The 50,919-nt window shown below is 64.0% G+C and carries 53 protein-coding genes, 1 tRNA gene and 2 pseudogenes (2 of these 56 cut by a window edge); 31 read left to right on the top strand and 25 right to left on the bottom strand.

Features of this window, described 5'->3' with window-relative positions:
* A protein-coding gene (locus tag XI02_RS40490; protein WP_038378709.1) for a TRAP transporter substrate-binding protein crosses the window boundary here: on the bottom strand, positions 1-204 show its 5' end (the start). The gene continues 885 nt to the left of window position 1, outside the view; 204 of the gene's 1,089 nt are visible here — the first part of the coding sequence; its start codon is at positions 202-204; the stop codon falls past the left edge of the window.
* A 308-nt stretch (positions 205-512) separates the two neighbouring features.
* Here XI02_RS40490 and XI02_RS40485 point away from each other — a divergent pair, with 308 nt between their 5' ends.
* Positions 513-1,598: an NAD-dependent epimerase/dehydratase family protein gene (locus tag XI02_RS40485; protein WP_172646706.1), complete on the top strand. Its 1,086-nt coding sequence runs from the start codon at positions 513-515 to the stop codon at positions 1,596-1,598.
* A gap of 199 nt (positions 1,599-1,797) precedes the next feature.
* On the opposite strand, the gene XI02_RS40480 is transcribed toward XI02_RS40485, so the two are convergent.
* From XI02_RS40480 to XI02_RS40460, 5 genes are all read right to left on the bottom strand, one after another.
* A complete protein-coding gene (locus XI02_RS40480) occupies positions 1,798-3,105 on the bottom strand; it encodes an NAD(P)H-dependent oxidoreductase (RefSeq protein WP_172646707.1) in 1,308 nt (435 codons plus the stop codon).
* A 131-nt stretch (positions 3,106-3,236) separates the two neighbouring features.
* On the bottom strand, positions 3,237-4,037 hold the full coding sequence (locus XI02_RS40475) for a phytanoyl-CoA dioxygenase family protein (protein WP_172646708.1): 801 nt from the start codon (positions 4,035-4,037) through the stop codon (positions 3,237-3,239).
* 139 nt (positions 4,038-4,176) lie between these two features.
* A complete protein-coding gene (locus XI02_RS40470; protein ID WP_069280177.1) occupies positions 4,177-4,851 on the bottom strand; it encodes a GntR family transcriptional regulator in 675 nt (224 codons plus the stop codon).
* Positions 4,852-5,112: 261 nt separating this feature from the next.
* Positions 5,113-6,363 carry a M20/M25/M40 family metallo-hydrolase gene (locus XI02_RS40465; protein ID WP_172646709.1) on the bottom strand — a complete coding sequence of 417 codons (1,251 nt, stop codon included), beginning with the start codon at positions 6,361-6,363 and terminating at the stop codon, positions 5,113-5,115.
* A 66-nt stretch (positions 6,364-6,429) separates the two neighbouring features.
* Positions 6,430-7,296 (bottom strand): sigma-70 family RNA polymerase sigma factor, encoded by an 867-nt coding sequence (locus XI02_RS40460; RefSeq protein ID WP_194483294.1) that lies wholly within the window; start codon positions 7,294-7,296, stop codon positions 6,430-6,432.
* A 110-nt stretch (positions 7,297-7,406) separates the two neighbouring features.
* Here XI02_RS40460 and XI02_RS40455 point away from each other — a divergent pair, with 110 nt between their 5' ends.
* Positions 7,407-7,862 carry a carboxymuconolactone decarboxylase family protein gene (locus tag XI02_RS40455; RefSeq protein WP_026191870.1) on the top strand — a complete coding sequence of 152 codons (456 nt, stop codon included), beginning with the start codon at positions 7,407-7,409 and terminating at the stop codon, positions 7,860-7,862.
* A gap of 51 nt (positions 7,863-7,913) precedes the next feature.
* Here XI02_RS40455 and XI02_RS40450 read toward each other — a convergent pair whose 3' ends face one another.
* Positions 7,914-8,723 (bottom strand): alpha/beta fold hydrolase, encoded by an 810-nt coding sequence (locus tag XI02_RS40450; RefSeq protein WP_172646711.1) that lies wholly within the window; start codon positions 8,721-8,723, stop codon positions 7,914-7,916.
* A gap of 144 nt (positions 8,724-8,867) precedes the next feature.
* On the opposite strand from XI02_RS40450, the gene XI02_RS40445 reads away from it, so the two are divergent.
* Positions 8,868-9,410: a methylated-DNA--[protein]-cysteine S-methyltransferase gene (locus XI02_RS40445; RefSeq protein WP_018268929.1), complete on the top strand. Its 543-nt coding sequence runs from the start codon at positions 8,868-8,870 to the stop codon at positions 9,408-9,410.
* A gap of 251 nt (positions 9,411-9,661) precedes the next feature.
* Here the strand turns inward: XI02_RS40445 and XI02_RS40440 are convergent, their stop codons facing one another.
* The 4 genes from XI02_RS40440 to XI02_RS40425 all read right to left on the bottom strand — a co-directional run bounded on the left by XI02_RS40440 (position 9,662) and on the right by XI02_RS40425 (position 13,237).
* Positions 9,662-10,531 (bottom strand): MBL fold metallo-hydrolase, encoded by an 870-nt coding sequence (locus XI02_RS40440; RefSeq protein ID WP_172646712.1) that lies wholly within the window; start codon positions 10,529-10,531, stop codon positions 9,662-9,664.
* Between the two features lie 309 nt (positions 10,532-10,840).
* Positions 10,841-11,455 carry a glutathione S-transferase family protein gene (locus XI02_RS40435; RefSeq protein ID WP_172646713.1) on the bottom strand — a complete coding sequence of 205 codons (615 nt, stop codon included), beginning with the start codon at positions 11,453-11,455 and terminating at the stop codon, positions 10,841-10,843.
* A 144-nt stretch (positions 11,456-11,599) separates the two neighbouring features.
* Positions 11,600-12,442, bottom strand: coding sequence for a fumarylacetoacetate hydrolase family protein (locus XI02_RS40430; RefSeq protein ID WP_026191869.1), 843 nt, complete (start codon positions 12,440-12,442; stop codon positions 11,600-11,602).
* A 156-nt stretch (positions 12,443-12,598) separates the two neighbouring features.
* Positions 12,599-13,237 (bottom strand): TetR/AcrR family transcriptional regulator, encoded by a 639-nt coding sequence (locus XI02_RS40425; protein WP_069280172.1) that lies wholly within the window; start codon positions 13,235-13,237, stop codon positions 12,599-12,601.
* 173 nt (positions 13,238-13,410) lie between these two features.
* On the opposite strand from XI02_RS40425, the gene XI02_RS40420 reads away from it, so the two are divergent.
* The gene (locus tag XI02_RS40420) at positions 13,411-13,782 is read left to right on the top strand and encodes a hypothetical protein (protein ID WP_172646714.1); all 372 of its coding nucleotides are present in this window, start codon (positions 13,411-13,413) and stop codon (positions 13,780-13,782) included.
* A 213-nt stretch (positions 13,783-13,995) separates the two neighbouring features.
* Here XI02_RS40420 and XI02_RS40415 read toward each other — a convergent pair whose 3' ends face one another.
* Positions 13,996-14,847, bottom strand: coding sequence for an MBL fold metallo-hydrolase (locus tag XI02_RS40415; protein WP_172646715.1), 852 nt, complete (start codon positions 14,845-14,847; stop codon positions 13,996-13,998).
* Between the two features lie 118 nt (positions 14,848-14,965).
* On the opposite strand from XI02_RS40415, the gene XI02_RS40410 reads away from it, so the two are divergent.
* A complete protein-coding gene (locus XI02_RS40410; protein WP_016842739.1) occupies positions 14,966-15,379 on the top strand; it encodes a DUF3775 domain-containing protein in 414 nt (137 codons plus the stop codon).
* Positions 15,380-15,559: 180 nt separating this feature from the next.
* On the opposite strand, the gene XI02_RS40405 is transcribed toward XI02_RS40410, so the two are convergent.
* From XI02_RS40405 to XI02_RS40395, 3 genes are all read right to left on the bottom strand, one after another.
* A complete protein-coding gene (locus XI02_RS40405; RefSeq protein ID WP_172646716.1) occupies positions 15,560-16,549 on the bottom strand; it encodes an NADPH:quinone reductase in 990 nt (329 codons plus the stop codon).
* Positions 16,546-17,328, bottom strand: a complete 783-nt coding sequence (locus tag XI02_RS40400) for an SDR family oxidoreductase (protein WP_172646717.1) — start codon at positions 17,326-17,328, stop codon at positions 16,546-16,548. Before XI02_RS40400 ends, XI02_RS40405 begins: the two co-directional genes overlap by 4 nt.
* A gap of 275 nt (positions 17,329-17,603) precedes the next feature.
* Entirely contained in the window at positions 17,604-18,119 is a 516-nt protein-coding gene (locus XI02_RS40395; protein WP_172646718.1) for a CvpA family protein, read from the bottom strand.
* A 111-nt stretch (positions 18,120-18,230) separates the two neighbouring features.
* Between XI02_RS40395 and XI02_RS40390 the strand changes: the two genes are divergently transcribed.
* Entirely contained in the window at positions 18,231-18,992 is a 762-nt protein-coding gene (locus tag XI02_RS40390; protein WP_172646719.1) for an SDR family NAD(P)-dependent oxidoreductase, read from the top strand.
* A 304-nt stretch (positions 18,993-19,296) separates the two neighbouring features.
* Here the strand turns inward: XI02_RS40390 and XI02_RS40385 are convergent, their stop codons facing one another.
* Positions 19,297-20,904 carry a GMC family oxidoreductase gene (locus XI02_RS40385; protein WP_172646720.1) on the bottom strand — a complete coding sequence of 536 codons (1,608 nt, stop codon included), beginning with the start codon at positions 20,902-20,904 and terminating at the stop codon, positions 19,297-19,299.
* A 50-nt stretch (positions 20,905-20,954) separates the two neighbouring features.
* A complete protein-coding gene (locus XI02_RS40380; protein WP_172646721.1) occupies positions 20,955-22,388 on the bottom strand; it encodes a coniferyl aldehyde dehydrogenase in 1,434 nt (477 codons plus the stop codon).
* Between the two features lie 317 nt (positions 22,389-22,705).
* Between XI02_RS40380 and XI02_RS40375 the strand changes: the two genes are divergently transcribed.
* A tRNA-Met gene (locus XI02_RS40375) sits at positions 22,706-22,782 on the top strand.
* Here the strand turns inward: XI02_RS40375 and XI02_RS40370 are convergent.
* Complete coding sequence (locus tag XI02_RS40370; RefSeq protein ID WP_129964784.1) at positions 22,739-24,397, bottom strand: recombinase family protein; 1,659 nt, start codon at positions 24,395-24,397, stop codon at positions 22,739-22,741. The two genes, XI02_RS40375 and XI02_RS40370, sit on opposite strands and share 44 nt — an antisense overlap.
* A 556-nt stretch (positions 24,398-24,953) precedes the next feature.
* Between XI02_RS40370 and XI02_RS40365 the strand changes: the two genes are divergently transcribed.
* Complete coding sequence (locus tag XI02_RS40365; RefSeq protein ID WP_028343822.1) at positions 24,954-25,256, top strand: hypothetical protein; 303 nt, start codon at positions 24,954-24,956, stop codon at positions 25,254-25,256.
* Complete coding sequence (locus XI02_RS40360; protein WP_028343823.1) at positions 25,253-25,702, top strand: type II toxin-antitoxin system VapC family toxin; 450 nt, start codon at positions 25,253-25,255, stop codon at positions 25,700-25,702. Before XI02_RS40365 ends, XI02_RS40360 begins: the two co-directional genes overlap by 4 nt.
* A gap of 73 nt (positions 25,703-25,775) precedes the next feature.
* Here XI02_RS40360 and XI02_RS40355 read toward each other — a convergent pair whose 3' ends face one another.
* Entirely contained in the window at positions 25,776-25,988 is a 213-nt protein-coding gene (locus XI02_RS40355) for a hypothetical protein (protein ID WP_129964776.1), read from the bottom strand.
* Positions 25,989-26,190: 202 nt separating this feature from the next.
* Positions 26,191-26,454: a DNA -binding domain-containing protein gene (locus tag XI02_RS40350; RefSeq protein WP_028343825.1), complete on the bottom strand. Its 264-nt coding sequence runs from the start codon at positions 26,452-26,454 to the stop codon at positions 26,191-26,193.
* A 289-nt stretch (positions 26,455-26,743) separates the two neighbouring features.
* On the opposite strand from XI02_RS40350, the pseudogene XI02_RS40345 reads away from it, so the two are divergent.
* The 8 genes and pseudogenes from XI02_RS40345 to XI02_RS40315 form a co-directional block, all read left to right on the top strand.
* Positions 26,744-27,022 (top strand): annotated as a pseudogene (locus XI02_RS40345) (helix-turn-helix domain-containing protein); the annotation flags it as partial.
* 691 nt (positions 27,023-27,713) lie between these two features.
* Positions 27,714-28,191: pseudogene (locus tag XI02_RS45880) on the top strand (DUF932 domain-containing protein); the annotation flags it as partial.
* A 102-nt stretch (positions 28,192-28,293) separates the two neighbouring features.
* Positions 28,294-29,268 (top strand): ArdC family protein, encoded by a 975-nt coding sequence (locus XI02_RS40340; protein WP_051448100.1) that lies wholly within the window; start codon positions 28,294-28,296, stop codon positions 29,266-29,268.
* 255 nt (positions 29,269-29,523) lie between these two features.
* Positions 29,524-31,659, top strand: coding sequence for a ParB/RepB/Spo0J family partition protein (locus tag XI02_RS40335; RefSeq protein WP_194483493.1), 2,136 nt, complete (start codon positions 29,524-29,526; stop codon positions 31,657-31,659).
* A 99-nt stretch (positions 31,660-31,758) separates the two neighbouring features.
* On the top strand, positions 31,759-32,172 hold the full coding sequence (locus XI02_RS40330; RefSeq protein ID WP_028343828.1) for a hypothetical protein: 414 nt from the start codon (positions 31,759-31,761) through the stop codon (positions 32,170-32,172).
* 276 nt (positions 32,173-32,448) lie between these two features.
* Complete coding sequence (locus XI02_RS40325) at positions 32,449-36,774, top strand: strawberry notch family protein (RefSeq protein WP_028343829.1); 4,326 nt, start codon at positions 32,449-32,451, stop codon at positions 36,772-36,774.
* Positions 36,774-37,841 (top strand): toprim domain-containing protein, encoded by a 1,068-nt coding sequence (locus XI02_RS40320; protein ID WP_028343830.1) that lies wholly within the window; start codon positions 36,774-36,776, stop codon positions 37,839-37,841. Before XI02_RS40325 ends, XI02_RS40320 begins: the two co-directional genes overlap by 1 nt.
* Before the next feature lie 332 nt (positions 37,842-38,173).
* Entirely contained in the window at positions 38,174-39,103 is a 930-nt protein-coding gene (locus XI02_RS40315) for a DUF2493 domain-containing protein (protein WP_028343831.1), read from the top strand.
* A 68-nt stretch (positions 39,104-39,171) separates the two neighbouring features.
* Here XI02_RS40315 and XI02_RS40310 read toward each other — a convergent pair whose 3' ends face one another.
* On the bottom strand, positions 39,172-39,840 hold the full coding sequence (locus XI02_RS40310) for a hypothetical protein (protein WP_028343832.1): 669 nt from the start codon (positions 39,838-39,840) through the stop codon (positions 39,172-39,174).
* Between the two features lie 295 nt (positions 39,841-40,135).
* Between XI02_RS40310 and XI02_RS40305 the strand changes: the two genes are divergently transcribed.
* On the top strand, positions 40,136-40,576 hold the full coding sequence (locus tag XI02_RS40305; RefSeq protein ID WP_028343833.1) for a hypothetical protein: 441 nt from the start codon (positions 40,136-40,138) through the stop codon (positions 40,574-40,576).
* Between the two features lie 111 nt (positions 40,577-40,687).
* A complete protein-coding gene (locus XI02_RS45875; RefSeq protein ID WP_210291445.1) occupies positions 40,688-40,843 on the top strand; it encodes a hypothetical protein in 156 nt (51 codons plus the stop codon).
* On the opposite strand, the gene XI02_RS40295 is transcribed toward XI02_RS45875, so the two are convergent.
* On the bottom strand, positions 40,840-41,118 hold the full coding sequence (locus tag XI02_RS40295; protein ID WP_028343834.1) for an HU family DNA-binding protein: 279 nt from the start codon (positions 41,116-41,118) through the stop codon (positions 40,840-40,842). The genes XI02_RS45875 and XI02_RS40295 overlap by 4 nt on opposite strands.
* A 1,332-nt stretch (positions 41,119-42,450) precedes the next feature.
* On the opposite strand from XI02_RS40295, the gene XI02_RS40290 reads away from it, so the two are divergent.
* A complete protein-coding gene (locus XI02_RS40290; RefSeq protein WP_028343836.1) occupies positions 42,451-42,777 on the top strand; it encodes a DUF736 domain-containing protein in 327 nt (108 codons plus the stop codon).
* Here the strand turns inward: XI02_RS40290 and XI02_RS40285 are convergent.
* The 3 genes from XI02_RS40285 to XI02_RS40275 form a co-directional block, all read right to left on the bottom strand.
* Complete coding sequence (locus XI02_RS40285) at positions 42,734-43,285, bottom strand: hypothetical protein (protein WP_245163913.1); 552 nt, start codon at positions 43,283-43,285, stop codon at positions 42,734-42,736. The genes XI02_RS40290 and XI02_RS40285 overlap by 44 nt on opposite strands.
* Complete coding sequence (locus tag XI02_RS40280) at positions 43,282-44,769, bottom strand: IS4 family transposase (protein ID WP_080686930.1); 1,488 nt, start codon at positions 44,767-44,769, stop codon at positions 43,282-43,284. The genes XI02_RS40285 and XI02_RS40280 overlap by 4 nt, the downstream gene beginning before the upstream one ends.
* 327 nt (positions 44,770-45,096) lie before the next feature.
* A complete protein-coding gene (locus XI02_RS40275) occupies positions 45,097-45,330 on the bottom strand; it encodes a helix-turn-helix domain-containing protein (protein ID WP_028343837.1) in 234 nt (77 codons plus the stop codon).
* Positions 45,331-45,571: 241 nt separating this feature from the next.
* Here XI02_RS40275 and XI02_RS40270 point away from each other — a divergent pair, with 241 nt between their 5' ends.
* The 11 genes from XI02_RS40270 to XI02_RS40220 all read left to right on the top strand — a co-directional run.
* Positions 45,572-45,835, top strand: coding sequence for a DNA -binding domain-containing protein (locus XI02_RS40270; protein ID WP_028343838.1), 264 nt, complete (start codon positions 45,572-45,574; stop codon positions 45,833-45,835).
* 138 nt (positions 45,836-45,973) lie between these two features.
* On the top strand, positions 45,974-46,183 hold the full coding sequence (locus XI02_RS40265; RefSeq protein ID WP_028343839.1) for a transcriptional regulator domain-containing protein: 210 nt from the start codon (positions 45,974-45,976) through the stop codon (positions 46,181-46,183).
* Positions 46,140-46,760 carry a DUF2285 domain-containing protein gene (locus XI02_RS40260; RefSeq protein WP_244980934.1) on the top strand — a complete coding sequence of 207 codons (621 nt, stop codon included), beginning with the start codon at positions 46,140-46,142 and terminating at the stop codon, positions 46,758-46,760. The genes XI02_RS40265 and XI02_RS40260 overlap by 44 nt, the downstream gene beginning before the upstream one ends.
* Positions 46,761-46,964: 204 nt before the next feature.
* Positions 46,965-47,216 (top strand): AlpA family transcriptional regulator, encoded by a 252-nt coding sequence (locus tag XI02_RS40255; protein WP_028343841.1) that lies wholly within the window; start codon positions 46,965-46,967, stop codon positions 47,214-47,216.
* Between the two features lie 13 nt (positions 47,217-47,229).
* Positions 47,230-48,327 (top strand): replication initiator protein A, encoded by a 1,098-nt coding sequence (locus tag XI02_RS40250; RefSeq protein ID WP_028343842.1) that lies wholly within the window; start codon positions 47,230-47,232, stop codon positions 48,325-48,327.
* A complete protein-coding gene (gene parA / locus XI02_RS40245; RefSeq protein WP_028343843.1) occupies positions 48,324-48,962 on the top strand; it encodes a ParA family partition ATPase in 639 nt (212 codons plus the stop codon). Before XI02_RS40250 ends, parA begins: the two co-directional genes overlap by 4 nt.
* A complete protein-coding gene (locus tag XI02_RS40240) occupies positions 48,959-49,213 on the top strand; it encodes a hypothetical protein (protein ID WP_028343844.1) in 255 nt (84 codons plus the stop codon). Before parA ends, XI02_RS40240 begins: the two co-directional genes overlap by 4 nt.
* Positions 49,210-49,728, top strand: coding sequence for a DUF2840 domain-containing protein (locus XI02_RS40235; protein ID WP_028343845.1), 519 nt, complete (start codon positions 49,210-49,212; stop codon positions 49,726-49,728). Before XI02_RS40240 ends, XI02_RS40235 begins: the two co-directional genes overlap by 4 nt.
* The gene (locus tag XI02_RS40230) at positions 49,725-50,270 is read left to right on the top strand and encodes a S26 family signal peptidase (protein WP_028343846.1); all 546 of its coding nucleotides are present in this window, start codon (positions 49,725-49,727) and stop codon (positions 50,268-50,270) included. The genes XI02_RS40235 and XI02_RS40230 overlap by 4 nt, the downstream gene beginning before the upstream one ends.
* A gap of 35 nt (positions 50,271-50,305) precedes the next feature.
* The gene (locus tag XI02_RS40225) at positions 50,306-50,641 is read left to right on the top strand and encodes a DUF736 domain-containing protein (RefSeq protein ID WP_028343847.1); all 336 of its coding nucleotides are present in this window, start codon (positions 50,306-50,308) and stop codon (positions 50,639-50,641) included.
* Positions 50,642-50,645: 4 nt separating this feature from the next.
* A protein-coding gene (locus XI02_RS40220) for a lytic transglycosylase domain-containing protein (protein ID WP_244980935.1) crosses the window boundary here: on the top strand, positions 50,646-50,919 show its 5' portion. 647 nt of this gene lie beyond the right edge of the window; 274 of the gene's 921 nt are visible here — the first part of the coding sequence; it begins with the start codon at positions 50,646-50,648; the stop codon falls past the right edge of the window.

The raw sequence follows: 50,919 nt of genomic DNA, 5'->3' as shown, positions 1-50,919 counted from the left end.
CTGGATCTGGAAGCGGTTGTCGGTGATCTCGGCGACGCGCTTGCAGAAGAATTCACACCCGCCATAGAGCGTGTCGAGTGCCTTCGGCCAGCTCGCCGCGAGCCGCCACCTGACCTCGGGCATCGATTGCGCGACCGCAGGTGCGGCGACCGCCGTCGCAGCCAGCCCGACGCCGCCTGCCTTCAAGAATTCACGACGCTTCATGCGTATTCCCTCCTGTGTGCCGATGCCTCGACAAGGGAACGATCTTGGTGCCGTCTTTCTTCGCCGATCGATCGACGTTCTGTGATGAATGTGTCCGGTGGCCCTCGACGGGCTCTTGTTGTGGAAATCCGAGTTTCCGGTTCCGCCGGTCAGGATGATCGTTTGCCGGAGGAAATCAAGCGCCTGCCTTCGTTGCAGGTGCGAAGGACAATCGGCGCTGCCGGTCTCATCTGATACCCGCCGCAATGGCTGCCGGTCTTGCCGCGATCTGCTACGCAGGGCGGGTGGGTTGATGGGAGTTCAAGGACATGGCCAACAAGAAAGTCGTGGTTGCCGGCGCGACCGGCCTCGTGGGCAACGCCGCCTTGCGACACTTCGGCGCATCCGACGATTGCGAGCGGATTGCGCTGTCGCGCCGCAAGCCGCGCGATCTCTACGGCGCACGGCATGTGCGAATCGATTTCACCAGCGCAGAGGATTGCCGTCGCGCCGCGGCCGAGCTCGGCGGCGCAACGCACCTGATCTACGCCGCGCTCTATGAGGCGCCCAGCCTGGTCGATGGCTGGCGCGATGCCGGGCAGATCGAAACCAACGACCGGATGCTGCGCAATTTGATGGGCGTGATCGAACCCGTCGCGCCCGATCTCAAGCATGTCGCGCTGCTGCAGGGCACCAAGGCCTATGGCGTGCATGTCCGGCCGCTCACGGTGCCGGCGCGCGAGGGCCGTTCCGAAATGTACGAGCAGCCGAATTTCTATTGGGCGCAGGAGAATTTCCTGCGCGAGCTGCAGCGGGGCAAGGGCTGGCACTGGAGCATCCTGCGCCCGGTCCTGATCATCGGCGAAGCCATGGGCGGCGCGATGGACCTGATCCCGCCGCTCGGCGTCTATGCGGCGGTGCTGCGCGCGCAGGGCAGGCCGCTGGATTATCCGGGCGGCGCGCCGCGCGTCGCGCAGGCGGTCGATGTCGATCTGCTGGCACGCGCGATCGCCTGGTCGGGCGACGCCGAGGCTGCGCGCAATGAAGCGTTCAACGTCACCAATGGCGACGTCTTCACCTGGGAAAATATCTGGCCGGCGGTATCGGATGCGCTCGAAATGACGCCGGGCCGGCACGTGCCGCTGTCGCTGGCGCAGACCTGGCCGCAATGGATCGCGCCGTGGGACGAATTGCGCAGGAAGCACGACCTGATCGCGCCCGGACTGGAGGAGTTCGTCGGCCTGTCGTTCCAATATGCCGATTACAGCATGCGCTACGGACAGACTGAGTCGGGTCCGCCGTCGATCGTCTCGACGGTGAAGATCAACCAGGCCGGCTTCACCGAGATGATGGATACCGAGGCGATGTTCCACAAATGGTTCAGGCTGGCGAAGGCGAGCCGGCTGCTGCCGTAGTTATTGGAGCGGGCGCTCTTCTCCCTCTCCCCGTTCTTACGGGGAGAGGGTTGGGGTGAGGGGCCTCTATCCGGCGAGCATCATGCTGCATGCTGAGCGGTGTGCCTCGCCCCTCACCCGGATCACACCGGACGATGCTTCGCATCGCCGGGGCGATCCGACCTCTCCCCGCAAAGCGCGGGGAGAGGTGAAGGACGCGTCAGCGCGAAAACGCGGCTTCCATCGCCTTGCGCGTCTTGATCGTGTCGCTCGTCTCGTCGACCTCGACGTCGCTCCAGCGCACCACCGCGCCATGGGCGACGTCGCTCTTCAGCTTCACCCGATGGGCAAGCCCGATCGGCAATGCGCCGGCGGCGAGGCTGGTGGCGGCCGGCATCAGCTTGCCCCACACGGTGTAGCCGCCTTCGCCGTCGAGCATCTCGCCGGCGCGCAGATTGCGCTTGGCCACCGCTGCGACGTCGCCGCGGAAGCCGCGCGGCTGCCCGGTCGGCTCGTTGCGCAGCGCTGCCGACAGCACGGAGATGTTCAGCTCGAGCCCGATCAGGTGATACGGCTTGTACATCGCCGCATAGCGGCCGGAGGCGTCGGTCTTGAGGCCGTACTGCCTGAAGCAATCGGCGGCGTAATCGTTGGGCGCCTCCAGCACCACATAAACGCCCCAGCGCAAATCGCGAAACACCGGACGGCCGTCGCGCTCCAGCGACGACACCACTTCGACGATGCCGGATTTCTCCAGCACGCCGCCCGCCTCGCGCGGCCGCATCACATGCGGCAGGTCGTCGACGCCGCAGGGCGGAAACAGCAATCCCTCCGACGGCACGTCGAGGGTGCAGGCATTGGCGATCGCCGCCATCTCGATCGCGGATTTGGTGCCGTCGAGGAAGGAGTTGAACATCTGCGGATTCATGCCGGCGGATTGCGCCTCGCCGGCGGTGAGCCCGTAATGCTGCCACACGCCTTCCGGCGTGACGTCGTGATAGGCCGGCAGGTATTTCGTGCCCTTGCCGGCGGCGACGACGCGGAAGCCTGTGGCGCGCGCCCAATCGACCATCTCGGCCGTCAGCGCCGGCTGGTCGCCATAGGCAAGCGAATAGACCACGCCGGCCTTGCGTGCCTCCTCGGCGAGCAGCGGCCCCGCCAGCACATCGGCCTCGACATTGACCATCACGACATGCTTGCCGGCTGATATCGCCGCGCGGGCATGGCGGATGCCGACGGCGGGATTGCCGGTCGCTTCCACCACGACATCGAATGCGCCGCCGGCGATCGCACGCGCGCCGTCGTCGGTGAAGGTGGTGGCGCTGATCCGCGCGTTGTCCCAGCCGACGGTGCGGCACGCCTCGCGGGCGCGGTCGCGGTCGAGATCGACGATCACGGGCACCTCAAGCCCCGGCGTGTGCGGCACCTGCGACAGGAACATCGAGCCGAATTTTCCGGCGCCGATCAGGACGACGCGCACCGGCTTGCCGGCGGCGGCGCGGGTTTTGAGGAGGTGATGCAGGTTCATGATGCCTTCCAATTAGAGAGTCATTCCGGGCGACGCGTAGCGTCGAACCCGGAATCTCGAGATTCCCCGATGCGCAATTGCGCATCGGCGGTTCGACGCTACGCGCCGCCCCGGAATGACGGTCGAAGACTTTACTCCGCCGCCTGTCGCGGTGCACGAGCGAGCCGCAGCAGCGCGTCGTCTGCGACGGTCTGGATCGGCGTGAAGTCGCGGTGCGCGATGTAGTCGGGTCGCGTCGGGGTGCGGATGTAGTTCGAGACCGCGTTCAGCGTCAAATAGACGATCTTGCGCGGGTAGGGCGTGATGTTGCCGCTCGATCCGTGCACCAGATTGCCGTGGAACATCAGCATGCCGCCGGGCTTGCCGGTCGGCGCGACGATGCCGCCCTGCTTCACAAGGCGGGTCACGGTTTCCTCGTCCAGCGTCCACAGCGGATAGGAGGTGGTTTCGAGATCGTGCGAGGCCTTCAGATCGCCCGCGGTCTGGCTCTGCGGCACCAGCATCAAGGGGCCGTTGATCGGCATCACCTCGTCGAGGAAGATCGCGATGTTCATCGCGCGCGGCTCCGGCATGCCGTCATCGCGCTTCCAGGTGCCGTAGTCCTGGTGCCACTGCCAGACGTCGCCGGTGAAAGCCGCCTTCGCGTTGATCTTGAACTGATGCATGTAGACCTTCTCACCGAACAGCTGCTCGATGGGGACGATCATGCGCGGATGCGCGCCGAGGATTCCGAACGCCTCATTGTAGAGATGCGCGGCGAAGGCCGTGCGCGGCGCGCCGCTCTTCTCGCGCCACACCTCGGGGCGGTTGGCGTCGTAGATCGAAACTGCCTCGCGCGCGAGGAAGTCGACCTCTTCCTGGCTGAACAGCTCGGGCAGGAACAGCCAGCCTTCGCGATGGAAAAATTCGACCTGCTCTGGGGTCAGTTTCATGGTGCTTTCCTCCTGTTGTTATTCTGTCTCCCCTCATGGTGAGGAGCGCGCCTTCGCGCGTCTCGAACCATGAGGCCTCGCTGGCTCATCCTTCGAGACGCGGCTTGCGCCGCTCCTCAGGATGAGGTCGGCCGGCGGCTCACGCCGCCACGTCGATTGCCCTCAGCTTCTCCTCGGTCATCCGCCCTGCCGTCTGCGCATGCGCCAGCGCCGCGGCTTCTGCCGCTGCGGCGTTGCCGGAAAAAACATGCGCGGCGATGGTCTCGTGTTCGGTCCAGGCGCTGCCGCGGTAATCGAGCTCGGCGAGCACGGTCGCCATCGAGCGGCGCATATGCGGCCATTGCGGCGCGATCATCTCCTCGATCGCGGAATTGCCGGCGAGGCGATAGATCGCGCTGTGGAAATCGACGTCGAGCGCGATCAGCCGCGCCAGTGGCGTGCCGTCGTCGATCGCGCGTCCGGCCTCGAGCGCGGCTTCGAGTTGCGCGCGGGCCACGGCATCCTCTTTGACACGCGCGGCGGCAAGCCGTGCCGCCAGCGCATCGATGGCGCCGCGGACTTCGTAGAGTTCGCGAATGCGCTGCGGATCGAGCTGCGTCACCTCGAAGCCGCGTCTGCCGCTCTCCGCGACAAGGCCCTGACGATGCAACAGATGCAGGGCGTGCGAAATCGGCTGGCGCGAGACGCCGAGCCGATCGGCAAGTTCGTTCTGGGTGATGCGCTGGCCAGGCAGCAGCGTGCGGTCGATGATCGCTTCGAGCAATCGCCCGTAGACTTGGTCGATGAGGTTTGGGAGCGGATCCAACGGGATCATACCGACCGTCCAATTTGGAATACGGAATTCCGTGTTCGAAAGCGAAGCTACTGCGGGTTGCAGGAGCGGTCAAGGCTCCGGTTTGCGGCCACGCTAAGCGATTGAGAATGGGGCGGTTTTGACCGGGCCGCGCTCAAGGCAGCCGTCCAGCGCCGTGATGGCTGGGCCGCCCGTCCGCGTCTTTCTTGAATGGGACCAGAGACGTCGATGCCCGGGACAAGCCCGGGCATGACGAGTTTCGCGGAAACGACTCGCAGCCCGCTACTTCGACTTGCCCAGCTCCATCAGCGTCCGCGTCATCAGATAAAGTCGCGGCACGATCGAGTTGGTGTCGATGTATTCGTCGCGCGCGTGATAGCCCCAGCCGGCGAGGCCGAAGCTTTCGACCACGACGGCCTTGCCGCTGCGCGCGGCGTAGCCGGCGTCGGTCGCGCCGCCGGTCATTTCCGCGATGTCGAGCGTGCGCCCGAGCTCGGCATAGATCGCCTGTCCCTGCCTCGCGAGCGCGCGGCCGCGATCGTCAGCCACGAAAGGCGGACGGCCCGCGACGACCTTCACGGTCACTTCGGTGTCCGCGATCAGTCTGTTCTTCACCTTCTCGTCGAGCGCCGCCTGCAGCTTTTGCACGCCGTCGGGAATGGTGAGGCGGATGTCGGCGCCGGCGGTGGCGTGATCGGGGATCTGGTTGCGCACGGTGCCGGCCTTCGCGGTGGTCCAGTTCAGTTGCGTGCCCGGAATCGATTTCGCGACGTCCTGGGTCTGCAGCAATTGATGCGCAAGCTCGATCAGCGCGTTGCGGCCGAGCTGCGGCGCCGCGCCGGCATGCGAGGCTTTGCCCTTCACATCGATCGTGCCGGTGGCGGTGCCGCTGGCGCCGAGCAGCAGGCTCTCATTTTTCGCGACCGGCGGCGCCACCGTCGGCTCGAAGGACAGCACCACATCGTGCCGGTCGGCGAGCTCGGCGATGATCTCGCCGGAGCCGATCGAGCCGACCTCCTCGTCCGGATTGAACGACACCGTGAGCTTGGCGTAGTCGCGCCAGCCCGCATCGTTCAGGATCTTCAGTGAATGCAGGATGACGGCGATGCCGCCCTTGTCGTCGGCAATGCCGGGCCCATAGATTCTGGTGCCGTCGATTTTATAGGGGTGGGTGTCGAGGATGCCGTGCTCGTACACCGTATCCATATGTGCGATCAGCATCAGCTTCTTCGTGCCGGTGCCCTCAAAGCTGCCGATCACCATGTCGGCACCGGCGCCCTTCGTGGTCTTGCGGCGTTCGGTCTTGGCGCCGAGCGCCTTCAGCCGCGCTTCGGTGTAGTCGGCCATCTTCTGCAGGCCCTCGACATCGCTGGAGCCCGACTCGATCAGCACCATGTCGTGCAGGCTCTCGATCACCGCCGGCTGGGCCTGCTCGGCGGCCGCGCGCAGCTTCTCGTCTGCGGCGGCAAAGGCGGAGGAGGAGGCAAGGGCGAGCAGACCGGCCGACGCGAGCAATTTGATGGATAGTTTCATGATCGTCCTCCCTGCACAGATGCGGGAAGAGACACTAGCATCGCGATCTATGCGCCTCCAGCTGCGTCAATTGCGCTCGAGCACCTCGACATCGAAGGTCTCGATCTCCGAGGCGTCGGCGGTCGCATCGATCGCCGCGATCCGGTCGCCGGAGATCGTGACCCGCAGCACGATGCGCAGCGCGCCGCCGAAGATGACGGCAACGCCGATCTCGCCGTCGACCAGCGCGGGCTTCGCCGCCTGCGCGCGTCCCTTGAAGCTTTCGGCCACCGCTGCGGCGCCGCGGATGACCGGCAGCGAGCCGAGCCGCTGCGCGGCCTGATCAGCGCGCACCACGACATCAGGCGCCAGCACGGCCAGCAGCCCTTCGAAATCGCCGTTGCGGGACGCGGCGAGGAAGGCCTCGACGATGCCGCGCTGCCGGCTGAGATCGGCATCCGGTGCGGGGGGCGTACCCTGCACGCGACGCCTGGCACGGCTGGCGAGCTGCCGCGCGGCGGCCGGCGTGCGCCCGACGATCGGCGCGATCTCCTCGAACGGCACCGCGAACATGTCGTGCAGCACGAAAGCCAGCCGTTCGGCCGGTGCCAGCGTTTCCAGCACCACGAGCAACGCTGCGCCGACGGAATCGGCCAACTCGGTCTCGCGCTCGGACGGATTGTCCGCGATCGGTTCCGGCACATGTGGGCCGATCGGCTCCTCGCGGCGCGATTTGCGCGAGCGCAGCATGTCGAGACAGATGCGCGCGATCACCGTGGTCAGCCATCCCCCGAGATTGTCGACCGCAGCAGCGTCGGTGCGGCCGAGCCGCAGCCAGGTTTCCTGCACGGCATCGTCGACTTCGGCGGTCGAGCCCAGCATGCGGTAGGCCACCGCGCGCAAGCGCGGCCGGTTGGCCTCGAACTGTTCGGTGAGAGAATTTTTCTCGTCCATCGGTCACGTTCCCTTTGTCCGCTCCGTCATGGCCATGACGAACGAAACTGCGCCGATGTGACAACAAATCGGCGCGGCGCCGTCAAAAGGCAAATCAGGAGAATGACATGATGAAAGCCCGCATGAACCACCCGGTGATGGTTGTTCCCGAGGCCATGAAGGCGTTGCAGGCGCTGAGCGAGAGCACCAAACCGGCATTGCCGGAAAAGCTGCTGGAACTGGTGCATCTGCGCGCCAGCCAGATCAATGGCTGCAGCGTCTGCGTCGACATGCACCCGAAACTCGCCCGGCGCGCCGGCGAGACCGACGAGCGGCTGTTCGCGGTCGGCGCCTGGCGCGACGCACCGTATTTCACCGAGGCCGAGCGCGCCGCGCTGGCGCTGACCGAAGCGATGACCCGGCTCAGCGACCGCGAGGATCCGGTAACGGACGCGGTGTGGGATGAAGCGGCGAAGCACTTTGACGAGCAGCAGCTCGCGTCGCTGGTGCTGGGCATCGCGGCGATCAACGTCTGGAACCGGCTGAACGTCGCCGTCCGCCAGCCGGTCGGCGCCTGGAAGGTGTGAGAGAGTGACCTTCTTGCTTCGCCTCTCCCACAAGGGGAGACGGTACACCGCCTAAGCGGAGAGAAACTCCAGCACGATCTCGCAGTAGCGCTGCGGGGCCTGTTCGAACATCGGATGCGTGGTGCCCGGGATCATCTCGGTGCGTGAATCCTTCGCATTGGCGGCGAGCGCGTGCAGCACCTTCGGCAGCATGCCCTTGGTGTTGGCGCCGCCGATGAAGAGCGTCGGTGTCTTGATCGCTTCCGCGTCGGCCTTCGAGAATGGCGGGCGCTGGTCGCGGGTCTGGCCGATCAGCGTGGTCGCATTGTCGCGCAACAGCTGCTTGGCGGTCGCCGGAATCCGTTTCCACGCCCCGGGGCCTTCGAGCGCGTCCATGAAGATCTGCAAGCCGCCGTCGATGTCACCCTTGGCGATCTCCTCGGCACACGCCGCGAAGCGTGCTGCCAGCGGCGAGGGACCCGGCTTGAAATCGGGATCAAGGGTCGCATCGAGCTCGCCGCCCGGCTCGGCGAGGATCAGCTTGCGCAACAGGTCGGGCCGCCGCTGCGCGGCACGGAAGCAGATATGGCCGCCGCGGGAATGCCCCATCAGGTCGACCGGTCTGGTGTCGAAGGCCTCGATGAAGGCGATCACATCATCGACATGCTGCGCGATCGAATAGGTGTCGCCAACGCCGTCCCAATGCGCCGGGAAGAAATGCCGCAGGCTGACCGCGATCACGCGGTGCCGGCGCGTCAGCGGGCCGAGCACCGCCGACCAGATCCGGAAGTCGCACAGCGAGCCGTGCACGCAGACCAGCGGCGGGCCCGCTCCGACATCGAGATAGGGCATGTCGAAACCGTTGACGTGGAGGCTGTGCATTTTGGGCTCGCGGAGAGGCAGGAGATGTTGTTGATTTGGCCCAAGTTCCCACGGAATTCGGGTGGATAGCAACATTCTCCAAGCCTAGATTCCGGATCGACAGCAAGCTCACGCGAGAGCTGAAGGGAACATCTGGAGCGAGCCATGACCGGCCAGCATTTTGCAATCTTCGAAACCATGATCGGCGCCTGCGGCGTCGTCTGGGGCGAGCACGGCGTCACCGGCGTGCAGCTGCCGATGGGCACCGAGGAGAAGACCCGCAAGCGGATCTTCCAGCGCGACGGCGAGGTCACCGAGGCGGCCCCGCCTGCCGAGGTGCAGCACGCGATCGACGGCATGATCGAGCTGCTCGCCGGCAAGCCGAACGACCTTGCCGACATCGTGCTCGATCTCGACGGCGTGCCGGAATTCAACCGCGGCGTCTACGACATTGCGCGGAAGATTCCGCCGGGCAAGACCATGACCTATGGCGATATCGCCAAGCAGCTCGGCGGCGTCGAGCTGTCGCGCGACGTCGGCCAGGCGCTCGGCCGCAACCCGTGCCCGATCGTGGTGCCCTGCCACCGCGTGCTGGCGGCGGGCAACAAGCCGGGCGGCTTCTCGGCCAATGGCGGCGTGGTCACCAAGCTGAAGATGCTGCAGATCGAAGGCGCGATCGTGAACCACACGCCGAGTTTGTTTGATTGAGTGGGCCGACCCTCCCTCTATAGGGCAGGGCAATCGCAGATGGAATGAACCGATTCTTCCGTGCCGTCATGGCCGGGCTTGTCCCGGCCATCCACGTCTTTTCTTCGCGTGGAAACGAAGACGTGGATGCCCGGGACAAGCCCGGGCATGACGAGTTTGTGGGAACTCCGATTGCCTCAAACGGCCATATGCGATTGCCCTACCCTCCAGGGGAGGGTGGCAGAGAGCGACTGTCGCGAGTTTGGCTCACGTCACACCGTCTCGCACACGAACCCGTTGCCCTTCCGCCTGATCCTGCCAATCGACGGCGAAGGGAAATGCGCGGGGCAGCACAGCGTGTCGGTGTCGCAATAGCGCTCCAGGAAGCCGCGCCGCGTCTTCGCTGCTTGCGTCTGGTCGACATCGAACTTCGCCGACAGCTCCGGATAATGCGTCTGGATCGGCGAGTGCATCAGATCGCCCGAAAACACCGCAGCGTCCTTGCCGCGGCCGAAGGCGAAGGCGACGTGGCCCGGCGTGTGGCCGGGCGTCGGCAGGATGCGGGCGTGGTCGCCGATCGCAAAGTCATGGCCAACGATCTCGGACCGCTTGGCCTCGACCACCGGCAGCACGCTGTCCACGAAAGGCGGGACCTCGGCCTTCGCGTTGCTCTCGGTCCAGTAGTCGAACTCGGCCTTGTCGAACACGTAGCGCGCGTTTGGAAAGGTCGGCACCCAGCGGCCGTTCTCCAGCCGCGTGTTCCAGCCGACGTGATCGACATGCAGATGCGTGCACATCACATAGTCGATGTCAGCGACCGAGAAGCCGGCTGACGCCAGACTGCGCAGATAATTGTCGTCGGTCTTCATGTTCCATTTCGGCCGCGCCGGCCGCGGCTTGTCGTTGCCGATGCAGCTATCGATCAGGATGGTGTGGTGCGGCGTCTTCACGACATAGGACTGGAACGCCAGGATCAAGGTGTCGCTGTCGTCGAGCGCGCCGGTGGCCTGCATCCAGCCGCGGTTCTCGGCGAGCACGTCCGGCGTCAGTCCGGGCAGCATGTCGTGCGCGGGCAGGAACGTCGTCTCCTGCTCGACGATGCGATGAATGGTGAGATCGCCGGCGGCAAACTTCAGCCTCATGGTGATTCCTTGGCGTTGGTTTTCGAGCGAAGTGGAGTCCGGTTCGCGTGACGAAAACGCGAAAAATCTAGTGCGCGTCGCGCACGGCGGGAATGATGATGTTGGCGAGGATATCCATCGCCGCAAGGCCTTCCTTCGGCTCGCCGTACCGGGCTGCCGTCGTCATCATCACAAGGTCGAGATCGCGACAATGACGGCGAGATATTGTCCGGTCGTGGTTGAACCCGGCCGGCGATGCACAAGACCTGCGCCGGGAGGTGAGAGGCGGGGAGGCATTCGCGCGTCACATGCTCCCCGCGGTTGCCTTGGCTACGCCGTTGGCGGCGCCGAGATCTTCACCGACGGCCGCTCCAGCATTTTCTGGTAGAAGGCGTCGAGCTTGGGATAGGCCTTGCGCCAGCCGCAATCGGCGAAGCGGAAATCGGCATAGCCGAGTACGCACACGAGGCCGATCTGCGCGATGTCGAACGACGAGCCATCGAGAACATCCGGCCGGTTCTCGAACCGCGCCATGCCGGCCCAGGCCCTGTTCCAGTGATCGTCGTACCAGGCCTGCCACAGCGAGCCCTGCGGCCGCACCATCTTCTCGTAGCGGCACAGCAGCATGGAATCGAGCATGCCGTTGAGCAGCGAATGATCGGTCTTCAGCTGCCAGCGCCGCGGGCCGTAGCCCGGGATCAGCCGGCCGCCGCCGAGCTCGTTGAGATATTCGACGATGACATAGGAGTCGAGGATGACGTCGCCATGGTCGAGGATCAGCACCGGCAGTTTCTTCAGCGGCGAGATCCTGGAGTATTCGTCGTTTGCCGTGCCGGGCGCGACGGTCGCCGGCACCAGCTCGATCTTGTCGATCAGGCCAAGCTCGATCGCCGCGATGCGCACCTTGCGGGCGAACGGGGAGGCGGGAGAGAAGGTGAGTTTCATTGGGGAATTCCTTGTGAAAGCTCTTTCCTCTGTCATGGCCGGGCTTGACCCGGCCATCCACGTCTTTGCCTCCGTGGAAGACCTAAGACGTGGATGCCCGGGTCAAGCCCGGGCATGACGAATTCAGCAACAGCGCGTGGGCGCTTACGCCCCAACGATTTCCTGGCGCTGCTCGCCGAGGCCTTCGATGCCGAGCGTCACGACGTCGCCGACATTGAGATATTGCGGCGGCTTCATGCCGGTGCCGACGCCGGGCGGGGTGCCTGTCGTGACGATGTCGCCGGGCAGCAGCGTCATGAACTGCGAGACATAGGAGATGCACTTCGCCATCGTGAAGATCATGGTCGAGGTCGTGCCGGTCTGGCGGCGCTGGCCGTTGACGTCGAGCCACATCGACAGTTTCTGCACGTCGGCGATTTCATCCTTGGTGGCGAGCCACGGGCCGACCGGGCCGAACGTGTCGTGCGACTTGCCCTTGGTCCACTGGCCGAGGCGCTCGATCTGGAAGTTGCGCTCGGAGACGTCGTTGCAGATGCAGTAGCCGGCGACGTGGTTCAGCGCGTCGGCCTCCGAGACGTATTTGGCGCGGGTACCGATGATGGCGGCGATCTCGACTTCCCAGTCGAGCTTGGTCGAACCGCGCGGCTTCTCGACCGGATCGTTGGGACCGGACAGCGCGGTATTGGCCTTCAGGAAGAAGATCGGCTCGGACGGGATCGGGTTGCCGGTTTCCTTGGCGTGGTCTGAATAGTTCAGGCCGATCGCGACGAATTTGGAGATGCCGGTGACGGGGGCACCGAAGCGCGGCTTGCCGGCGACGGCGGGAAGGGAGGCGGGATCGAGGGCAGCAAGCTTCTTCAGCGATTCCGGCGTGTAGGCATCGCCGGTCAGGTCCTTCAGATGGGCCGAGAGGTCGCGGAGCTGGCCGGATTTGTCGATCAGACCGGGCTTTTCCGCACCCTTTTCGCCATAACGAACAAGCTTCATGTTGATCACTCCCTACGATGTCCTGAGGATTGTTACTGGTATACCTCGACACGCTTCATGGAACAGCGCGGGCGGAAATTCAACCGCTTCACGGCCATGGCATTGCAGCCATCACCTTCCGGGGTGGCCGCTCTGAGCCGTTCCTTCGATCGCCGGTCATGATCGCGGACGGGGCGCCGCCAGCATCCGCGTGAACATCTCTTCCAGCAGCCGGCACGGTGGCTCGGGATCGCGCGTGCCCGCGACGATCGCATCGTCCGCCACGGCATGCATCCCGTCGAACACGATCAGCGCCGCGCTGCGGGCGTCCGGGAAAGCCCAGACGCCGGCTGTCCTGCCATCCTCCAGCACGGCGACGATCTGGGCGATCACGTCGTCCTTTTCCTGCGACTTGCGCTGATGATGCGGGAAGTCGTGAAACACGACGTCATGCAGCTCGACATTGGCGAGATAGGTTCCGACGGCGCCGCGCAGCCAGGCCGACAGCCGTCCGGGATGATCGTGCGCGGCGCGCTCGGCGATCGCCGCCGCCACCCGGGCGAGGAAGTCCTGCGCGAAGCGCGCACGCAGCGCGATGATCACGTCGGCCTTGGTCGAGAAGTAATGGTAGAAGGTGCCCTTCGCGACGCCGGCCCGGGCGGCGATGTCGTCGATCGTGGTGGCCTCGATGCCCTTTGTGATGAAGAGGGCCGCCGCAGCCGACATCAGGTCGTCGACCCTGACCTCGGCGGGCTGGGTCCGTCTCCAGCGTTGCGCCGCGCCGCGTGTGGCTGCCGCCTGCCGCTTCCCGATCATACCGTCAGCTTCCATCCGCACCTGATATCCGATTCTTGGATCGCATATTTAGAATGATTTTGAAATGGCTTAGATATATTGACCGACCGTCAGTCGATAGATATTTCTGCCCCGCCGCCGTCCGGGTCCGCGCGACCCGCACGGTCTGGCGCCGTCATCATGAGGAAGCTTCCATGAAATTCTTTCGCGAGGCCGAGCCCGGCATCTTCATCGCAACCGGCCGTCTGCAGACCGAGCAGGACGGCTGCGACTGGACCGCGGAATACAGCGAGCTGCTTGCTGCAAACCGACCGCTCGCCGTGATCGTCAACGTCGACGATCAGCCGGAGGTCGCCGCCGGCAAGCCGATGGTGCTGTGGATGAAGGCGCGCAAGGCCGAGCTCGGCCGGCTGATCCGGGTCACCGTCTATATCGCCGATGACGCGGAGGAGCGCGCCGAGCTCGAGCGCAACCTTCCCGGACGGGCCAAGGCCTTGCCCTATCCGGCCGCGATCGCCGCCAGCGAGGCGGACGCGCTCTTCCTCGCGCGCGCCAGTCTGATCTAGCAGGCTGGAGTTGGGTTGAATCGATTTGGCCTCGGGCTGGCTTCACCTCTCCCCAGTGGGGAGAGGTCGATTTGCGCAGCAAATCGGGTGAGGGGGCTATAGTCCCAACGAGGGACCGTAACCCCTCACCCGGCGCTGCGCGCCGACCTCTCCCAAGGGAGAGGTAAGCCTCCGACGCCGCACCAATTCAACTTGATCTCGTCATGGGCTAGCTCACGCCTCGAGCGCGACGAACCTGAAGGCGTCGCCATCACGCCTGATGTGGCCGGCATTGAAATGTCCGCCGATCACCAGCGTCGGCGTGTCGGCAAAGCGCGAGAACAATTCGCGCCGCGTCGCGGCCGATTGCTTCTGGTCGGAGTCCGCGGTCGACGACCAGTCGAGGTGATACATCTGGCAGGGATGATGCGCGACATCGCCGGTCAGCAGTCCTTCCTCACCGCCGGACCTGATGTGGATGCTCATATGGCCGGGGCTGTGTCCCGGCGTCGGGATCAGCGTGATCTCCTCGGTCAGGCGATGATCGCTCGGCACCAGCTCGGCCTTACCGGCATCCGCGACCGGCTGCACCGAGTCGGCGAACACGGCGGCATGCGCGGCATCGTCGCTGTGGTCGCGCCAGTGCTCATATTCGGTCTTGCCGAACACGTAGCGCGCATTGGCGAAGGTCGGCACCCATTTGCCGCCGACGAGTTTGGTGTTCCAGCCGACATGGTCGACATGCAGATGCGTGCACAGCACGGTGTCGATGGTGTCGGGCGCAAATCCGGCCGCGGACAGTTCTTCCAGGAACGGATCGCTGCGGTTGTTCCAGGTCGGCACGTTGCGGCCCTGCTTGTCGTTGCCGAGCCCGGTGTCGACGATGATGCGGTGCTCCGGCGTCTCCACCAGCAACGAATGGATCGACATTTTCAGCCGGCCCTCCTCATTGGCGAAATGCGGGATCAGCCAGGGCAGGCTCTGGATCTCCTCCCGGCCGGCCAGCGGCAGGATGAAGCGCGTGCTGCCGACGGTCTCGAGCTCGACGACTTTGGTGATCCTGACCTTGCCAACGGTCCAGTGCATGCGGCGTGCCCAATGTTTTTTGTTGCTCTTGCCCGACCATGCGGGTTTCCGCGCGCCGGCGCAATGGATCAAGTCGGCGCCTCCTGCGTTACCGCCTCGTTGGACGAAGGAGTGTGCAATGCCGGAACTCGCAATCTCCCCTGAAAAGGTCGGCTTCTTGATCGAGAAGGCGCGGGAATTCGACGTCAAGGAGGGGCTCGTCGATCCCGACTCCGGCTCGAACGGCGCCGACGACGACATGATCGACGTGCTGGAGGACGACGGCAACGACCCGGTGGCGCGCGAGATCACCGGCTTCATCAACGCGCTCAGCGAGGACGAGCAGGTCGACCTCGTCGCCTTGATGCGGCTCGGCCGCGGCGACGGCACCATCGAGGAATGGGCCGATCTCCGTCGCGAGGCCGCCCGCGGACGCACCGGCCATGTCGCCAACTATCTGTTGGGCGAGCCGATGCTCGGCGATTTCCTTGCCGAAGGGCTTGACGAGTTCGGCCTCTCGCCCGGCGACGAACGCATCACGCCGATCCACTAAGCAGCCGCATTGTTCACCTGACCTCGCCCCGCAAGCACAGGGCAATCGCATATGGAATGAACCGAATCTTCCGCGCCGTCATGGCCGGGACGAGCCCGGGCATGACGAGTTTGTGGGAACTCCGATCGCCTCAAACGGCCATATGCGATTGCCCTGCCGCGTGCGGGGAGAGGGAGAAGATTAACGCGCGCAGTCGACAATCACGGTGCCGATCTTGTCGCCCTTCTCGACGGCGAGATGGGCGTCGGCGGTCTCAGCGAGCGCGAATTGCCCGGCGATATTGTGCACGCGGGTGCCCGACGCCAGCCATTGGGTGATATCGGCCTGCGCGGCCGCGAGCAGCGGCGGCGGCAGCGCGAACAGCACCAGCGCGCGCACGGTGATGCATTTTTCCATCAATTCGCGCACCGGCAGTGTCGGCGTGCGGTTGCCGTTGGTGGCGTAGACCGCGATCGTCGAGTTCATTGCCATGATCTTCAGCGTGGTCGCGAGATTGCCGCCGAAATCGACGTCGATCACGCGGTCGACACCGCGGTTCTCGGTGGAGGCCATCACCTTCGAGACGACGTCCTCGGTCCGGTAGTTGACGACCGTGTCGGCGCCGGCAAGCCGCGCCTCGACGTCCTTGACTTGCGAGCTCACCGTCGCGATTACGCGCGCGCCGCCCCACTTTGCCAATTGCACGGCATAGTGGCCGACGGCGCCGGCGCCGCCGGTGACCAGCACCGTCTGCCCCGAGATCGGGCCGTCCGCGAACAGCGCGCACCACGCGGTCATGCAGGGGATGCCGAGCGTCGCACCTGCCGCGAACGACACGTCCTGCGGCAACGGCGTCACCAGATAGTCCGCCAGCGTGATGTATTCGGCGGCGGTGCCGAAGGCACGGCCATTGCGCTGGCCGTTAAACAGCCAGACGCGATCACCGACCGCAAAGCGGGTGACGCCTTCGCCGATCTGGTCGATGATCCCGGCGCCGTCGCTGTTCGGGATCACGCGTGGGAATTCCATCGCGCGATAGTTGCCGCTGCGGCGGCCGACATCGGCCGGGTTGACGCCGGACGCCTCGAGGCGAACCCGGACTTCACCGGGACCGGCCTCGGGCGTCGGCATCTCGCCGACGGTGAGTACCGTCGGCGCCGCGCCGGTTCGTTCGTACCAAACAGCCCTCACAGCGTTCCCGGGAAGGCGCCGCCATCGAGCAGCAGATTCTGTCCGGTGATGAAGCCGGCCTTGGCGCCGCACAGGAATGCGCAGGCATAGCCGAATTCGTCGGGGTGGCCGAAGCGGCCGGCGGGGTTCAGCTTGGCGCGCTCGGCCAGGACCTGCTCGGCCGAGATGCCGCGCTTCTCGGCCTCGGGCTTTGCGGTGCCGCGCAGGCGGTCGGTCTCGAACGGGCCCGGCAGCAGGCCGTTGATGGTGACGTTGTTGATCACGGTCTTGCGCGACAGGCCGGCGACGAAGCCGGTGAGGCCGGCGCGGGCGCCGTTCGACAGGCCGAGGATCTCGATCGGCGCCTTCACCGCGGCCGAAGTGATGTTGACGATGCGGCCGAACTTGCGCGCCATCATGCCGTCGACGGTGGCCTTGATCAGCTCGATCGGCGTCAGCATGTTGGCGTCGATCGCCTTGATCCAGTCGTCGCGGGTCCAGTTGCGGAAATCGCCCGGCGGCGGGCCGCCGGCGTTGTTGATCAGGATGTCCGGCTCGGGGCAGGCCTTGAGCACGGCTTCGCGTCCGGCCGCCGTCGTGATGTCGCCGACGATCTCGGTGACGGTGACGCCGGGGTGGGTTTTGCGGATTTCGCCGGCAGTCTGCTTCAGCGCCTCGGCGCCGCGCGCCGTCAGGGTGACGTGCACCCCCTCATTGGCGAGCGCGATCGCGCAGGCGCGGCCCAGTCCCTTGCTCGATGCGCAGACGATGGCACGGCGGCCTTTGATTCCAAGATCCACGGTTCACTCCCTGTGATGTCGGGTAGGTTTTAAAGGTTTGATGGCACCAGTCTAGCGAAGCTCGGCGGCGCCGATAAGGGACGTGCAATGCATAAGTGCATGCCGGGCAGGAACAGGCGGGTGAGCACGTTGGAGCAGGGCGGGAGGCTAAAGCATGATCCGGAAAAGTGCGAAGCGGTTTTCCCTCGCGACAAACGCGGAACGCGTTTGCGCGGAGATCATGCTCAAACAAAGAGCTAAAGCGCGATGACGATTCAACCTAATCACATCGCGCTTTAGATGCGTTGCTCGCGCCGCAGCCGCTCGATCGCCATGGCGGCTTCGGGCGGCAGCGAGCGGAATCCGGCCTGTCCGGCCGCGGAGAACAGCGGCCGCAATTGCGATCCGTTGAGGAACTGCGGCTGCCTGGCGAGCGGCACCAGCTGATCGAACACCAGCACCAGGGGGGTCACGACGAGACCGACCCTGATGGCGCCGAGCAGCGCGCCGCCGAGGCGGTCGCCGATCCCGATCTCCGAGCCGATGGTGTCGTCGAGCATCGTCCGCGCCATCTTTCCGAGGATGACGCCGATCAGGAGGAAGAGGCCGAACAGCAGCACGCCATTGGGCGGAAACGGCGACGACGGCAGCGTCGCGATGTGGGGCCCGATCATCGCCAGCGCGGCGACCGCGAGCGGCATGGCGACGAGATAGGCCAGGATGGTGACCGCGCTGCGCAACAGGCCGGTCGTGAAGCCGGTCACCACCGCGAACACCAATCCGAGGATGACGGCAAGGTCGAAGAGGTTCATGGATGAGGAATTCCCTGCCCGAATCTCCCGCGATCCCCTGGTTGATCAAACCTGCTTACATCAGGGACAATTGTCGCTATCAATCGTCCGCTTCAATCCGGGAACCTGTCGATGTCCGACCTATTCGATGTCAGTAAAGAAATCATCCTCATCACCGGCGCCTCGCAGGGACTCGGGCGGCAATTCGCCCGCGTGCTGGCGGCGCATGGCGCCGCGGTGGTGCTGGCCGCGCGCCAGACCGCGAAGCTGAAAGGCCTCGAGGAGGAGATCAAGGTCAAGGGCGGCCGCGCCGCTGCGGTGCAGATGGACGTCGCGGATATCTCCGGCATTGCGAAAGCGCTCGACGCCGCCGAAGCCGCGCTCGGTCCGATCACGGTCCTGATCAACAATGCCGGCATCGCGATCGAGAAACTGTCGACCGAGCAGACCGAGGCGGATTGGGACGCCGTGATCGGCGCGAATCTGAAGGGCGCCTACTTCCTCGCGACCGAACTTGCGCGGCGCATGATCGCGCGCAAGCAGCCGGGCAATATCATCAACGTCGCATCCGTGCTCGGACAGGGCGTGCTCAAGGCGGTGTCGCCCTATGCGATCTCCAAGGCCGGCATGATCCAGGGCACCAAGGCGATGGCGCTGGAGCTCGCCGGCAACAACATCCGCGTCAACGCACTGGCGCCGGGCTATATCGACACCGAGATGAACCATGATTTCTGGTCGACGCCGGCAGGCGAGCGATTGGCGAAACGGATTCCACAGCGCCGGGTCGGCGCCGAGTCCGATCTCGACGGCGCGATCATGCTGCTGGCGTCCAACGCCTCGCGCTACATGACCGGGACGGTGGTCACGGTCGATGGCGGGTTTTTGCTGAACTAGCTTTGCTGTCCGGATGAAGCCACTGTCATCGCCCGGCTTGTGCGCAACTGCGCGCATGGACCGGGCGATCCAGTACGCCGCGGCCTCTCGGCTCAAGCACTGCCGTCTCTGGAATGCTGGATCACCCGCATGCGCGGGTGATGACACTGAGCAAGCTGAGGGACGTTTGCACGATTTCGGAATAATGGAAAAATACCACTGAGTTGCCCGACGAGTCAAGTTGCCGTGTCCGCCGGCAGCCCCGGCTACTGTGCATGGGGTTGTTTTCGATATTTTGCCAGTGCGGCCTTACGACGGCATTTGGTTACCCCGCCCGCATCTCCGCCCTGATCATATCCGCCGCCTTCTCGCCGATCATGATGGTCGGTGCATTGGTGTTGCCGCCGATCAGGGTCGGCATGATCGAGGCGTCGACCACGCGCAGGCCTTCGAGCCCGTGCACGCGCAGCTTCGGATCGACCACCGCGAGCGGATCGGCGGTGCCCATCTTGCAGGTGCCGACCGGGTGATAGACGGTGTCGACGCGCTCGCGCAGGATGCTGCGGATGTCGTCGTCGGTGCGGACGTTGGATGTGAACACATCCTTCTGCTGCAGGGCGCGCAGCGCCGGCGCCTCCATCAGCCGCCGTGTGGTCTTGTAGCCCGCCACCATCGATTCGAGATCGTCTTCCTCGCCGAGGAAGTTCGGGTCGATCAGCGGCGCCTGCATCGGGTCACTGCCGGCCAGCGCGACGCTGCCGCGGCTCTTCGGCCGCAGCAGGCAGACATGGCAGGAAAAGCCGGTGCCGCCGTGGCGCTTGCGGCCGTGGTCGTCGACCATCGCCATGCCGAAATGCAGCTGGATGTCGGGGATGTCGAGATCGGGCCGCGTCTTCAGGAAGCCGCCGCATTCGGCGAAGTTCGAGGTGAGGGGACCGCGGCGTTCGCGTCGATACTGCATGATGGCGCGGACGAGCCGCGGCATGCCCTTCAGCGAGATGCCGGCGAAGTTCGGATTGTCCGACATGTAGCCGAAGATGAAGTCCGGATGGTCCTGCAGGTTTTGACCGACGCCGGGCAGATGATGCACGCTGGCGAGGCCGTGCCTGCCGAGTGCTGCGGCGTCGCCGACGCCCGACAGCATCAACAGCTGCGGCGACTGGAACGCGCCGGAGGCAAGCAGGACTTCGCGCCGCGCGCGGAGTTGCTTTACTTCCTTGCCCTGCCGGTATTCGACGCCGACCGCGCGCTTGCCCTCGAACAGGATGCGCGTTGCGTGCGCATTGGTCTCGACGCGCAGATTGGTGCGTCTGCCGATATGCGGATGCACATAGGCGCGCGCCGCGCTCCAGCGCTCGCCGTTGCGTTGGGTCACCTGGTAGATGCCGAGGCCCTCATGGTCCTCGGCATTGAAATCCTCGCGGATGCGGAATTGCGCCTCCTGCGCCGCCTGCAGGAAGGTCTGCTGGATCGGATTGCCGGAGCGCAGCTTGTTGACGGCGAGCGGGCCGCCCTTGCCGTGATACTCGCCGTCGAAATCGGAATTGTCTTCCGAGCGCTTGAAATAGGGCAGCACGTCGGCGAACGCCCAGCCGGTATTGCCGAGCGCGGCCCAGTGGTCGTAGTCGGCGCGATGGCCGCGGATGTAGACCATGGCGTTGATCGCCGAGGAGCCGCCGAGCCCCTTGCCGCGTGGCTGGTAGCCGATGCGGCCGTTAAGCCCCTTCTGCGGCACGGTGTTGAAGGCCCAATTGTTGACGGTGCCCGCGACCATCAGCACCAGCGCGCCGGGCGTGGTGACGACCCAATTGTCGTTGGTGCCGCCGGCATCGAGCAGCGCCACCGACGTCGCCGGATCCTCCGACAGCCGCCCCGCCACCGCGCAGCCGCCGGAGCCTGCGCCCACCACCACGAAATCGAATGTGTCAGTCACGTTTCCCCCTGCCTTCATTATCGTCGGTCATTGCGAGCACGGCGTGATTCTTACGACAACAACCGCATCAGCTTCTCCAGCCGCGCGACCTTCGCGCCATAGGGCGGATAGAGATCGGCAAGCCGGTTGAAGCGCGAGCGGTAGAACACCGGCTTGAACTTGGTCAGCGTCTTGAATCCCCACTCGCCGTGATAGGCGCCGGTGCCGGAGGCGCCGACGCCGCCCATCGGCTGATAGGCCTGCGCGAAGTGGAACAGGCAGTCGTTGACGGTGACGCCGCCGGACACCGTGCGCGCCAGCACCGCATCGCGGGCGGCGCTGTCGGTGCCGAACCAGTACAGCGCCAGCGGGCGATCGCGGCCGTTGACGAAGGCGATCGCCTCCGCCGCATCGCGCATGCCGATGACCGGCAACAGCGGCCCGAAGATCTCCTCCTGCATCACCGTCATGTCCGGCGTCGCGTCGGCGATCACGGTCGGCGGAAATTTGCGCCTCGCCTTCCACTCGCGGTCGTTCGATGCTGCCGGCTGCATGATGATCGCGCCTTTCGCGGCGGCGTCGGCGACCAGCCGCTCGAGCCGTGCGTAGTGCCGGTCCGAGACGATCGACGTGTAATCGGCGTTATTGGGATCGGTACCGAACATATGCTGCATGTGACCCTGCAGCCGCATCGCGAAGGGCTGCACCGCGGCCTGCGGCACCAGCGCGTAATCGGGCGCGATGCAGGTCTGGCCGGCATTGAGCAGCTTGCCATAGGCGATGCGCTGCGCGGCTTCGTCGATATCGGCGGAGCCGTCGACGATCACGGGCGATTTGCCGCCGAGCTCGAGCGTCACCGGCGTCAAATTGCGGGCGGCGGCTTCGGCCACCAGCCGGCCGACGCGGGTCGAGCCGGTGAAGATCAGATGATCGAACGGCAACGCGGCAAACGTCCTTGCGATTTCGTCGTCGATATCGGTGACCGCGAGCTCGGTGACGTCGAATTTCTTGGCGATCGCCTCGGTCAGCAGCTCGGCGAAGCGCGGCACCAGCTCGCTCGGCTTGATGATGGCGCGGTTGCCGGCCGCGATCGCCGCGACTGCGGGCGCCAGGGTCAGCTGCAGCGGATAATTCCACGGCGCGATGATGCCGACCACGCCGAGCGGCTGCGGCACCAGCCGGTTCCTGGCCGGCGCGAACTGCACCGTGGTCGGGACCTTCCGCGGCGTCATCCAGCCCTTGAGATGCCTGGCCGCGTGCTTGATTTCGCCGAGCACCAGCAGGGTCTCGGCAATCGCGGTCTCGACGGTGGAGCGATGGCCGAAATCAGCCGAGATCGCCGCCTCGAATCGCGCCTCATTCTCGGTCAGCGCGGCGCGCAGGCGGCGCAGCCGGTCGAGCCGTGCCTGCAATGTCGGCGCCGGCTCGCTGCGCGACAGCTCGAACTGGCGATGAAAGGCCTCCTCAAGCGCATGCAGCCCCGGACTCTTCAACGGCCGGTCCATGGCATTTCCCCCTCGGATGACGTGTTCTTGACGGATTTGTTGCGCGCCAAGCTCCGCTTTTGCGCGCGGTCTGGCAAGGCCCGGTTCCCGGCGGTAAATCCTGCCGGCAAAGCCGGCGATTTCGACGTCACAAAATCCTCAAAAACCCGCATCCGGGGCTTTCCAAACCGGCCTCACGTTGATACATACGCCCCGCACCCGACGGCTTCGGCCCGGGTCGCCTTCTCAGGAAGCCCCCGGACGGATCGATCGGCGCCGTTGAAAAGCGCTGGCCGGCCGGCTCAGGCACCCTTTCTGCAAGGCATGCAACGGTTTAACGCGGGGTGGAGCAGCCCGGTAGCTCGTCAGGCTCATAACCTGAAGGTCATAGGTTCAAATCCTATCCCCGCAACCAACGATTCTTGCGAAAGCAAGGCACCCAAAACCCCGGCCTCCGCAAGGACGTCGGGGTTTTTCTTGTTCGCGGCGAACCGAAGGATCGCAGCCAGGTCGCCGCGCAGCACGATCGCAAGTTCGGCTTCGTTAGGCACGAGCGTCACCTGATCGACCAGCGTCCGGAACAGCTCAGCCGCCTCGGCCGTGCCGTCCGCGCTCAGTAGGCTCTCATAAAGCGCGGCGACCCGCTGGCGGTATATCTCCGCCATGTTCGGATGCAGAAGGGGCGGCGGTTCCTCAGCGTTCGCCAGCAACTCGGTCAGTTCGGCCTTGCGGGCTTCAAGACCACCAATCTTTTCCTTGAGCTGAGCGCCGGGCACACCATCCAGGATGGCTTGGATCGCTCGATCCAAGTCCCGCTGGACGCGCTCCAACTCTTTGCGCTGACTGGTGATGTCTGCGCTGCGCTCAATCCGCAGCCGGTTCACCTCGCGAGTAAATTCGTCGCAGAACTCCTTGAACAGCTCGGGCTCCATCAAGTGTGTCCGGAGGCCGCTAAGCACGGAGGCTTCAAGGGCGTCTCGCCTTATGTTCAGGCGGTTTTCGCAGGTGCCCTTATTCCGCGAGGTCGCGCAGCCAAGCAGATCTTTCGAGATCATCGTATAACCGCCACCACAGCAGCCACACTTCACGAGGCCGGCAAACAGGTGCTTCGGGCGCCGCCGCTCATTCAACGGGTTGTCGCCGGGCTCAGACGCCTCATAAGCGAGCGACTTTTGGCGTGCTTTCACCGCATTCCAAACTTCCTGGTCGATGATACGCATCTCCGGAACCTCCTGAATCACCCACTCGGATTCAGGATTGAGACGCGACACCCGCTTTCCCGTATCCGGGTCTTTCAGATAGCGGAGCCGGTTCCAGACGAGGCGCCCGACATAAAGTTCGTTGTTGAGGATGCCGACGCCGCGCTTCGGGTTGCCATGGATCGTTGACGGCCCCCATTCGGCGTCCTGTGGTCCAGGCACGCCTTCCTTGTTCAGCTCAAATGCAATCGCGCGGGACGACTTGCCGGCAATGTAGTCTGCAAAGATACGGCGTACGACGGCGGCTTCCGCCTCGTTGATCGTCCGATCGCCCCGGATCGGCTCGCCATTTGCCGCGAACTGCTTCACCACGTCATACCCAAAGCAGAGCCCGCCACCGGACTTGCCATCCGCGACGCGGCCGCGCAGCCCACGGCGCGTCTTATCGGCGAGATCCTTCAGGAAGAGGGCGTTCATCGTGCCCTTGAGACCGACGTGCAGATGCGTCACGTCACCCTCCGACAGCGTAACGATACGAACACCGCTGAAGGCCATACGCTTGAACAGTCCGGCGATATCCTCCTGATCGCGGCTCAGGCGATCCATCGCTTCTGCGAGCACGACGACGAATTTGCCGCGCATCGCGTCGCCGATCAGTTCCTGAATGCCGGGACGCAACAGCGACGCGCCAGAGATTGCGCGATCGGTATAGCTGTCGACGACCGTCCAGCCTTGCTTCTCGGCGTGCAGGCGGCACAGCCGCAACTGATCCTCGATTGAAGCGTCTCGCTGATTGTCTGATGAGTAGCGGGCGTAGAGCGCGACTTTCACGAGGCGACCTCCTTACTCCGGAAGGCGGTCTCGCGTCCGGCTATCAGTTTCGGCTCGAACGAAGTCCCGCGCGGCCTGTCGCGCCAGCAGTCGGACCAGATTGACGAGGCGTGGATCGGGTTTTGATGACGAAAGCGCAACCGGTTCGCGGGTCGCGTCAGCGACCACAAGAAGCTGTTCCGCTGTTGTACGTCTCGGTCGCGCCACGATCGCGTCCTTGTCCTAGCGCGGAATACCCCGCTTCGCGACGATGATGCCCAACAACAGCGCGTCGGCAAGGTAAAAATGTATTGCAAGTCAATGGCTTGCGGCGAATCGGAGCGGATTCTGGCGGGTGACAGCGCAGCGGCGGGACGCGGGTCGACCGTCGTCGTAGCCATAATATTTTTGTGATCGCCCCCCTTGGAAGAGGGGCGTCTTGTCATGGTGGCAACCCCCCGCGGCACCCATGCCTTTGAGGGGCCATCTTCATTTGGCGAGACCGATAACAATTCCACCAGCCTTGCACTCCAAAGAAAATACGGTTATATATCTGGATATAGCATGGAGGGACGCGATGAGCAACAGTGCGCAGAAGAGAGCCCTCGAGAATTATCGGTCGCGCCTGACTAAGCGTGGCATCGCGCGGTTCGAGATCCAGGCGCTCGACGCCGACCGCGATCTGCTTCGATCCCTTGCCCGGAAATTGACGGAGGACGGTCCGGAAGCCGGGCAGCTTCGCCGGACCATACGGCAGGCAGTGGCGGGTGAGCCTCCAAAAGCGGGGGGGATTCTCGCCGCGCTGCGTCGCTCACCGATGGTCGGCGCAGATCTCGGCCTCAGCCGCCCGCGAGAAGAGGGGCGTAAGGTCGATCTGTGACGCGCTACCTCCTTGATACCAATATCATCAGCAACATCATAAAGCCGGAGCCGTCGGACTCGCTGCTGGCTTGGATGGGTGCTCAGAAAGACGATGACCTCTTCATTGCTTCGCTTACCGTCGCCGAAATCCGCCGAGGCATCTTAGAGAAACCAAAGGGCAAGAAGCGCAATAGCCTTGAAACTTGGTTCGCAGGCCCCGAAGGTCCGCAAGCGCTGTTCGCTGGCCGCGTGCTGTCGTTCGACGAGAAAGCTGGCCTCGTGTGGGCGCGGCTGATGGCCAACGGCAAAGCCAAAGGCCGTTCGCGAAGCGCGCTAGACACAATCATTGCCGCTGTAGCCGAAGCCAACCAGTGCGTCGTCGTGACCGATAATGAAAAGGACTTCGAGGACATTCAGATCATCAACCCGCTCCGTAGCTCTGGGAGCCAGGAGGTAGGCAGGTGACGATAGCTCGGACGGTCCGGCCGATTCACTTCGAGGATTTCAGCGGCACCGAGTTCGAACGCCTCGTGTTCGCCTACCACCTTTGCGATGGCTGGCCTTCCGACGCACCGAGGTGAATCGCCAGAATTTCTTCCGGCGTTTCATTCACCTCGATGGTCTGGGCGTTGCTGCCGACGAATTCCAGGATCGTCTTTCCGCCTTCGCGCGACATCCCGCCGACCAGCGAGATATTCACGTAGTACGGCTCCGCTTTGCCAAAGCGGGTGCACTTGATCCAGAACTGCATCGACATTCTCCGTAAGCGTTAGGAAGCCGCCCGCAACTCACGTGCGGCCGCAACCATGTTGACGAGGACCGGACGAACCTCCTCCCATTTGCGGGTTTCTGGTGACGAAGCGCGACAGAAAGATCCGGATCAGCGAAGTCCATTTAAGGCCGCGCAGCACTACACGGCCGTCTCCCTGCGTGCGGAAGCCGTCCTGCGAGGCCTAATCGAGGGCTGGGCCCAAACCACTCCGCAACAACTGCCGGTACCCGTGCCTGCCCATCCATCTGGCACGGGAGAGGTGGCTCTCATAGGCAAGGCGTGCACGCTCCGGCTCCCGTTTGGGATCGATCTGCAGCACGATCTCTGCGACTTCTCGCCAGTCGGCGCCTTCTGCGTCTGCATCCAGCATACGCATATAGGTCACCGCATGCTCGCGGTCATAAGGGGTCAGGGTCGGTTCGCTCGGTGCGGTGTCGCGTCGCATAGGAGTCTCCCAACTGAAGCTGAGAAGGATTTCTGAAGATTGTGGGCTTTTTATAGTCGTTCTGTCGTCTCCCCGTGAAGCCAAGCTCACTCATGGGCAAACGCGAAATTTCGCTGTCGGAAGATGAGCGCTACCAGAAACGGAGCCCTGCTCATTGCCGACATAACGGCGCGACCGTCCACGATATCTCGACGGTGTCGTGTGCGGCGGTGGTTCTGGTGAGCCTGGTCCCTAATAGTTGGGTTATAGCCAGTGGTTTGACGGCACAAGCGAAAGGCATGCTTGGCGCATGAAACCTCGTGCGCTTGTGGCCTGGAATATTCGTCGGATCCGCGTGGATCGCGGCATCTCGCAAGAGAAGTTGGCTTATCAGACCGGGATTGATCGCTCCTACATGTCTAGCCTCGAGCGGCAATCGACAAACCCGACGATCGATCTGCTTGACCGCATCGCCAAAACGCTGGACGTTCATTTGTCGGAATTCTTTGTTCGTCCAGCCAAGCGTGCGAAGGCTCCCAAGATATTGCCGAAAGGCCGTAAGCCAGCGCGTCCACGTCGTAGGAAGGAACCCGAAGCGGTGACCGCGGACATCCTCGGGACCAAGACTGAGATGGTCAAGACAGCCAAACGACCGACGAAACGACCAGGCCGCGGACGCAATGGTTCACATAGAACGAAAGCGTTCCGCAGCTAGCCCGCCTGTCTGCAATAGGCGCACTGTAAGTTCTCTGTCGAGTTAAGCCCGGTGCAGTAATCAATGCACACTGATCAGTGTGGCCACGTCCTGAAAAAGGACGGGGCTTTTTCGTTGGGCTGTCGTTCAACAGGAGTGCGTGCGACGCACTTCTCTGTGAATTTCGTGTGCACAAAAATCGGTGAAGCTACGCCCTCAAATTTGAGGTTCGCCGTTACCGTTGAAGTTCGCCACTGAACTTGGTGAATGTCCACCATCGGGATTGCGTCTCCTTCGCCGTGAAGATCACTGATCATCTGCTCGAAAGATCGCTGCTTCATGTTCGCGGCCGCTTTGTCGCAATAGACGGCAAGGCCGCCGAACACGCACGGATGTCGCGTATTCCGCCCTTAAATGCGCTTTGAGGGGAAAGCCTTCCCCTACGCCCGAGCCTGAGGTCTCGGCCGACCCCTTCTGTGGGGAGAACCCCACAACGCCCCCCTTAGAGTGAGAGGGCGGACGGGCTTCGCCATGACGGGTTGAAGAACGGAGGAGAGGCCTCCGGCGCCTGTCGTGGAGATAACCCATGATCCAAGTCGAAGTTCTGAGCGCCGCCCGCGACCATGTCGGCGGCTACAAGGTGGACGTGACCCGCGGCGAGCGCGTCGGCCGAGTATCGTCGGAATGGTTCTCGCGGCCAGCGGACGAGCGCTATCTATCCCTGTCGGACCTCTATGCCATGGTGCGTAGACGGACCGAGCGAAGCTGGACCCGAACGCTCGAGAGCGCTGCGATCCGGGTTGAGGCCGCCGCGACGATGCCGAGCGCCTTGCTCTGCTGCTGCCCGGTTCCGACGCGCCGACTCACTGGAGTATCGGTGGTCGGAACGCCGGCGGCTTACCTCCGTCAGTTTCCGGTGCCCGCTCGCTGGCATCAACCTGCGGTTCGGCCTCAACTCTCACCGAGCCGAGCAGCTCAAGACGCTCGAGATAGAGGATGGTCGCGTCGAGCTTCGCGCCGTTACTGGCCCCGAATATAGCCGTTATCTAAACAGTCAAGCTGTATCACCAGCTTTTTCACTGATCCCTTCCCATCGACGTTGAGCCTGACGCCGCCCGCAAGCGGTGGCGATCCCGTGCGCTCGCGTCGCTCCCAAGGAGCTCACGATGTCTTTCAGGATGCAGTCCGGAGCGCGTGCCGATGTTTACACGCGAGTCACCGCCGAGATCATCGCGGCAATCGAGCAAGGTGCAGGCGAGTGGCGTGCGCCGTGGTTCCACAACGGGACGAGTGTTGCCCGCCCAACCAACGTCGCTTCGGGCAAACGCTACCGGGGCATAAACACGGTGGCGCTCTGGGTCGCAGCCACGGCCAGCCATTACAGCGATGGCCTGTGGGGCACCTATCGGCAATGGCGGGACGCTGGCGCGCAGGTGCGCAAGGGCGAACGCGCTACCACTGTTGTGCTGTGGAAGCAGGTCGCTCCGTCCGAGCCGGCTGACGACGATGACGATGATAATGGCGGCCATCGGCGGATGTTTGCCCGAGCATTCTCGGTGTTCAACGTCGCTCAGGTGGACGGATACGAACGCCCGCCGACGAACGTCCTGCCAGAGAGCGAGCGCCTGGCGCATGCGGAAGCTTTCATCGCCAACTTCGGGATCAAGACTATATTCGGTGGATCCGAGGCTTACTACCTCCCGTCATCGGACACGGTATTCATGCCGGACTTCGCGTCCTTCCGCGATGCCGTGTCATTCTATGCTGTCTGGCTGCATGAGAACGGCCATGCCTCAGGGGCAAAGCACCGGCTTGACCGCGATCTCTCGGGTCGGTTCGGCTCGGCTGCCTATGCCGCCGAGGAATGTTGCGTGGAGATTCTCAGCGGGCTTGTCCTTGCCGATTTGGGCATAGCCCATTATCCGCGTCCCGATCACGCAGCGTATATTGCGTCGTGGATCGAAGTGTTGAAGGACGATCCTCGGGCCATCTTTACTGCCGCCAGTAAGGCGCAGCAGGCCGCCGACTGGATGCACGCGCAGCAGCCCGTATCTGCTGAGGAGCGTCAGACTTCATCCGCAGTTCCCGACGAGACAGATGCGTGCCAGTCTCATTTTCCTCTTGTCGCTGGCCCGTTGTAGCGGGGCGCGGACCTGAAGATGCTGGCGATCGCGTTCTCCAGCTGGAGGCCCGCGCGATGAAGCTGCTCGACCGCGCGACCTGACACCCGGAAAGCCGGAGATGCGAAACGGCGTGTCTCCGGCTTCGTGCCTTTCCGTCTTTCCTGATCGTCAGTTTGCGGCGCTGCCCTTGAGAGGAAGAGAGCGGCGCCGCGCTGCGTGACGGGTTGGAGGTCCAGAGAGAGACTTTGGGTCGCCCGTCGCGGAGTATCACCTATGGCTACTGCCGTTCAGAAGATCACGCTGTCGTCCTCGCGCGACATTCCCTTCAACAAGCTGGTGCTCAGTCAGTCAAACGTCCGGCGTGTGAAGGCCGGCGTCTCCATCGAGGAGCTGGCCGAGGACATCGCCAGGCGTACCTTGCTCCAGAGCCTCAACGTCCGGTCGGTCCTCGACGCCAAAGGCGCCGAGACTGGCATGTTCGAGATCCCGGCCGGCGGCCGCCGCTATCGCGCGCTGGAGCTGCTGGTGAAGCAGAAGCGCCTGGCCAAGACCGCGCCGGTGCCCTGCGTCGTTCGCGACAGCGGCGTCGCCGAGGAAGATTCGCTCGCCGAGAACGTCCAGCGAGCTCCGCTGCACCCGCTCGACCAGTTCCGTGCCTTCCAGGCCCTGCGCGAGAAGGGCCGTACCGAGGAGGACATCGCCGCGGCCTTCTTTACGTCAGTCAACGTGGTGAAACAGCGCCTGCGGCTGGCCTCGGTCTCGCCGGAGCTGCTCGACATCTATGCCGAGGACGGTATCTCGCTCGAACAGTTGATGGCCTTCACCGTCACCGCGGATCATGGACGCCAGGAGCAGGTCTGGCAGGCCATCTCCGGCTCTTGGCAGAAGGAGCCCTATCAGATCCGCCGCATGTTGACGGAGAAAACCGTGCGCGCCTCCGACCGTCGCGCCATGTTTGTTGGCCTCGACGCTTACGAAGCGGCCGGTGGCGTGGTGCTGCGCGACCTGTTTCAGTCCGACGATGGTGGTTGGCTCGAGGATGTCGCTCTGCTCGACCGCCTGGTCGCTGAGAAGCTGAAGGCAGAGGCGAAAACGATCGCCGCCGAAGGTTGGAAGTGGATCGAGGTCGCGATCGACTTCCCCTACGGCCACACGCGTGGCTTGCGCGAGCTGGACGGCGTATCCGCCGATGTCACCGCCGAAGAGCAGGCGACCATCGAGGCGCTCAAGGCCGAATATACGAGGCTCGAAGCCGAGCATGATGGCGCGGACGAGCTGCCCGACGAGATTGACCAGCGACTTGGCGAAATCGAGACGGCTCTCGCCGCCTTTGACGATCGACCCATCAGCTATCAGCTTGCCGACATCACGCGCGCGGGTGTGTTCGTCGGCATCGACGCCGAAGGCACGCTCTTGGTTGATCGCGGTTACGTCCGGCCTGAAGACGAGCTGCCCGTGGCCGAGCCAGAGCAGGGCAGCGATGGCGAGCCCGCTGCCGCGACCCTCGACGGCGCCGAACCATTAGCGCCGGGAATCCAGCGCGCCGTCATCACTATCGGCGGGCAGGTCGCGGAGGCAGAGGACGAGGATGATGATGCGATGAAGCCGCTGCCGGACCGCCTGCTGACCGAGCTTACGGCCGAGCGGACGCTGGCGCTGCGCGACAGGCTGGGGATCACGCCTTCGGTCGCTTTCCAATCGGTGCTGTACAAGTTCTGCCTCGATGTCTTCTCCCGCTATTCCTCCTACGGGACGGCGATGGAGGTCTCCGTGCGTAGCGCTAGCTTCCCGGTGCAGGCACAAGGGCTGAACGACACGCCGGCGGCCAAGGCGATCGACGCGCGCCACAAGACGTGGGAGGAGCGCCTGCCGAAAGACAAGGCCGATCTCTGGGACTGGCTCACCGGTCTGACGAGCGAGGAGCAGGCGGCGCTCTTCGCACACTGCGCCTCATTCGGCGTCAACGCGCTCTACGAGAAGGGCGATCGCTACGGCGGCGGTGCCACCCCGCACACCATCGAGCAGCGGATCACTGAGGCCGATCGCATCGCCCGGGCTGTCAACCTCGACATGGTGAATAGCGGTTGGCGCCCGACCGTCGAAAACTATCTCGGCCGCGTGCCGAAGCTCCGCATTTTGGAGGCGGTGCGGGAGGGCGCCGGCGAGCGGGCCGCCCAACTCATCGACCATCTGAAGAAGGGCGACATGGCTAAGGAGGCCGAGCGCCTCCTGGCCGAGACCGGCTGGCTACCCGAGCCGCTGCGGATGCCCGACGCCCAACTGGCGGCGGCTGTCGATGGCGCGGAGTCCAAGGGCGATGGCGAGGCGCTGCCGGAATTCCTCGCCGGCGACGAGGAGGAAACCTCGGCCAATGAAGCGGACGAGTCGCGCATGATCGCGGCCGAATAACTCGACCACGCGGGGCGGCTTTCGCCGTCCCGCGTCTTTTCATTGCCATTCACCCCAAAGCCCTGGCGCAAGCCGGGCTTTTGCATTCTGGAGGCCCTCGTGCCCCTCTTTACCATCGAGACGACCTATCGCTTGCCGATCTATCGCCAGCGAACTTACGACGCCGAAACGCTCGACCAAGCCTGCGATCTTGCGATCGCTGACAAGGGCTGGGACGACAATAAGTCGGGCGTCGAAACATCCGGCGATACCTATGTTAGCGCTGCCTGGGAAGGCCGCGACGCCGCCTATAGCGGCCCGCGCCTGCCGTTTCCCTCACGTTTCGGCGAGCAGGTCCAGCGCAAGGTCGGCCATTTCGAGTTGCTGCTCGGTCTGCTCAAGATACTCATCCACGCTCCGGAGGACGGCTCAGTGGATGTCGAGCTTTGGCGCCGACGGGCGGACGCCGCCATCGCCAAGGCCGAGGCCATTCTCGCGGGCGAAGACGACCCGATCGAGGGAGCTGCGTCATGACGAAAGACATCGTCGCTATCGGCGAGGCCGACGCGATACCTCGCGTAAGCGGTCGCCGCCGCTGACGGCGGTCGGGCCTCGCCATCTCGGCAGTTCGGGTACTGAGGAACGCTCTGCGCGCGGCGCGCCGCCACCCGGTGGGGCGCCGTTTCTCATGTCGGGCACCGCCGCCTTGATGCTGAGAGGGAGAGGGCGGCCGGGACGGGTTTGAGCCGGCGCGGTCAGAGAGAGCGCCGATCGGCTCGGACGTTCCCGGCTCTCCCGAAGGCTTCCTCCATGACTGACCTTTCCCCGATCGCCGCCGACCAACTCGCGCCATTCTCGCCTGTTCGTACTCCCGAGGGCGCCATCATCGCTGCGGCCGAACGGCTTCTCCCGCATCTCGAGCGCGGCCACCGCATCGACGCCGCAATCCTGCGCGCCGCGATGGAAGTGGCCTTCGGCGCATCCGATGCGACGGGCGCCTGGGACTGGAAGATGGCCTATGACGCTTGCGAGGTCACCACCGTCCTGTTCCTGCGCAAATACGGAAAGGCGCTCTTCCGCAAAGCTGATTCTGCGGCTTCACGACTTTCCGCTTTGGACAAGATCGCGGGACTTCTGCCGACCCACACGCGCCGCACTGTCGAAAGCGAGACTTTCCAGCAATTCTCGACGCCGATCCCGCTCGGCCTGGCGGCGCTGACCGCGGCCGCCATCACGGCGGCGGATCGCGTGCTGGAGCCGTCCGCAGGCACCGGGCTGCTTGCCATCCTCGCCGACGTTGCCGGCGGCGGGCTCGTGCTGAACGAACTGGCCGAGACCCGGGCCACCTTGCTCTCTTCCCTCTTTCCGGCCATCTCCGTCACGCGCTTCGACGCGGCCCAAATCGACGACCACCTCGATCCCTCGATGGTCCCGAGTGTCGTGCTGATGAACCCGCCATTCTCAGCGATGGCGAACGTTTCGGGCCGGATGGCCGACACCGCGTACCGTCACATCGCCTCGGCCCTGGCGCGTCTCGCCGACGGCGGCCGGCTGGTCACGATATCAGGCGCAAACGTCTCACCCGAATCCTTAGCCTGGCGTGGCGCCTTCGCCCGATTGCAGGAACGCGGCCGCGTGGTGTTCACCGCGGCGATCGCCGGCGCGGTCTATGCCAAGCACGGGACCACGATCGAGACGCGCCTCACGGTCATCGACAAGCTGCCTGCCGATGACCGGAACGCGTTCGTGGCGTCGCCGGGAATGGCGCCCGACGTCGCGACGCTGCTCCGCTGGATCGGCGAACACGTTCCACCTCGCCTGAGCGTCGCATCAACCGGCGCGCTTCCCATGTCAGCCTCGCCGGCGCCTCGCACCGTGCGCGGCTATCTCGCGCGGGCCGCCACACAGTCGGTCAATGCCTCGGTCACCGACCCTGAAGCGATTGACCTCGTCTATGAGACGACCGATTGGACGCCGCCCGAGGGCGCGCGCATGAGCGACGCCATCTACGAGGAATACCGGCTCCAATCGGTCCGGATCCCCGGCGCGCAGGCGCACCCGACCAAGCTGGTGCAGTCGGCCGCGATGGCCTCGGTCGCGCCGCCGAAGCCGAGCTACAGGCCCCGGCTGCCGGCCAACCTCCTCAGCGGCGGCGTCCTCTCAGACGCCCAGCTTGAAACGGTCATCTATGCCGGCGAGGCGCATGGCAACTATCTCGCCGGCGCCTGGACCGTTGATGAGACCTTCGACCTCGTCACGGCCGCCCGCGACGACGCACCAAACGCCGTCCGCTTCCGTCGCGGCTTCATGCTCGGTGATGGGACCGGCGCCGGCAAGGGTCGCCAGTCCGCCGGCATCATTCTCGACAACTGGCTGCAGGGCCGGCGCAAGGCGGTCTGGATCTCGAAGTCCGACAAGCTGCTCGAGGACGCGCAGCGCGACTGGTCGGCGCTCGGCATAGAGCGTCTGCTGGTCACGCCGCTCTCGCGCTTCCCCCAGGGGCGTGAGATTCGGTTGGCCGAAGGCGTCCTATTTTTAACCTACGCTACGCTGCGGTCCGACGACCGCGGCGAGAAGCTTTCGCGCGTCCGGCAGATTGTTCAATGGTTGGGCTCCGACTTCGACGGCGTCATCATTTTCGACGAGAGCCATGCCATGCAGAATGCCGGTGGCGGCAAGGGCGAGCGGGGCGATGTCGCGCCCTCGCAGCAGGGCCGTGCGGGCTTGCGCCTGCAGCATGCGCTGCCCAATGCCCGCGTCGTCTATGTCTCGGCGACCGGCGCCACCACGGTCCACAATCTCGCCTACGCTCAACGGCTCGGCCTGTGGGGCGGTGAGGATTTTCCGTTCGCCGCGCGCGCCGAGTTCGTTGAGGCGATCGAGGAGGGCGGGGTCGCGGCGATGGAGGTGCTCTCTCGCGATCTTCGTTCGCTCGGTCTCTATACTGCACGCTCGCTCTCCTATGACGGTGTCGAATATGAGCTGGTCGAGCACCAGCTCGCCGACGAGCAACGGCGCATCTACGACGCCTACGCCGGTGCCTTCAGCGTCATCCACAATCACCTCGACGCGGCGATGCAGGCCGCCAACATTACCGGCGAGAGCGGCACCCTCAATCGCCAGGCTAAGTCGGCCGCGCGCTCGGCCTTCGAATCGGCCAAGCAGCGATTCTTCGGTCATCTGCTCACCAGCATGAAGACGCCGAGCCTGGTCCGCTCCATCGAGCGGGATCTGGCCGAGGGCCATGCTTCGGTGATCCAGATCGTATCGACCGGCGAGGCCCTGATGGAGCGCCGGCTCGCCGAGATCCCACCTGCGGAATGGAACGACGTGCGCGTGGACATCACGCCGCGCGAATACGTGCTGGATTACCTTGCCCATTCCTTCCCGGTGCAGCTCTATGAGCCCTTCACCGACGCCGAGGGCAATCTCTCGTCGCGGCCCGCCTTCCGAGACGGCCAGCCGGTCGAGAGCCGCGAGGCCGTCGCGCGCCGCAATGAGCTGATCGAGCGGCTCGCTTCGCTTCCGCCCGTTCCCGGCGCGCTCGACCAGATCGTGCAGCGTTTCGGCACGGACCTCGTGGCGGAAGTGACCGGCCGTTCGCGGCGCGTGGTGCGCAGGGGTGACCGCCTTGCCGTCGAGAACCGTGCCGCCTCCGCCAATCTTGCAGAGACCGCCGCCTTCATGGACGACCTGAAGCGCGTGCTTGTCTTCTCGGAGGCTGGCGGCACGGGCCGCAGCTACCACGCCGAACTCTCGGCGCGGAATCGCCGGCTTCGGGTCCATTATTTGCTCGAGCCGGGCTGGAAGGCCGATGCCGCGATCCAGGGGCTCGGTCGTACGAACCGCACCAACCAGGCACAGCCGCCGCTCTTCCGGCCGATCGCGACCGACGTGAAGGCGGAGAAGCGCTTCCTGTCGACCATCGCCAGCCGGCTCGACACGCTGGGTGCGATCACGCGCGGCCAGCGCCAGACCGGCGGCCAGGGCCTGTTCCGGCCCGAGGACAATCTTGAGAGCCACTACGCCCGCGACGCGCTGCGCCAGCTCTATCTGCTGCTCGTGCGCGGCAAGGTCGAAGGCTGCTCACTCCAGACCTTCGAGGACGCTACGGGCCTGAAGCTCATCGACGCGAACGGCATCAAGGACGAGCTGCCGCCGATCACGACGTTGCTGAATCGCCTGCTCGCGCTCACCATCGACCTGCAAGGTCTGCTGTTTACGGCCTTCGAGCAGTTGCTGAACGCGAAGATCGAGGGCGCCATCGCCAGCGGCGTCTACGATATCGGGCTGGAGACCCTGCAGGCTGAGAGCTTCATCGTCACCGATCGGCGCACGATCTACACGCACCCTGCGACTGGCGCGGAAACCCGGCTGCTCACGATCATCGAACGCCGCCGCAATCGCCCCATGACGCTCGATCAAGCGCTCGATTATCTCGCCGATGCTCGGGCGGTGCTACTGGTCAACGAGCGCTCGGGGCGCGCCGCGGTGCAGATTCCGGCTCTGAGTCTCATGCTCGATGACGGCGAAATCGAGAGCCGCGTGCGGCTGATCCGCCCCATGGAGCACCATCATGCTTCGATGAAGATGATGGACGAGAGCCACTGGCAGCCTGCGGATCGCGAGATATTCGCCGCGGCATGGAACGGCGAAGTCGTCGACGTACCCGAGTTCGCTGAGAGCACGCTCCACATCGTCGCCGGCCTGCTGCTGCCGATCTGGAAGCGGTTGCCGAACGAGTCGACGCGCGTCTATCGGCTCCAGACCGACGATGGCGAGCGCATCATCGGTCGCAGGGTCTCGGCAGCCTGGGCGGCAAGCGCTTGCGCGACTGCTACCTGCAGCTTGACCCCACACGAAGCTTTCTCGGCGCTGATGGAGGGGCGCACCGTCCTCGACCTCGCTGAGGATCTGCAGCTCCGTCGTGTCCGCGTGATGGGCGCCCATCGCATCGAGCTATCCGGCTTCACCGATACGATGCGTGACCGGCTGCGCGCCTACGGCCTCTTCACCGAGATTATCTCGTGGAAGCTGCGCATGTTCGTGCCATCAGATGCGACCGGCGCCGGAGTGTTGGCAAAGGTGCTCGACCACTATCCGATCGTGCGCATCGGCGAGCGGGAGGCCGCCTGATGGCCCGCGACAACGCCTCCGAACTGGCCTGCCGTCTCGCGCGTGACGCCGAGGCGGTGTGCCGCCATTATTTGTCCAACGGGCGGCGCCAGGGCCGCTATTGGACGGTGGGCGACGTCCGCAATACGCCCGGCCGGTCGATGTTCGTCCGGCTCAGCGGACCGGAATCCGGACCTGGCGCCGCGGGGCATTGGCGAGATGCTGCCTCGGCCGAACATGGCGATCTCCTCGACGTGATCCGCGAGAGCTGCGCTTTTTCGAACTTTCGCGATGTCGCCAATGAGGCACGACGCTTTCTAAGTCTGCCGCGTCCAGAACCGGAGCGAGAGCCAAATCGCCTGCGGTCGAGAACGTCGCCCGCGCCCCTCGGATCCCCAGAGGCGGCGCGGCGGCTCTTCGGCGCGTCGCAGTCGATCGCAGGCACACTCGCAGACACGTATCTCCGCAATCGCGGCATTACGGCTTTGCACGAAACCGGAAGTTTGCGCTTTCACCCACGTTGCTACTACCGGCCCGACGACCACAGCGCGACCGAGACATGGCCGGCGATGATCGCCGCCGTCACCGATCTCCGCGGCCACCTGACCGGCGCGCATCGCACCTGGCTTGACCCCGGAGGCTTCAGCGAGACGACGCTCGGCAAGGCGCTGATCGATACGCCGAAACGGGCGATGGGCGACCTGCTTGGTCACGCCGTTCGATTTGGCGTAGCTGGTGAAGTCATGGCGGCCGGCGAGGGCATTGAGACGATACTGTCGCTCCGCAGCGTGCTGCCGACCATGCCGATGGTCGCGGCCCTCTCGGCGGCGCATCTCTCAGCCGTCCTTCTCCCGGACACGCTGCGCCGGCTCTACATCGCCCGCGATGACGATCCTGCCGGTGACGGCGCGATGGCGACCTTGATCGATCGGGCGCAGGAGGCCGGCATCGAGGCGATCGTGATCTCGCCACGGCTTGGCGACTTCAACGAGGATCTTCGCCTGCTCGGAATTGATGCCCTTCGGGCCGCGAGCCGCGTGCAGATCGCGGCGCAGGACGTCGCCCACTTTATTGAACTGGCGGCATAGCCGGAACGGGGATGAGGTGCGACGCACCCGCTTCGTTATCGCAAGGCCGGTGGTCCTGCTTCCCCTCCAGCGCCGGAGAGGACCGCCCCCACGGCCTTCCGAGAGGGCGATCGGGCGGCAAGCGGCCCGGACCGGCAACCTCGTGGGCCGACTATTTTCCGTCGGCGGCAGAGCCGCCTTTACATCGCGAAGCAAAATAGTCGGCCCCATTCGGTCCTCCGCTAACGCTCCGGCCCACAGCTCGCGCTGCGGGTGCAAGTCCGTTCCGCCCGCCGCTTTCGTCGCCATGAAGGCCGCGATGGGCGCGGTCGATCCGACGAGGGAAAGCCGCAATGACCACCGACCACAACGACGATTTTGAGCCGCACCAAAGCTCATCCCCAACCGACCAAGTGCTCCAGGAACTCCAGCTCTTTGGCTACCGTCCCTTCCACGATGAGCCCGATCCCCGGCGGCTCCCTGAAGCGGGAGTCCTCGCCGGCAGCATCGCCGACATCTTCGATGCCCTGGTGGTGGCGCTGTCCGATACCCGCCTTGAGCCGGACCTCGAAGACCTGCTCTGGTCGACGGTGAACATCTTCCACCGCGCCAGCGACAGGATCGAACGAGAGCTCGACGGCAATGAACTGGCCCAGCAGCGCTCCCAGCGCGAACAGGACGGCAGCGAGGTGAAATCCGTCGAATTGGAGCGCCTGACGGCGGAAGGTCAAACACTGATCGAGCGACGCAACGCGTTCGAGCTGATGCGCGACCAGGCCGCCGACGAGTTCGAGCGCCACACCCATTCCGTCTGGCGGCCCCGCAACGGGTCGAGGGTCAACCACCGCAATCTGACCTCCGCGATGATCGACAGCCGCGACTTCCTGGTCGCGAAGAAGCGCGCCGACAATCAGGTGCTCATTCCGCCCGGACCGAAAGTCGCGCTGACCGGTGGTCTCGACTTCAACGATCACCGGTTGATCTGGGCCAAACTTGACCAGGTGCACGCCAAGCATGCGGACATGGTGTTGCTGCACGGCGGATCGCCCAAGGGCGCCGAGCTGATAGCCGCCAAGTGGGCCGACAACCGCAAGGTTCCGCAGATCGCCTTCAGGCCCGACTGGACGAAGCATGCCAAGGCCGCTCCGTTCAAACGGAATGATGCGATGCTGGAGGCGTTACCGATCGGGGTGATGCATTTCCCGGGCACGGGAATTCAGGACAATCTTGCCGACAAGGCGAAGAAGCTCGGCATCCCGGTCTGGAGGTTCGGCGGCGCATAGGCGCCGTCGTACCTGCAGAACGACGGGCGAGCTGAGAGCCCAATCGCACCATGAATCTCTAACGGCCCTCAGGCGTCCTCATCATAGTAATGTGAATCATCAATGGCGCCCGATGTCTCCAGCTCGGGCCGCATATACCCGACCCGACCGGCGACACGCTCAAATGACATGATCGTTGTGAAAGCGATCGAATCTCCGTGAAACGGCTTATCCGGATCGCTCTCCCCATTGAGCGCACCTGAGACATTTGCCACAAGGACATCGTCTCCAACGTCCAGACTTACTTCTTTGATGTAAAGCTCGTCAAAAAAAGCGTTCGTCATCGCCATCTCACCCAAGAGGGCGTCCTCGATCATCATGGGATCTTCTTGAATGAAGGACACGTTGATGTACTCGTCGAGGTCTCGGGTGTACCAAACCTCACCAGAAAAGTAGCCGTTTGCGCTAAGAAAGTTGGAGAGCTGCGACGCCAGTTCGTCAACTACGGGTAGGCCCGCGGGAAGACCGTTGAGCTGTTGCACGCGCTGATCCATCAAGCGCAGATCAGGCATTAGGATCGCGGCTTTGTCCAAAGCCGCAAGCTGGTACTTCGGCTCGGCCCTTAGAGCCGCCGCGGTACCATAGCCAAAATACGCAGCCACGATCTCATGGGCGTGACCTGATCCGAGCTTACCGCCGGTCAGATTGTTGAACGTCACACGCAGAAAGTCTGCGCAGTGCTTTTGGATGGTAGACATGGCAAATCCATTTTACTCCGGCGTCTTAGTGGCAGTCACAAGCGCTTCATGACCACCACGCGCCAGCAAAATGGATGCCGTTCGGGTGTTCGATTAGGGAATCGAGATGCCGCCTTTTGGGTCGCTTGCAGCCCGGGCGATCGGCTCCTGACCGTCAATATGGGCGTTCCGTCTGTCGCGCGCAACGGATTTGTATCGATTCCGGTCGCTGGCGTTTGTCGCTATAGTGTTGCTCGCGCCGTGGTGGTGGTGGAAGGCGCGACCGTCAGACCATTATCTCACGGAGCCCACCGCCATGATCACCCTCGGACCACTGCTCGTTATCCTAGTTATCGGCTTCTTCGGCTGGCTACTCTTCACGCTTGCTGTCTTCGCACTGCCCTTCTTCGCCGGCGTGATGATCGGCATGTGGGCCTTCCACACGGAGGCCGGCGTGCTCGGCGGCATCGCGCTGGGCCTCGTGGCGGGCGGCTCAACCTTCGGCATCGGCCAACTCGCGCTCGTCTTTGTGACATGGACTTGGCTTCGGTTCCTGATCATCATCCTCTATGTCGCCCCCGCTACCATCGCCGGCTACAGCGCCACCCATGGAATCGCCCAGATAGCGATACCTTCACCCGCCTGGCAGACGATTTTCGGGGTCGTCGGGGCCATTGCCGTTAGCATCACGGCGTTCGTCCGCCTGACCGGAATGGCCGCACGCGGACCAGCCAAACAGCGCTTGGCGCGCGGCTGATATCGGTAAGACGGTGGGTCCCGTCCAGCATCCAGACTGGCACCAATCCTTCATCATCGAGCCTGCGCTAAGCGCGGCTTTAGCGCTGATGGTGCGAGCGCGAAAACAGAGATGAAGGAAGACACTGTGGCGACCATCAACACCTTCCGGAAGACCGGCAACAACGAGTTGGCCGGTCCAATCCGCACGCTCGCCTTCCTCAAGGCACGGCTGGTCCGCATCGAGAACCGTCGGACAAGGGGCCCGGCCTTGCGCCCCTGCCTTTAGCCGTTCAGCGCATCCTTGAGAGCCTTGGCCGGGGCGAACGTCAGTTTCCTCGACGCCGCGATCTTGATCGCCGCGCCAGTCGAGGGATTGCGGCCTTCGCGCTCCGGGGTGTGCTTCACCTTGAACTTGCCGAAGCCCGGCACATTGGTTTCACCGTCGCTCGCTGCTGCATCGGCGATAGACTTGAAGACACCGTCCACGATGGCCTTGGCTTGCGCCTTTGGCAGATTGTACGCCTTGGCGATCTCGTCGGCGATTTCAGCGGCGGTGGTCATGGTGTGACGTTCCTCGGGGATGTCGGTTGCAATTGGCTGCGCGCAGCCTCGGCGCTATCAGCATAGAGGAGCGCGCATCGCAGCCACGTCAAGACGCGGCCTGGCCGCATGCGCGAATTATCCCATAGATTCGGCTTACGTGGGCAGCTTTCGGGAACGGGTCTGGCGCGCAAGCCGGCGATTGGCTGCATTCTTCTGGGTGATGGCCGGAGCGAGCTCGTCATAATTAGCGCGGCTCTTTTGTAGCGCGCCTTTGGCATCGGCGAGTTCGATTCAACGGCCAATCCAAAATGTCTTGCAGTGGCGGACTTTCGAACTCCTTGAAAACGAAAAACCCCGGCATGAAAGCCGGGGCCCCGTGATGCCACGGCGTACATCCGGCCGCGACGATCAGGCGACAGATTGCATTTGGTTCTTAAAGAAAATGTGACCTTTGCGGCCGTCGCTCTTGAATGTCGCGCCAATCAATCGCGATCACACACTGTTCCATCCGCGCGTTCACCCTGTCCGGTATAAGATATCCGTGTCACGAAGGGAATTCGTGAGGTTACGTCGGGCCCGCCACCGACGCCGGTACGGCGTCACGTATGGAATCGTCCAGATGGCGATGCCTTCACCGACCTCGTACACAATATCTGCTGCCGTCTGCACGATTGCCGTCAGCGCCACGGCGTTCATCCGCTTCACCGGCATGACCGCGCCCGACCCAACAGGGCAGATCTTGCCGGGCGGCTGCTAGCGTCACACCAGAAGGGGCTGGGCTGGATCAGGCACCCAGAGTGCTCGCCGTCCTCATCTTTGAAGCTGGACCGAGAGTGGCCCAAGCGTCGAGGCTCGACCGATCATCGCAGAGAGGCAGGTTCGTGGCGGTCATTGTGAGCGGCATCAACCAAACGGCGGCGGATCACAGATACGGCGAACGACTCTCGTGAGCGTGGTGTGTTGCGGAGGCTTGACCGCGGAGCGGAGATTCGCAATCGCCGGGTCAGAGAGCCAATCACCATTGCGTTCGTTGGGCCGGTTTCTCGGCGGGGACTCGCTATCGCCACGTTCTCCTTGATGTCAGCTCTGTCAGGCCGAGCGCACCGAACGGCCTCTTCGATGGATGGATCTGGCCGAAGGACGGCTGAAGCCTCGACCGCCTATGGCGCAACAGCGGCGTCACAACTTTCTTCCCCTGCCGGCTGCGCCGTCATTCCTCGCGCAAGCCAAGAAAGTTCCTCCTCTGCTGTCGAGCCCCTTCGGGGTGCGCCGTCGATCGCCTCCGGCCTTTCGATCACCATCGAGGCCGCAAGGTGCGGGCTCGGAAAACAGAGATCAAGGAGAACTACCATGGCGACCATCGGCACCTTCAAGAAGACCGGCAACAACGAGTTCACCGGCGAAATCGTCACCCTCTCGGTCCAGGCCAGGAACGTCCGCATCGTCCCCGAAGCCAGCCGCTCGGGCGACAACGCCCCCAGCCACCGGATCTATGTCGGCCGTGTGGAGATCGGGGCCGCCTGGTCCAAGCGCTCCAACGAGGGCCGCGACTATCTGGGTCTCAAGCTCGACGATCCGAGCTTCACCGCTCCGATCTTCGCCAACCTCTTCGACGACGAGGACGGTGAGGGCTTCAGCCTGATCTGGTCCCGCCCCAGCCGCCGCAACGGCGACTGACCCGACCCAAGATGCCTCGCCCGGCTGGCCCGGGCGGGGCATCGCTCAGCTCAAGAGCTGGCCGCGCAGAGCTTCCGTCCGTGGCGAGGGAGCAGGTGTGGCCGGCGGAGCAAATTCCGATCAGCGACCGCGGACCTGTCGCGCCCTTGCTCGGCCGTTTTCGATTAGCTTCCAAAACGGTTTCGACGATGTCTTCCCAGTCAGGACAAACTGCAACCAAACGATCCAGCAGCGTGGGATCCCGCTCGATCTGGCCGAGCGCTTGAGCGCGCCATTGGTCGTTGAAGCTGATGCTCATCAGCGCTAGGCATTCGACGACCGAACTGTCAGGCGGCAAGTGTTCCAGGATTGCCGTCACAATGCCGGTCCATTCTTGAAGCAGACGCCACTGCGTAGCGGCGGCCCCGGTCTCCAATTTCTCTTGAAGGAGATCAATCAGCAAGAGGAAGCGAATTCGCCAAGGTTGGGGCCTGAGGTCCTCGACGTAAGCGTCCACGACTTCTTTCAATTACCCACATTTCCAGCCGATGCGATTTCGGCGCCGAGTTCGATATCTGTGAGTCTCGAGAGGCCGCGCCAGATGACAACATTTCCAGGTGGCGGATCGCCGGCCCTGGCCAAGTAGCCACCTAGTCGTGCAAGCTTGGTAAGGTAAAATGCAAGGGTTCCAGGGCGACATCGTCGATGGCTGGCGCCGCTGATGAGTTGATCGAGCAATGCGATCTCGGTGTCCGTCAATGCGAGCTTCGGTGACGCGTCTGGGGCGATGCGATTGAGCATGGTGAGCCAGAGGACGCGCCAGCTGAGAATGCAGAAGACCGCCATTAGATTGGCGAGTCGCTCCGCGGTCCGGAGTTTTGAGTCTTCCGCCTTGCAGCCCGATTTCAGGATTTTGTGGAACACCTCGATTTTCCACCGCATGGCGTACCAGTTGATCTTCTCGATTGCCTCGGAGCGTCCGCGGACGGCTAGGTCCGTGATGAGCTTCCACTCAATCGGTTTACGGCCCTTTGGCGTACCGCGCTCGGTGGCATGGATTATAGTCAGGTCGAGGACTGGATAACGTTTCTGCTTCCCGATGGGAGGCAAGACTGCGATCCGCTTGAATTTGATTTCCAGCGCGGCCTTCGTCGTCTCGCCCTTGTCATTGCGCACGTCGATATAATGCAAGCCTTTGACGCTGGTCTCTTCCATCTCGGTTGCAATCGTATGACCGCCATCGCCCGCCAGCCGATCGACGCAGGCGCGGACAAGGAAGTGAGCGCCAAGCTCTTGCGTCAGGCAATACAGTTCGTAGATGTCGCTTTCACGGTCACCGATATGAATGCAACGCTCCGGCTGTCCGAGCCGCTCGATCGATTGCCTGAGATTGTCGAGCCAGCGAACGCTCTCCTTCTTCTCGATCGGAACGCGGGTCGGGTTGATCTTCTTCTTGAGCTGCGCTGTGCCTTTGAACTTTTTCCGTGTCCAGAACTTCACCGCCGCCAATCCCAGCGGTAGGCCCTCGACAGTCACGGCGAGACTGGAATGCATCAGCATTCCGCAGACCGTGTGATGGCGCCAACGGCCATCCTTGTCCCGGCCGCTGTTGACGCTCTTGGTCAGGCCGATAGCGCTCGTGTTCGCGCGTTGGTAGGAGAATTCCGTCGTGTCCTGAATGAGGAGAATTGGGCCTGTACAATCATCGTAACGCGCGCGCGTGGCGGCGAAGTGGCCGCTGAGGATGTCGGCTTCCTCCACGCGCTCGTTGGCGAAGAAGCGGTAGGCCGCCTTCGTGTTCGCCCAGTCCTGGCACGCGAACGGTATGCTCCCGCCCATGCCGTCACCAATTTGCTTCAACAGCTCGCCAAATCGCTGACCAAGACGGGCATCCTTGAAAGCTGTCTTGTCGATCTCGCGCTCTGTCCAGTGTTCGACGACGCTTTCATCACCATCATCCTGGCGACCATCCGGGCCGGCCGACCAACGAGACGTCGTTCCGCTCGAACACATCAAGGCACCTCGTCGTCGCGATTCAGGTGCTCGACAATGAATCACAAGCGATTCATCCGATTCAAGATTTTTCGATTAGGGCTACTGCAATCGAATCAAGCATTTGTGGGTAATTGAAAGCCACGACTTCGCGGATGTCGGCTGGAAAGTGCTCGTATAAGGTCATGGTGGCTCTCCATCCGTCCAATGCCCTCTAGTTCCTTTGGCTAGCAGGTGCCTTTGCAAGCAGAGCAGATTTGCCCGGAGCCGCCTATCCACTTGTGCGTGACGCAACGCGGAGTTGGTTCTCTACGTGTCAGTGCGACGATGCAGCACAAATACACTCTGTCATCGAGTCCGGTGAGGATGAACCGCCGTTCGTTTAATCAGATCGGTTGCTTCGATGCCTAGCGCCTCCGCGATTCGGCCGAGCACTGTCACGCTGGCCGATACATCGGCCCGTTCAATCGCACCGATGTAACGGACACTCAGTCCGGCGCTATCGGCCAACTCTTCCTGCGTCATCTTCTTCACATGGCGTATCCGACGCAAATTGATCGCCATGATCCCCTTTAGATCCATGGCGACTAGGGAACCGACATCGGAACGATCGTGCCAGGAACGATCGTCCCGATTCGTGCGCCGCCATGTTATTCATTTCTTCTGAGGGTGGGCCTGGTTTACCGCTTCCGGGGAGCCCCGTGATGCGCCCCATGCATCGCGCCGCGACAAAACGTCTCCCGATTCTTTCGCATTCTGCGAAAGTTTCGCAGTACATGGAACTGTGTGCAACGTTGCTTCGGCCGGAGAGGGGATGATCGCAATGGACGGGATTGCATTCCAAGATCAGCCGCCGTTGACCGACCGCGTCAACGCGTATGACGAGGAACATCTTGCAATTTATCTTCGGTTGCTAATGGCTGAAGAAGAGGGCGCCGACTGGCGTGAGGTCGTCCAGGTGATCTTCGGTCTCGACCCTGCTCGAGAACCCGATCGTGCCAAAATTGTCCATGACAGCCACCTCGCTCGCGCCAGATGGATGACGGAGGCAGGTTATCGGTATCTGTTGGAACCGCGGATGCAGTGAGCAGGCCGTCGTGCTCTGTATTACGCAAATTGCGATCACGCGCGATGCAACCTTTGGGTCTAGTTTGCTGGACGGTCTTTCCGGATCGTGGCGTGTCCCTCGTTCGGGACGACAGAACAAGAAACGAGAGGAAACACCATGCCCACCCAGTACTGGCGCTCGCCGGAGACCATCGAACGCCTGAATCGCCTTGAGCGCCCCGGCTTCGCCCTCGAATTCCTCCGCCGCAATGCTGACTACCGCCGCGACTTCGCCCACACGCAGCGCCAGATTGCGCGTGACGGCGGTGATGCCGAGACCCTTCGTGCGACTTTCGCACGGCGATGGAGGTTGCGGTTTCGCACATGACCCCGCCGCTCCTGTTGGTCAAGAACCAACCATCTGGCTGCCCGAGGCATCACCTGGAACTTTGCTCCTGGAGCCCGCGCCGCCGGGCTTCGATGCTCTTCGTTCCATCGACCGCAGTGCTTTTGGGCAGTCGCTCCTCGAGTGGACGGATCCCGACGGTCGCGAACTGGTGATTGCGGACGGATCGGGTGAGCTTCATGTCCGGATGCGTGACGAGCAGGGCGTACGACGTCCCGCCGTGCTTCTGCCTATCGACAGCATGGCGGAGCTGCGGCTCGACGTCGCGTTACACTTCGTCCGCCGGCTTGGCGGCCAGAGTATCGGCCTTCTACCAGCGGCCCTGCAGCTGACGTCCTTTCAGAGACGGCGATTGATTCAGCTCCTTCACGCCTTCGACGTTCACGACCTGGGCGGCGGTCCGCGAGACGTGGCAGCGAAGGTGCTCGCCTCCGACCACGCCCAGCGTCGTTCGGTCGAGTGGAAGGATTCGCATGCCCGACGTAAGGCGAACCGGCTCATTCACGATTCGATCGCCCTGGTCGAACGGGGCTATCTGAAACTCCTGCGCGGCCTCTGACCGGCCCTTCGATCCCTCCAAGCTATCCGCCATGACGACGTTAGCCTGCGCCCCGCTGGTAGCGCCCGGGTTCGGCTGGTCGCGAACGGGGGACACGCATGTTCAAAAACTTTCGTCCACCCCCAACGCCCGAATTCTCCGCCATTTTGGCCCCGACACGCCGCGCCTTGGCTGCGGCGCTTTCAGGCAAGACGGAGATCTCCCATGCTCGACAGGCCCGCGCAGCTTTCCACGCGCTACGTGCGCACCCCCGAGGCCGCGCGCCTTCTCGGAATCTCGCCACGCACGCTCGAGAAATATCGTTGCCATGGCAATGGCCCGACCTTTCGCAAGCTCGGCGGTCGCGTTGTCTACGCCATCGGCGATCTCGAAGCCTGGGCCGATCGGGCCGCCTGCAGCTCAACGTCGGATCCGCGCTACGTGGAGGCCCGCGCCGCTAGCCACGCGCATCGCTAAAGCAAGGCCCGCCATGTCGTCGCGTCGCCTCATCACTCCCAGCGAGCGAAGCAAGCTCGACCCGTTCGTTGTCGCCACCGGCGACGCCAGCCCGCGCGACCAGCGAGACCTGATGGAGCGGCCATTCTTCTCGCTTGCCAAGGCCAAGCGGACGGCGCCGATCGTCTACCAGGCCGGCGACGTGCGCGTCGAGGTCTATGCAGTCCCAGAGCACGGTATGGCGACCATTTGGGATGCCGACGTGCTGATTTGGGCGGCAAGCCAGATTGTCGAGGCCGAGAACCTTGGTCTGAAAACCTCGCGTTTCCTGCGCTTCACGCCCTACCAGCTTCTGACCGCAGTCGGCCGGCGGACCGGGGCCCGCGACTACAAGCTCCTGAAGGGCGCGCTGGCCCGCCTGCAGGCGACCGTTATCCGCACCAGCATCCGGCAGGACGAGCATTGGCGGCGCCACCAATTCTCCTGGATCAACGAATGGGAAGAATGCGCGCGGCGCGATGGCCGCGTGCAAGGGATGGAATTTGTTCTTCCCGACTGGTTCTATCGCGGCGTCATCGATCGCTCACTCGTTCTCACGATCGATCCCGCTTACTTCAGCCTGACTGGCGGGATTGAGCGTTGGCTTTACCGCGTCGCGCGCAAGCATGCCGGCCGACAGCCGAAAGGCTGGATCTTCGAGATCGCACACCTTCACGCGAAATCCGGCAGCCTGGTGCGTGTCTCTGATTTCGCGCTGCAGATCCGGCGCCTCGCGGTACGCCAGCCGCTTCCCGGCTACCAGTTGCACATCGAACGCGAGGCGCGCCGCGAACTGCTCCGCATTGTGCCATCGAAATTATCCACAATCCCTGTGGACAGTGCTGTGGAAGCACTCGGGACTCCGCACGCAAACCGTATCGGTATTTCGCACGCAGCCCTATCGGGACTTCGCACGCATGACTCTTATTTAGAGTCTAACTTAGAGTCTAACTTAGACTCTAACTGTTGTAGTGGGCCCGTGCGTCTTGCGGATAACGCCGACGCGTCGTCGTTCGCTGACCCGCCGTCGACCGCGCTCCCAAGTCAACCATCTCTGCCCCTTCTCGACGACAAGGCGGGAGGCAGGAGATGATCGTCGCGCTCCTTAACCAGAAAGGCGGTGTCGGCAGGACGACGCTCGCTCTTCACCTCGCCGGTGAATGGGCGCTGCGCGGCAAGCGGGTGACCCTGATCGATGCCGATCCGCAGAGCTCGGCATTGGACTGGTCGAAGCAGCGGGCGCGGGAAAACGTCGCACGGTTATTCGGCGTCGTTGGCCTCACGCGCGATACGCTCCACCGCGACGCGCCGGAGATCGCACGCACCGCCGACCACGTCGTCATTGACGGCCCGCCGCGCGCTGCCGGTTTGACGCGTTCGGCGCTGCTGGCGGCTGACCTGGTGGTGATCCCCGTGCAGCCGTCGCCGCTCGACGGCTGGGCCTCGGCGGAGATGTTGTCTCTGCTGCGCGAGGCCCGCATCTATCGTCCACAGCTTGCCGCGCGCTTTGTGCTCAACCGCTGCGACGCACGCACGGTCATCGCCCGCGAAACAACCGAGGCGCTTGCCGATCATGATCCGCCGGTGCTCGTCAGCGCCATTGGCCAACGCGTCGTCTTCGCGGATGCCGCGCAGTCCGGCCGACTCGTCTTCGAGCTTGCCGAAGGGAGCGCTGCCGCCCGCGAGACCGCCGCGTTCGCCGCTGAAGTCGCGAGGATCGCACCATGAGAGAGCGCTCCACCAAGCGCGGTTTTGCGACGCGACCTGGCGATGTGGAGCGCTGGATCAAGGCCAGCGATACGCCGCAGCGTTGCATGGATGATGCCGCGGCCTTCACCGCGAGGCTGACAATCGATGTCACGCCGACGCTGCGCGGCCGCATCAAGATCGTCGCGTTCAAGCGTCGCGTGACCGTCGCCGACATGCTGCGCGAATTGCTGGCGCGAGAATTCCCCACTGATGCCGGAGAGCTGTCATGAACGACGATGAGGCCTTACCGCCGCGTGCTGTGTCGTCCTCGCATCGGCGCGGCGTTGCGCTCACTCAAGTCGAACTAACCTGGATCGAGAAGAGGATCGAGCATTGGCTGCGCTTCGGCCGGCGCACTGAAGAGAAGATCCTCGACCGTCGCCGCAGCATATCAAGTTTTGCACCCGGCAGCATCTTCGGCTTCGTGCGCTGGGCATCGAACGACTACGGCACTGTCATCTCACGCATGGATATCGTGCGCGCGATGGAGGTCGGTAGACCCAATCAGACGCTGCCTTTCGTGCGGCCCGGCGGCGAGATCCTGCTGCGTGTCGACAGCTGGCCGAAAGTCGAGCGTGTGCTACAGGCGGTCGACGCCATCGAGGCGCTCAACATCGATCCGGCCGACGTCGCGCCGGAATACTGGCGACATCTCCACAACCGCCTCACCGCCGGCCACGAGCCGCGCGCCTACACGCGCGAGCAGCATATGGCCTGGCTCAAACGCTGGAGCGTCACGCCATGACCCCCTTCGGCTACGTCATGGTGACGTACATCGCGATGCTGGCCGCCAGCTGCCTGGCGTTGTTTCATCCCGCGCCGCGGCTGATCTGGAACGCCACCGCGAGCACGCCGACAGGGTTTTACGCGCTGCATCCGGTTGGAGAGCTGCACGCCCTGGAGCTGGTCGTGGTGCGGCTACCGGCGCCGATCGCGAGCTTCCTCGATGATCGCGGCTTTCTTCCGAACGGTGTGCCGCTGCTGAAGCACGTGATGGCGCTGCCCGGGCAGACCGTGTGCCGGTCCGACGACGCCATCACGGTGGATGCTGTCGATGTCGGCGCCGCACACAATAGCGACCATCTCGGCCGTCCGCTGCCGCGTTGGAGCGGTTGCCACACCCTCGAGCCGGGCGAGGTCTTCCTCATGAACCCGACCGTCCCGGACAGCCTGGACGGACGCTATTTCGGCCCGCTCCCCGTCACTTCGATCGTCGCGCGCGCGGTCCCGCTTTGGACCGACGAGGCCGGCGACGGCCGTTTCGTCTGGCGCGCCGCCACCCATTGACCCGCTTCCCAACCCAGCAACCAAGGAGGATTCCCATGGCTCAAATCGGTCAGTTCACCCGCGATAAGTCTACCTTCACCGGCCGCATTCAAACGCTTTTCTTCGAGCGCCATCTCATCCTCACCCCAGTCGAATCCTCGGATGCCGAGAATGCGCCGGACTACCGCATCCGCCTCGGCGATGCCGACGGTCCGGAGATTGGCGCGGGCTGGAAGCGCACCGGAGAGAAGGCCGGCGATTACGTTTCGCTCATCATCGACGACCCGACGCTTCCGCGGCCGATCCGCGCCAATCTCTTCCAGTCGGGCGATGACAAATCGGTCTGGACGCTGAACTGGAATCGTCTGCCCCAGCGCGCCGAACGGGACTGATCGCATGCAGGATCCTGTCGCGCGTGCCGGCAACCAGGCGCATCAACGGTCCACCTCTTTGTTCGGAGGAAAGCCGTCTCACCCCTTCGTCCCGCTCGAACGCCAGTCGGCCTCCGTGCAGACCAGCGGTCGAGGGCGGGGCCGCCCGCCGCGCATACCCTTGCCGGACGAGAGCATGACGGGTTGCTCGCGTCATGGTGGAGACGCGGCGGGCCTTGCCATTCTCCTGATAACCGTTCTGCTGATGATTGGCGGCACGATGCCGGCAGTGTCCGCAG

Origin of the sequence: Bradyrhizobium sp. CCBAU 21365 (assembly GCF_015291305.1) — a bacterium.
GTDB classification, from domain to species: domain Bacteria; phylum Pseudomonadota; class Alphaproteobacteria; order Rhizobiales; family Xanthobacteraceae; genus Bradyrhizobium; species Bradyrhizobium elkanii.
Note: the sequence above shows the minus strand (reverse complement) of the source record. Positions and strands in the feature narration are given on the sequence as shown.

Coding starts and splice junctions, on each gene's coding strand:
- XI02_RS40390 (WP_172646719.1), top strand. CDS start 18,231: ATGTCCGACCTATTCGATGTCAGTAAAGAAATCATCCTCATCACCGGC.
- XI02_RS40310 (WP_028343832.1), bottom strand. CDS start 39,840: ATGTCTACCATCCAAAAGCACTGCGCAGACTTTCTGCGTGTGACGTTC.
- XI02_RS40325 (WP_028343829.1), top strand. CDS start 32,449: ATGACTGACCTTTCCCCGATCGCCGCCGACCAACTCGCGCCATTCTCG.
- XI02_RS40430 (WP_026191869.1), bottom strand. CDS start 12,442: ATGAAGCTTGTTCGTTATGGCGAAAAGGGTGCGGAAAAGCCCGGTCTG.
- XI02_RS40230 (WP_028343846.1), top strand. CDS start 49,725: ATGACCCCCTTCGGCTACGTCATGGTGACGTACATCGCGATGCTGGCC.
- XI02_RS40460 (WP_194483294.1), bottom strand. CDS start 7,296: ATGGACGAGAAAAATTCTCTCACCGAACAGTTCGAGGCCAACCGGCCG.
- XI02_RS40470 (WP_069280177.1), bottom strand. CDS start 4,851: ATGATCCCGTTGGATCCGCTCCCAAACCTCATCGACCAAGTCTACGGG.
- XI02_RS40450 (WP_172646711.1), bottom strand. CDS start 8,723: ATGCACAGCCTCCACGTCAACGGTTTCGACATGCCCTATCTCGATGTC.
- XI02_RS40320 (WP_028343830.1), top strand. CDS start 36,774: ATGGCCCGCGACAACGCCTCCGAACTGGCCTGCCGTCTCGCGCGTGAC.
- XI02_RS40415 (WP_172646715.1), bottom strand. CDS start 14,847: ATGCACTGGACCGTTGGCAAGGTCAGGATCACCAAAGTCGTCGAGCTC.
- XI02_RS40225 (WP_028343847.1), top strand. CDS start 50,306: ATGGCTCAAATCGGTCAGTTCACCCGCGATAAGTCTACCTTCACCGGC.
- XI02_RS40465 (WP_172646709.1), bottom strand. CDS start 6,363: ATGAAACTATCCATCAAATTGCTCGCGTCGGCCGGTCTGCTCGCCCTT.
- XI02_RS40315 (WP_028343831.1), top strand. CDS start 38,174: ATGACCACCGACCACAACGACGATTTTGAGCCGCACCAAAGCTCATCC.
- XI02_RS40265 (WP_028343839.1), top strand. CDS start 45,974: ATGCCCACCCAGTACTGGCGCTCGCCGGAGACCATCGAACGCCTGAAT.
- XI02_RS40365 (WP_028343822.1), top strand. CDS start 24,954: ATGAGCAACAGTGCGCAGAAGAGAGCCCTCGAGAATTATCGGTCGCGC.
- XI02_RS40420 (WP_172646714.1), top strand. CDS start 13,411: ATGAAATTCTTTCGCGAGGCCGAGCCCGGCATCTTCATCGCAACCGGC.
- XI02_RS40445 (WP_018268929.1), top strand. CDS start 8,868: ATGACCGGCCAGCATTTTGCAATCTTCGAAACCATGATCGGCGCCTGC.
- XI02_RS40425 (WP_069280172.1), bottom strand. CDS start 13,237: ATGATCGGGAAGCGGCAGGCGGCAGCCACACGCGGCGCGGCGCAACGC.
- XI02_RS40335 (WP_194483493.1), top strand. CDS start 29,524: ATGGCTACTGCCGTTCAGAAGATCACGCTGTCGTCCTCGCGCGACATT.
- XI02_RS40305 (WP_028343833.1), top strand. CDS start 40,136: ATGATCACCCTCGGACCACTGCTCGTTATCCTAGTTATCGGCTTCTTC.
- XI02_RS40485 (WP_172646706.1), top strand. CDS start 513: ATGGCCAACAAGAAAGTCGTGGTTGCCGGCGCGACCGGCCTCGTGGGC.
- XI02_RS40480 (WP_172646707.1), bottom strand. CDS start 3,105: ATGAACCTGCATCACCTCCTCAAAACCCGCGCCGCCGCCGGCAAGCCG.
- XI02_RS40440 (WP_172646712.1), bottom strand. CDS start 10,531: ATGAGGCTGAAGTTTGCCGCCGGCGATCTCACCATTCATCGCATCGTC.
- XI02_RS40435 (WP_172646713.1), bottom strand. CDS start 11,455: ATGAAACTCACCTTCTCTCCCGCCTCCCCGTTCGCCCGCAAGGTGCGC.
- XI02_RS40380 (WP_172646721.1), bottom strand. CDS start 22,388: ATGGACCGGCCGTTGAAGAGTCCGGGGCTGCATGCGCTTGAGGAGGCC.
- XI02_RS40455 (WP_026191870.1), top strand. CDS start 7,407: ATGAAAGCCCGCATGAACCACCCGGTGATGGTTGTTCCCGAGGCCATG.
- XI02_RS40240 (WP_028343844.1), top strand. CDS start 48,959: ATGAGAGAGCGCTCCACCAAGCGCGGTTTTGCGACGCGACCTGGCGAT.
- XI02_RS40340 (WP_051448100.1), top strand. CDS start 28,294: ATGTCTTTCAGGATGCAGTCCGGAGCGCGTGCCGATGTTTACACGCGA.
- XI02_RS40350 (WP_028343825.1), bottom strand. CDS start 26,454: ATGCGACGCGACACCGCACCGAGCGAACCGACCCTGACCCCTTATGAC.
- XI02_RS40235 (WP_028343845.1), top strand. CDS start 49,210: ATGAACGACGATGAGGCCTTACCGCCGCGTGCTGTGTCGTCCTCGCAT.
- XI02_RS40475 (WP_172646708.1), bottom strand. CDS start 4,037: ATGAAACTGACCCCAGAGCAGGTCGAATTTTTCCATCGCGAAGGCTGG.
- XI02_RS40290 (WP_028343836.1), top strand. CDS start 42,451: ATGGCGACCATCGGCACCTTCAAGAAGACCGGCAACAACGAGTTCACC.
- XI02_RS45875 (WP_210291445.1), top strand. CDS start 40,688: ATGAAGGAAGACACTGTGGCGACCATCAACACCTTCCGGAAGACCGGC.
- XI02_RS40280 (WP_080686930.1), bottom strand. CDS start 44,769: ATGTGTTCGAGCGGAACGACGTCTCGTTGGTCGGCCGGCCCGGATGGT.
- XI02_RS40250 (WP_028343842.1), top strand. CDS start 47,230: ATGTCGTCGCGTCGCCTCATCACTCCCAGCGAGCGAAGCAAGCTCGAC.
- XI02_RS40270 (WP_028343838.1), top strand. CDS start 45,572: ATGGACGGGATTGCATTCCAAGATCAGCCGCCGTTGACCGACCGCGTC.
- parA (WP_028343843.1), top strand. CDS start 48,324: ATGATCGTCGCGCTCCTTAACCAGAAAGGCGGTGTCGGCAGGACGACG.
- XI02_RS40255 (WP_028343841.1), top strand. CDS start 46,965: ATGCTCGACAGGCCCGCGCAGCTTTCCACGCGCTACGTGCGCACCCCC.
- XI02_RS40295 (WP_028343834.1), bottom strand. CDS start 41,118: ATGACCACCGCCGCTGAAATCGCCGACGAGATCGCCAAGGCGTACAAT.
- XI02_RS40355 (WP_129964776.1), bottom strand. CDS start 25,988: ATGCAGTTCTGGATCAAGTGCACCCGCTTTGGCAAAGCGGAGCCGTAC.
- XI02_RS40275 (WP_028343837.1), bottom strand. CDS start 45,330: ATGGATCTAAAGGGGATCATGGCGATCAATTTGCGTCGGATACGCCAT.
- XI02_RS40410 (WP_016842739.1), top strand. CDS start 14,966: ATGCCGGAACTCGCAATCTCCCCTGAAAAGGTCGGCTTCTTGATCGAG.
- XI02_RS40395 (WP_172646718.1), bottom strand. CDS start 18,119: ATGAACCTCTTCGACCTTGCCGTCATCCTCGGATTGGTGTTCGCGGTG.